The 56312-nt window shown below is 30.2% G+C and carries 63 protein-coding genes (1 of these 63 running past the window's edge); 40 read left to right on the top strand and 23 right to left on the bottom strand.

The genetic code is table 11. The features are described 5' to 3' along the window. The 11 genes from L8V79_RS04890 to recO form a co-directional block, all read left to right on the top strand. Positions 1-259, top strand: partial view of an ExbD/TolR family protein gene (locus tag L8V79_RS04890; RefSeq protein ID WP_012660945.1) — the 3' portion only. 128 nt of this gene lie to the left of the window's left edge; the window shows 259 of its 387 coding nt (coding positions 129-387); its start codon lies beyond the left edge, outside the window; the stop codon is at positions 257-259. Between the two features lie 3 nt (positions 260-262). Further along, a complete protein-coding gene (locus L8V79_RS04885) occupies positions 263-1042 on the top strand; it encodes a Tol-Pal system subunit TolA (RefSeq protein WP_039667927.1) in 780 nt (259 codons plus the stop codon). Further along, positions 1039-2238 carry a Tol-Pal system protein TolB gene (gene tolB, locus L8V79_RS04880; protein ID WP_173787091.1) on the top strand — a complete coding sequence of 400 codons (1200 nt, stop codon included), beginning with the start codon at positions 1039-1041 and terminating at the stop codon, positions 2236-2238. The genes L8V79_RS04885 and tolB overlap by 4 nt, the downstream gene beginning before the upstream one ends. Positions 2239-2306: 68 nt before the next feature. Continuing rightward, positions 2307-2792: a peptidoglycan-associated lipoprotein Pal gene (pal, locus tag L8V79_RS04875; RefSeq protein ID WP_263678394.1), complete on the top strand. Its 486-nt coding sequence runs from the start codon at positions 2307-2309 to the stop codon at positions 2790-2792. A gap of 11 nt (positions 2793-2803) precedes the next feature. Then, positions 2804-3793 (top strand): tetratricopeptide repeat protein, encoded by a 990-nt coding sequence (locus L8V79_RS04870; RefSeq protein ID WP_263702723.1) that lies wholly within the window; start codon positions 2804-2806, stop codon positions 3791-3793. 14 nt (positions 3794-3807) lie between these two features. Continuing rightward, the gene (locus L8V79_RS04865; protein ID WP_257936619.1) at positions 3808-4392 is read left to right on the top strand and encodes an FKBP-type peptidyl-prolyl cis-trans isomerase; all 585 of its coding nucleotides are present in this window, start codon (positions 3808-3810) and stop codon (positions 4390-4392) included. Continuing rightward, positions 4392-5312, top strand: a complete 921-nt coding sequence (gene fabD / locus L8V79_RS04860) for an ACP S-malonyltransferase (protein WP_263702722.1) — start codon at positions 4392-4394, stop codon at positions 5310-5312. The genes L8V79_RS04865 and fabD overlap by 1 nt, the downstream gene beginning before the upstream one ends. After that, complete coding sequence (locus L8V79_RS04855; protein ID WP_263702721.1) at positions 5309-5995, top strand: 5'-methylthioadenosine/adenosylhomocysteine nucleosidase; 687 nt, start codon at positions 5309-5311, stop codon at positions 5993-5995. The genes fabD and L8V79_RS04855 overlap by 4 nt, the downstream gene beginning before the upstream one ends. Next, positions 5992-6753 carry an ATP-binding protein gene (locus L8V79_RS04850; protein ID WP_263702720.1) on the top strand — a complete coding sequence of 254 codons (762 nt, stop codon included), beginning with the start codon at positions 5992-5994 and terminating at the stop codon, positions 6751-6753. Before L8V79_RS04855 ends, L8V79_RS04850 begins: the two co-directional genes overlap by 4 nt. Then, on the top strand, positions 6746-7258 hold the full coding sequence (locus tag L8V79_RS04845; protein WP_263702719.1) for a cysteine hydrolase family protein: 513 nt from the start codon (positions 6746-6748) through the stop codon (positions 7256-7258). Before L8V79_RS04850 ends, L8V79_RS04845 begins: the two co-directional genes overlap by 8 nt. 1 nt (position 7259) lies before the next feature. Then, positions 7260-7874 carry a recombination protein RecO gene (recO, locus tag L8V79_RS04840; protein ID WP_263678402.1) on the top strand — a complete coding sequence of 205 codons (615 nt, stop codon included), beginning with the start codon at positions 7260-7262 and terminating at the stop codon, positions 7872-7874. Here recO and L8V79_RS04835 read toward each other — a convergent pair. The 7 genes from L8V79_RS04835 to bamA form a co-directional block, all read right to left on the bottom strand. Next, positions 7858-8178 (bottom strand): hypothetical protein, encoded by a 321-nt coding sequence (locus tag L8V79_RS04835; protein ID WP_070256278.1) that lies wholly within the window; start codon positions 8176-8178, stop codon positions 7858-7860. The two genes, recO and L8V79_RS04835, sit on opposite strands and share 17 nt — an antisense overlap. Positions 8179-8239: 61 nt before the next feature. After that, positions 8240-9166, bottom strand: a complete 927-nt coding sequence (locus L8V79_RS04830) for a tRNA dihydrouridine synthase (RefSeq protein ID WP_263702717.1) — start codon at positions 9164-9166, stop codon at positions 8240-8242. Then, positions 9163-10146 (bottom strand): hypothetical protein, encoded by a 984-nt coding sequence (locus L8V79_RS04825; RefSeq protein ID WP_263702714.1) that lies wholly within the window; start codon positions 10144-10146, stop codon positions 9163-9165. The genes L8V79_RS04830 and L8V79_RS04825 overlap by 4 nt, the downstream gene beginning before the upstream one ends. After that, positions 10143-10499 (bottom strand): RNA polymerase-binding protein DksA, encoded by a 357-nt coding sequence (dksA, locus tag L8V79_RS04820; protein ID WP_012660959.1) that lies wholly within the window; start codon positions 10497-10499, stop codon positions 10143-10145. Before dksA ends, L8V79_RS04825 begins: the two co-directional genes overlap by 4 nt. An 8-nt stretch (positions 10500-10507) precedes the next feature. Next, on the bottom strand, positions 10508-10963 hold the full coding sequence (locus L8V79_RS04815) for a 23S rRNA (pseudouridine(1915)-N(3))-methyltransferase RlmH (RefSeq protein ID WP_263702713.1): 456 nt from the start codon (positions 10961-10963) through the stop codon (positions 10508-10510). Positions 10964-10965: 2 nt separating this feature from the next. Beyond that, positions 10966-11808, bottom strand: a complete 843-nt coding sequence (gene accD, locus L8V79_RS04810; RefSeq protein WP_012660961.1) for an acetyl-CoA carboxylase, carboxyltransferase subunit beta — start codon at positions 11806-11808, stop codon at positions 10966-10968. Positions 11809-11858: 50 nt separating this feature from the next. After that, complete coding sequence (gene bamA, locus L8V79_RS04805) at positions 11859-14075, bottom strand: outer membrane protein assembly factor BamA (protein WP_263702712.1); 2217 nt, start codon at positions 14073-14075, stop codon at positions 11859-11861. Between the two features lie 78 nt (positions 14076-14153). Here bamA and L8V79_RS04800 point away from each other — a divergent pair, with 78 nt between their 5' ends. The 12 genes from L8V79_RS04800 to ribD all read left to right on the top strand — a co-directional run bounded on the left by L8V79_RS04800 (position 14154) and on the right by ribD (position 26502). Beyond that, the gene (locus L8V79_RS04800) at positions 14154-14981 is read left to right on the top strand and encodes a prephenate dehydrogenase (protein ID WP_263702711.1); all 828 of its coding nucleotides are present in this window, start codon (positions 14154-14156) and stop codon (positions 14979-14981) included. 73 nt (positions 14982-15054) lie between these two features. After that, complete coding sequence (locus tag L8V79_RS04795; protein WP_263663565.1) at positions 15055-16434, top strand: M23 family metallopeptidase; 1380 nt, start codon at positions 15055-15057, stop codon at positions 16432-16434. A 2-nt stretch (positions 16435-16436) separates the two neighbouring features. Then, a complete protein-coding gene (lpxC, locus tag L8V79_RS04790; RefSeq protein WP_263702708.1) occupies positions 16437-17321 on the top strand; it encodes a UDP-3-O-acyl-N-acetylglucosamine deacetylase in 885 nt (294 codons plus the stop codon). 41 nt (positions 17322-17362) lie between these two features. Then, positions 17363-17767 carry a tRNA threonylcarbamoyladenosine biosynthesis protein TsaB gene (locus tag L8V79_RS04785; protein WP_181801022.1) on the top strand — a complete coding sequence of 135 codons (405 nt, stop codon included), beginning with the start codon at positions 17363-17365 and terminating at the stop codon, positions 17765-17767. A gap of 8 nt (positions 17768-17775) precedes the next feature. Beyond that, a complete protein-coding gene (gene thrB / locus L8V79_RS04780; protein WP_263702706.1) occupies positions 17776-18654 on the top strand; it encodes a homoserine kinase in 879 nt (292 codons plus the stop codon). Between the two features lie 24 nt (positions 18655-18678). Then, complete coding sequence (locus L8V79_RS04775) at positions 18679-18945, top strand: DUF448 domain-containing protein (RefSeq protein WP_263702704.1); 267 nt, start codon at positions 18679-18681, stop codon at positions 18943-18945. Continuing rightward, positions 18926-21559 (top strand): translation initiation factor IF-2, encoded by a 2634-nt coding sequence (infB, locus tag L8V79_RS04770; RefSeq protein WP_263702702.1) that lies wholly within the window; start codon positions 18926-18928, stop codon positions 21557-21559. Before L8V79_RS04775 ends, infB begins: the two co-directional genes overlap by 20 nt. After that, the gene (gene rbfA, locus L8V79_RS04765; protein ID WP_039617407.1) at positions 21556-21918 is read left to right on the top strand and encodes a 30S ribosome-binding factor RbfA; all 363 of its coding nucleotides are present in this window, start codon (positions 21556-21558) and stop codon (positions 21916-21918) included. The genes infB and rbfA overlap by 4 nt, the downstream gene beginning before the upstream one ends. After that, the gene (rimP, locus tag L8V79_RS04760; protein WP_263702699.1) at positions 21908-22330 is read left to right on the top strand and encodes a ribosome maturation factor RimP; all 423 of its coding nucleotides are present in this window, start codon (positions 21908-21910) and stop codon (positions 22328-22330) included. Before rbfA ends, rimP begins: the two co-directional genes overlap by 11 nt. Positions 22331-22446: 116 nt before the next feature. After that, entirely contained in the window at positions 22447-24126 is a 1680-nt protein-coding gene (locus tag L8V79_RS04755; protein WP_263702698.1) for an McrB family protein, read from the top strand. After that, positions 24119-25501, top strand: coding sequence for an McrC family protein (locus L8V79_RS04750; protein ID WP_263702697.1), 1383 nt, complete (start codon positions 24119-24121; stop codon positions 25499-25501). The genes L8V79_RS04755 and L8V79_RS04750 overlap by 8 nt, the downstream gene beginning before the upstream one ends. An 8-nt stretch (positions 25502-25509) precedes the next feature. Beyond that, a complete protein-coding gene (gene ribD, locus L8V79_RS04745; protein ID WP_263702696.1) occupies positions 25510-26502 on the top strand; it encodes a bifunctional diaminohydroxyphosphoribosylaminopyrimidine deaminase/5-amino-6-(5-phosphoribosylamino)uracil reductase RibD in 993 nt (330 codons plus the stop codon). Here the strand turns inward: ribD and sppA are convergent. Both sppA and L8V79_RS04735 read right to left on the bottom strand, forming a co-directional pair. Beyond that, positions 26499-27392 (bottom strand): signal peptide peptidase SppA, encoded by an 894-nt coding sequence (gene sppA, locus L8V79_RS04740; RefSeq protein ID WP_263702694.1) that lies wholly within the window; start codon positions 27390-27392, stop codon positions 26499-26501. The genes ribD and sppA overlap by 4 nt on opposite strands. Then, the gene (locus L8V79_RS04735; RefSeq protein WP_263702692.1) at positions 27380-28603 is read right to left on the bottom strand and encodes a metal-dependent hydrolase; all 1224 of its coding nucleotides are present in this window, start codon (positions 28601-28603) and stop codon (positions 27380-27382) included. Before L8V79_RS04735 ends, sppA begins: the two co-directional genes overlap by 13 nt. Before the next feature lie 88 nt (positions 28604-28691). Here L8V79_RS04735 and aroQ point away from each other — a divergent pair, with 88 nt between their 5' ends. From aroQ to mnmA, 11 genes are read left to right on the top strand one after another with little or no spacing between them, the layout of a single operon-like run. Further along, positions 28692-29174 (top strand): type II 3-dehydroquinate dehydratase, encoded by a 483-nt coding sequence (gene aroQ / locus L8V79_RS04730; protein ID WP_039625266.1) that lies wholly within the window; start codon positions 28692-28694, stop codon positions 29172-29174. Further along, the gene (locus L8V79_RS04725) at positions 29171-30196 is read left to right on the top strand and encodes a M24 family metallopeptidase (protein WP_263702690.1); all 1026 of its coding nucleotides are present in this window, start codon (positions 29171-29173) and stop codon (positions 30194-30196) included. Before aroQ ends, L8V79_RS04725 begins: the two co-directional genes overlap by 4 nt. 1 nt (position 30197) lies before the next feature. After that, a complete protein-coding gene (folK, locus tag L8V79_RS04720) occupies positions 30198-30671 on the top strand; it encodes a 2-amino-4-hydroxy-6-hydroxymethyldihydropteridine diphosphokinase (RefSeq protein ID WP_039617423.1) in 474 nt (157 codons plus the stop codon). Between the two features lie 8 nt (positions 30672-30679). Then, positions 30680-32062, top strand: coding sequence for a flagellar biosynthesis protein FlhF (gene flhF, locus L8V79_RS04715; protein ID WP_039667960.1), 1383 nt, complete (start codon positions 30680-30682; stop codon positions 32060-32062). After that, the gene (flhG, locus tag L8V79_RS04710) at positions 32055-32918 is read left to right on the top strand and encodes a P-loop NTPase (protein WP_214118644.1); all 864 of its coding nucleotides are present in this window, start codon (positions 32055-32057) and stop codon (positions 32916-32918) included. The genes flhF and flhG overlap by 8 nt, the downstream gene beginning before the upstream one ends. Before the next feature lie 14 nt (positions 32919-32932). Beyond that, positions 32933-33289, top strand: a complete 357-nt coding sequence (locus L8V79_RS04705) for a hypothetical protein (protein WP_039617428.1) — start codon at positions 32933-32935, stop codon at positions 33287-33289. Further along, positions 33276-33962 carry an RNA polymerase sigma factor FliA gene (locus L8V79_RS04700; protein WP_114640014.1) on the top strand — a complete coding sequence of 229 codons (687 nt, stop codon included), beginning with the start codon at positions 33276-33278 and terminating at the stop codon, positions 33960-33962. Before L8V79_RS04705 ends, L8V79_RS04700 begins: the two co-directional genes overlap by 14 nt. Then, complete coding sequence (gene fliM / locus L8V79_RS04695) at positions 33962-35053, top strand: flagellar motor switch protein FliM (protein WP_039667962.1); 1092 nt, start codon at positions 33962-33964, stop codon at positions 35051-35053. Before L8V79_RS04700 ends, fliM begins: the two co-directional genes overlap by 1 nt. Further along, positions 35043-35882, top strand: a complete 840-nt coding sequence (gene fliY / locus L8V79_RS04690; RefSeq protein ID WP_263702689.1) for a flagellar motor switch protein FliY — start codon at positions 35043-35045, stop codon at positions 35880-35882. Before fliM ends, fliY begins: the two co-directional genes overlap by 11 nt. Further along, complete coding sequence (locus L8V79_RS04685) at positions 35879-36514, top strand: TIGR00730 family Rossman fold protein (RefSeq protein WP_263702688.1); 636 nt, start codon at positions 35879-35881, stop codon at positions 36512-36514. The genes fliY and L8V79_RS04685 overlap by 4 nt, the downstream gene beginning before the upstream one ends. Beyond that, positions 36477-37493 (top strand): tRNA 2-thiouridine(34) synthase MnmA, encoded by a 1017-nt coding sequence (mnmA, locus tag L8V79_RS04680; RefSeq protein WP_263702687.1) that lies wholly within the window; start codon positions 36477-36479, stop codon positions 37491-37493. The genes L8V79_RS04685 and mnmA overlap by 38 nt, the downstream gene beginning before the upstream one ends. A 170-nt stretch (positions 37494-37663) precedes the next feature. Here the strand turns inward: mnmA and L8V79_RS04675 are convergent, their stop codons facing one another. The 5 genes from L8V79_RS04675 to L8V79_RS04655 form a co-directional block, all read right to left on the bottom strand. Next, the gene (locus tag L8V79_RS04675) at positions 37664-38086 is read right to left on the bottom strand and encodes a hypothetical protein (protein WP_263702686.1); all 423 of its coding nucleotides are present in this window, start codon (positions 38084-38086) and stop codon (positions 37664-37666) included. A gap of 65 nt (positions 38087-38151) precedes the next feature. After that, positions 38152-38643, bottom strand: coding sequence for a phosphatidylglycerophosphatase A (locus L8V79_RS04670; protein ID WP_133319620.1), 492 nt, complete (start codon positions 38641-38643; stop codon positions 38152-38154). 2 nt (positions 38644-38645) lie between these two features. Continuing rightward, a complete protein-coding gene (locus L8V79_RS04665) occupies positions 38646-39806 on the bottom strand; it encodes a sulfate adenylyltransferase (protein ID WP_263702684.1) in 1161 nt (386 codons plus the stop codon). Further along, positions 39784-40659: a response regulator transcription factor gene (locus L8V79_RS04660; RefSeq protein ID WP_039667971.1), complete on the bottom strand. Its 876-nt coding sequence runs from the start codon at positions 40657-40659 to the stop codon at positions 39784-39786. The genes L8V79_RS04665 and L8V79_RS04660 overlap by 23 nt, the downstream gene beginning before the upstream one ends. Further along, positions 40656-41771, bottom strand: coding sequence for a bifunctional 2-C-methyl-D-erythritol 4-phosphate cytidylyltransferase/2-C-methyl-D-erythritol 2,4-cyclodiphosphate synthase (locus L8V79_RS04655; RefSeq protein ID WP_263702683.1), 1116 nt, complete (start codon positions 41769-41771; stop codon positions 40656-40658). Before L8V79_RS04655 ends, L8V79_RS04660 begins: the two co-directional genes overlap by 4 nt. Before the next feature lie 107 nt (positions 41772-41878). Here L8V79_RS04655 and L8V79_RS04650 point away from each other — a divergent pair, with 107 nt between their 5' ends. Continuing rightward, the gene (locus L8V79_RS04650) at positions 41879-42982 is read left to right on the top strand and encodes an Mrp/NBP35 family ATP-binding protein (RefSeq protein WP_263663592.1); all 1104 of its coding nucleotides are present in this window, start codon (positions 41879-41881) and stop codon (positions 42980-42982) included. Positions 42983-42991: 9 nt separating this feature from the next. Further along, entirely contained in the window at positions 42992-44155 is a 1164-nt protein-coding gene (locus L8V79_RS04645) for a 2,3,4,5-tetrahydropyridine-2,6-carboxylate N-succinyltransferase (protein ID WP_263702682.1), read from the top strand. Here the strand turns inward: L8V79_RS04645 and L8V79_RS04640 are convergent. From L8V79_RS04640 to galU, 4 genes are all read right to left on the bottom strand, one after another. Continuing rightward, positions 44136-45047: an alpha/beta fold hydrolase gene (locus tag L8V79_RS04640; RefSeq protein ID WP_263702681.1), complete on the bottom strand. Its 912-nt coding sequence runs from the start codon at positions 45045-45047 to the stop codon at positions 44136-44138. The two genes, L8V79_RS04645 and L8V79_RS04640, sit on opposite strands and share 20 nt — an antisense overlap. A 9-nt stretch (positions 45048-45056) precedes the next feature. After that, positions 45057-45506 (bottom strand): Dps family protein, encoded by a 450-nt coding sequence (locus tag L8V79_RS04635; protein ID WP_263702680.1) that lies wholly within the window; start codon positions 45504-45506, stop codon positions 45057-45059. A gap of 128 nt (positions 45507-45634) precedes the next feature. Continuing rightward, the gene (locus L8V79_RS04630; RefSeq protein ID WP_263702768.1) at positions 45635-46858 is read right to left on the bottom strand and encodes a glucose-6-phosphate isomerase; all 1224 of its coding nucleotides are present in this window, start codon (positions 46856-46858) and stop codon (positions 45635-45637) included. Next, the gene (galU, locus tag L8V79_RS04625; RefSeq protein ID WP_263692516.1) at positions 46848-47678 is read right to left on the bottom strand and encodes a UTP--glucose-1-phosphate uridylyltransferase GalU; all 831 of its coding nucleotides are present in this window, start codon (positions 47676-47678) and stop codon (positions 46848-46850) included. The genes L8V79_RS04630 and galU overlap by 11 nt, the downstream gene beginning before the upstream one ends. A gap of 74 nt (positions 47679-47752) precedes the next feature. On the opposite strand from galU, the gene L8V79_RS04620 reads away from it, so the two are divergent. Beyond that, positions 47753-48334 carry an IMPACT family protein gene (locus tag L8V79_RS04620; RefSeq protein WP_263678436.1) on the top strand — a complete coding sequence of 194 codons (582 nt, stop codon included), beginning with the start codon at positions 47753-47755 and terminating at the stop codon, positions 48332-48334. A gap of 19 nt (positions 48335-48353) precedes the next feature. Here L8V79_RS04620 and L8V79_RS04615 read toward each other — a convergent pair whose 3' ends face one another. The 3 genes from L8V79_RS04615 to L8V79_RS04605 are packed head-to-tail and all read right to left on the bottom strand — an operon-like array spanning position 48354 to position 50640. Continuing rightward, positions 48354-48686, bottom strand: coding sequence for a hypothetical protein (locus L8V79_RS04615; protein WP_039617460.1), 333 nt, complete (start codon positions 48684-48686; stop codon positions 48354-48356). 50 nt (positions 48687-48736) lie between these two features. After that, a complete protein-coding gene (locus L8V79_RS04610; RefSeq protein WP_039617462.1) occupies positions 48737-49069 on the bottom strand; it encodes a hypothetical protein in 333 nt (110 codons plus the stop codon). Next, on the bottom strand, positions 49066-50640 hold the full coding sequence (locus L8V79_RS04605; RefSeq protein WP_047207957.1) for an ABC-F family ATP-binding cassette domain-containing protein: 1575 nt from the start codon (positions 50638-50640) through the stop codon (positions 49066-49068). Before L8V79_RS04605 ends, L8V79_RS04610 begins: the two co-directional genes overlap by 4 nt. A 53-nt stretch (positions 50641-50693) precedes the next feature. Here L8V79_RS04605 and L8V79_RS04600 point away from each other — a divergent pair, with 53 nt between their 5' ends. Continuing rightward, complete coding sequence (locus L8V79_RS04600) at positions 50694-51698, top strand: diguanylate cyclase (protein WP_263702678.1); 1005 nt, start codon at positions 50694-50696, stop codon at positions 51696-51698. Position 51699: 1 nt separating this feature from the next. Beyond that, positions 51700-53067 carry a phosphomannomutase/phosphoglucomutase gene (locus tag L8V79_RS04595; RefSeq protein WP_263702677.1) on the top strand — a complete coding sequence of 456 codons (1368 nt, stop codon included), beginning with the start codon at positions 51700-51702 and terminating at the stop codon, positions 53065-53067. Here the strand turns inward: L8V79_RS04595 and tilS are convergent. After that, positions 53048-54010, bottom strand: a complete 963-nt coding sequence (gene tilS / locus L8V79_RS04590) for a tRNA lysidine(34) synthetase TilS (RefSeq protein ID WP_263702676.1) — start codon at positions 54008-54010, stop codon at positions 53048-53050. The two genes, L8V79_RS04595 and tilS, sit on opposite strands and share 20 nt — an antisense overlap. Beyond that, complete coding sequence (rimO, locus tag L8V79_RS04585; RefSeq protein ID WP_263702674.1) at positions 54000-55316, bottom strand: 30S ribosomal protein S12 methylthiotransferase RimO; 1317 nt, start codon at positions 55314-55316, stop codon at positions 54000-54002. The genes tilS and rimO overlap by 11 nt, the downstream gene beginning before the upstream one ends. A 62-nt stretch (positions 55317-55378) precedes the next feature. Between rimO and L8V79_RS04580 the strand changes: the two genes are divergently transcribed. Beyond that, positions 55379-56312: AMP-binding protein (locus tag L8V79_RS04580; RefSeq protein WP_263702673.1), on the top strand; the 934-nt coding region annotated here is incomplete at its 3' end.

Below are 56312 nucleotides of genomic sequence, written 5' to 3'. Positions count from 1 at the left end.
TTCGCAAAAAACTTCAAGTGCGCCAAATATTAAAAGTTTGATTATAACAATTAATGCAAAAAAAGAAATTTTTATAGGAAAAGATAAATTTGATTTTATAAGTTTTGCGGATAATATGAATGCTTTAAAAGTTCAGTATAATACTCAAGAGACAGTTTTTATCAGAGCAGATAAGAATCTAAAATATGATGATGTAATGAGTGTTTTAAGAACAATGAAACATTTAGGTTTCCAAAAAGTTGCTTTGCAAACTGAGTAAAAAATGGAAGAAAATTCTACACATAATCTTAAAGCTTTTATTTATGCAACTTTAGTTTATTTTTTTGTTGTTTTTTTGGTATTTTTTAAGTTGGTTGAGTATAAACCAAAAGCCATTGAATATACTGATGATCCTAATAGTTTTATCAATATAGAACTTGGAGATAGCATAAATCAAAATCAAGTAAATATGATACAAGAATTACAAAAAGAAAATCTACAAAGTTTATTTGAAGAAAATCTTCTACAAAAATACACTACCAATAAAAGCGTTAACACCCAAAATATAGAACAACAAGCAAGTGTTTTTAATGAGTTGTTTGGTAAAATAGAAGACTATCAAGAAGAAAAAACGACTAAAGTGCAATCTTCTATGCCTTCAAAAAAACCTACTTTTGCCCAAAGAGAAAAAATCAATGATTTTTCTAAGCAACTCAATGAAAATTTAAAAATAAATCAAGAATTAGGTCAATCTGTCATGGAGCAAAAAGTAGGGGTTTATGATCAATTCTTAGGCGCTGTTAGAAAATATCTTGAAGATAGATGGAGAATTTATAATCCTAGTGGTAATTTAAGTATAGAAGTAGAATTTGTAATTGATAATAATGGTTATTTTTACCTGTTAAACACTACTAGTGCACATAGTGATAATTTTGATAAAAAAGCAAAAGAATTTTTACAAAATTTAGAAGGAAAATACATAACTTTACCTCCAAATGGTAAAATAAGAAAAATTAAAATGCAACTTAGTGATATAATTGAGTTTAAAACGGAGAAACAATGAAAAAAATACTAGTATTTTTATTTTTTTGTTCAGTATTATTTGGACAAGATGCAACAATATCTGTTGTTAATAAAGGTATGCAATTGCCAAAAATTTATATTAAAGATCAGTCTAAATTGAATGATTTAGATCTTAAAAAAAGTTTTTATAACATGCTTGTTAATGATATAAAAGTAAGTTCAAATTTTGAGATAACTCAAGATGAAAAACAAGGTGATTATATTTTTTCTTATATATTAAATAAAAACGGTAAACTTTTAGATATTGATGTTGAAATTTTAGCTGCAAATGAAACTAAAACAAGATTTTACGAACAAATTCTTTCCATCGAAGAGTATCCATTTTTAGCACATAGAAGTGTTGCCCAAATGAATAAAAAGTTAGGTTTTGCTCCGGTTGATTGGATGGATCATAAAATTTTAATAGCTAGAACACAAGGTAGTAAGCAAAGTGATATTTTATTAGCAGATTATACTTTAACTTACCAAAAAGTATTGATTTCAAAAGGTTTAAATTTGTTTCCTAAATGGGCAAATAAAGAACAAAATGCATTTTATTTTACTGCCTATGAAGATGAGATTCCAACTCTTTATAAATATAATATGAAAAATAAAAATATAACAAAAATTATTGCTAGCAAAGGTATGATGGTTGCTTCTGATGTGAGTGATGATGGTAAAAAAATTTTACTTACCATGGCTCCAAAAGACCAACCTGATGTATACTTGTATGATGTAGATTCAAAAAATCTGACACAAATTACAAACTATATGGGTATTGATGTAAATGGCAATTTTGTTGATGGTGATAAAAAAATTGTATTTGTGTCTGATCGCTTAGGCTATCCAAATATTTTTATGCAAAATTTAGATTCAAATTTAACAGAACAAGTTGTTTTTCATGGTAAAAATAATTCTTCGGTTTCTACTTATAAACACTACATGGTTTATTCTAGCAGAGAAGTAAATCAAAGCGGAGTTTTTAATCTTTACTTGATGTCAACTCAAAGTGATTACATAAGACAACTCACCGCAAATGGTAAAAATCTTTTTCCAAGATTTTCAAGTGATGGAGAAAGTGTTGTGTTTATTAAGTACTTAGGCTCTCAAAGTGCTTTAGGTGTTATTCGAATTAATGCAAATAAAGCTTTTCATTATGGCTTAAAAGTGGGTAAAATTCAATCAATTGATTGGTAAAATACTAAAATCATATTTTTTTTGTTATAATTAAATTATGATTTTTAAATAAACAAAAGGGGAAATCAATGAAAAAAATCATTTTTGCTTCAATTACTGCATTTGCTGTTATTGTAAGTGGTTGTGCTACTAAAAACACTAGCGTTAGTAGTTCAAGTAGTGTAGATGGCTCAAAAGGTAGCGGTGGATCTGATAGATTTGAAAATCTTGAATCTTTAAATTCTGTAGCAAATGTATATTTTGATTTTGATAAATTTAATGTTAGATCAGATATGCAAAAGGTTATTGCAAATAATGCTGAAATCTTTAATAAAGAAGCTGCTAATGCTGCAATAGTAGTTGAAGGAAACTGCGATGAGTGGGGAACTGATGAGTATAATCAAGCTTTAGGTTTAAAAAGAGCTAAAGCAGTAAAAGAATCTTTAGTAGCTCAAGGTGTTAGCGCGGATAGAATTAGCGTTAAAAGCTATGGAGAAACTAATCCTGTATGTACTGAAAGAACAAAAACTTGCGATGCTCAAAATCGCCGTGCAGAATTTAAATTATCAAAATAAGTTTTAAATAAATGAAATTAAAATTATTATCAGTAGCTCTTTTAGGAGCTACTTTTTTACACGCTGAAATTTCAGCTTTTGATGCAGGAAAAGTAGATACAAAAACACCTTATGGTTTAACTCAAAATGAAAAATTACAATATGAAAATCAAGAACGCCTAAGGGCATTGAATGAATATTATACAAATTTAACAAGTAAAATAAATACAGCAGTAGAGAATATAGAAGGATTGCAAAGTGTAACAGAGGGTTTGAATGCTCAATATTCAAAAGCTAACACAAAATTGCTTTCATTAGAAGAAACTTATCAAAATTTTGACGCAAACATAACTCAAGAAATTCAAAATTTAAGAGCTTATGTGGAGGAAAATAGGCAAATTCAAGAAAAAAATCATCAAGAAATTCAAAAAGTTTTAAGTGAAATTACAACTTTGATTAATAAAATCAATGATGATTATATTTCAAAAGAAGATATGAATAAAACCATAACCTTCTTTCAATCTGAAATAGCTAGAGTGCAAAATCAAACAAAAATTACTCCGGTTGTTCCTGTTGTAAGTGATGATAATAAAACCGAAGAAATCATTCAAGATGTAAATGAAACTCAAGATGAAGTGATTGAAGTAAAAGATGATAGTTGGAAAAAATTACAATCTAGTGAAATTTTGAAAAAAGCGATAGAAGAAACTAATAAAAATCAATTTGAAGATGCAAAAGAAAAATTTGAACATCTAATAAGTATTCACTACAAACCTGCTAGATCTACTTTTTGGCTTGGAGAGATAAGATATAAACAGCAAGATTACGCAGGTGCTTTGGGATTTTATAAGAAAAGCTCTGCTATAAGCACTAAAGGCGATTATGTGCCAAAATTGCTTTATCATACAGCTATTAGCTTAGATAAGGTTGGAGATCCAAAAAGTGCTAATAAATTTTATAAAGCTTTAAAAACAGCTTACCCTGATAGTCCTGAAGCAAAAGTTTCACCAGATAGAAAATAACAAAGGAGAGAAAAATGGCTATAGAAAAAAATAGTGTAGTTTCAATGTTTTATGAGTTAAAAGATGCAAATACTAATGAAGTTTTAGAATCAAATATTTATGCTGAACCTATTTCTTTTATTTTGGGTAAAGGTCAAATTTTAGAAGGATTAGAAGAAGAAATTCAAAAGCTTAATGCCCCATGTAATGCTGATATTGTGATAAAAAAAGAAAATGCTTTGGGCGAATATGATGCGAATGCATTACAAACTTTACCAAAAGAGCAGTTTGCGGGGATTGATTTACAAGTTGGTATGGAGCTTTTTGGCGAAGGTGAAGATGGCAATACAGTAAGAGTAATTGTTAGAGAGATTACTGAAAATGAAGTTACTATTGATTACAATCATGCTTATGCGGGAAAAGACTTGTTGTTTTCATTAAATATTGTAGATGTTAGAGCTGCAAGTGAAGATGAAATTTTAACAGGAATTATTGCGGGTAGTAGAAGTTGTGGATGTGGTGGTGGAGGACATCACCATGATCATCATCACGGACATGGCGGTGGTGGATGTTGTGGAGGCCATGGGCATGGTGGCGGTGGCTGCTGCGGTGGTCATTAATGAATAGTGCATTTATTTTCCCAGGTCAAGGCTCTCAGAGTGTTGGCATGGGTTTGAGTTTTTATGATAATTCTAAAAAAGCAAAAGAATTATTAGATAATGCTAGTGATTTTTGTAAAATTGATTTTAAAAATTTGCTTTTTAAGGAAAATGAAAATTTAAATAAAAGCGAATTTACACAAATGGCCATAGTATTAAACTCACTAATGGCTTATGAAGCTTTGAAAGAGCAAGTTGATATAGAAGCTAAGTACAGCCTAGGTCATTCGCTAGGAGAATTCAGTGCTTTAGCAACTCAAGGTGCATTTGACTTTTTAGATGTAATAGCGCTTGTTAATAAACGCGGTCAATTCATGCAAGAAGATTGTTCTAAAATCGAAGCTGGCATGATGGTGGTTTTAGGGCTTGAAGATAAAGTGGTAGAAGAACTTTGTCAAAAGGCATTAAGCGAGAAAAAAAGCATTTTTGCTGCTAATTATAATTGTGATGGGCAAATTGTAGTAGCAGGTTTAAAGCCTGATTTGGCCTCGTATGAGAGTGAGTTTAAAAATGCAGGAGCTAGAAGAGCTATGCTTTTAAATATGAGCGTTGCAAGCCATTGTCCATTATTAAAAAATGCATCTTTGAAACTTACAAAAGAATTAGAACCTATTTTAAAAGAGAGTTTTAAAAGCGTAGTGTCAAATGTTAATGCAAAAGTGTACAATGATAAAAATCAAGCTCTAACGCTTTTAAGCGAGCAACTCATCAAGCCTGTTCTTTATAAACAAAGCATTAAGGCAATAGATAAAGAAGTAGATTTTTATATAGAATTTGGTGCGAGCGTGTTAAAGGGCTTAAATAAAAAAATCACTCAAAAAGAAACTTATGCCTTAAGTAAAATAGAAGATATTGATGAAATTTTAAAGGTAATTAAATGAAAATAGCTATTTTAGGAGCTATGCCTGAAGAGGTCACTCCTTTACTAGAAACATTAAAAGAATATCAAACAATAGAATATGCAAATAATACTTATTATCTTGCAAAATATAAAAATCATGAATTAATAATCGCTTATTCTAAGATAGGGAAAGTTAATTCCACTCTTAGTGCGGCTATTATGATAGAAAAATTTAAAGCCGAGCTTTTACTCTTTACAGGTGTAGCTGGTGCTTTTAATCCTAGTTTAGAAATAGGGGATTTAATCTATGCTACAAAGTTAGCTCAATATGATTTAGATATCACAGCTTTTGGTCATCCACTTGGTTATGTTCCAGGCAATGAAATTTTTATAAAAACAGATGATAAACTAAATAGTCTTGCTATAGAGGTTGCTAAAGAACTTGGTGTTAAATTACAATCAGGTATTATCGCTACAGGCGATGAGTTTATTTGTGATGAGAATAAAAAAGCAAAAATTAGAGAGATTTTCAATGCAGATGCTTGTGAAATGGAAGGAGCCAGTGTAGCTTTGGTGTGTGATGCTTTAAAAATTCCATGTTTGATTTTAAGATCAATGAGTGATAAAGCAGGTGAAAAGGCTGAATTTGACTTTGATGAGTTTGTAGAAAAATCTGCTAAAATTTCGGCTAATTTTGTCTTAAAAATTTGTGAGAAATTATGATAAATCTTAGTAAAAGACTAATCAGAGAAGTAGCTAAAGCAAACGCCAAGTTTTCCTTAATAGGAGATAATGACAAAGTTTTATTAGGACTTAGTGGCGGGAAAGACTCTCTAGCTTTGGCACATCTTTTAAAGCGTATGCAAGCACACGCACCTTTTAAATTTGAACTTAAAGCAGTAACTTTAAGCTATGGCATGGGTGAAGATTATACCAAACTTCACAATCACTGCAAAGAACATGGTATTGACCATGAAGTGATTGATTCTAATATTTATGAAATTTCAGGCGATACGATTAGAAAAAATTCAAGCTTTTGTAGCTATTTTTCAAGAATGAGACGCGGAGCTTTATATACTTATGCTTTGGAAAATGGTTTTAATAAACTAGCTATAGCTCATCATTTAGATGATGCAGTGGAAAGTTTTTTTATGAATTTTATTTATAATGGCTCTCTTAGGAGTCTAGCTCCCAAGTATAAAAGCAAAAGAGGTGTAGAGGTTATTCGTCCTTTGATTTTTGTAAGAGAAAGACAATTAAGAGAAAATGCTATTAATAATGAATTAGAAGTAATTGGTAATGAATTTTGTCCTGGCATGAAATTAAGTGAAAAAAATGTAAAATTTCCTCATGCAAGAGAAGAAGCTAAGCAGCTTTTAGCAAATTTAGAAAAAGAAAATCCAAAATTATTTACAAGTTTAAAAACTGCATTTGAAAATATCCACACGGATAGCTTTTTTATGGTCAAGGATAATGGCTAATCTTTTAGTTGTTGTTGATTATCAAAATGATTTTATCGATGGTAGCTTGGGTTTTGAAGAAGCTACCAAGATAAAAGATAATATTCTTGCTCTTTTAAAAAATCATCAAGGTGATATTGTTTTTACTTTTGATACGCATGATGAAAATTATTTAAAAACTCAAGAAGGAAAAAATTTGCCTACTTATCATTGCATTAGAGATACTTTAGGTTGGCAAATGCCAGGTGATTTTGATGTGTATTTAAAAAATGCAAAAAAAATATTTTATAAGAATGCTTTTGGTAGCTTAGAATTAGCCAATTTTTTAAAACAAAATTATTATGAAAGTATAGAATTTTGTGGTCTTGTTTCACATATTTGTGTATTTAGTAATATTATTTTAGCTCAAAGCGCTAGCATCACCTCAAAAATTATATTACATAAAAACGCAACAGCGAGTTTTAGTAAGTCTTTGGAAAATAGTGCATATGAAATTTTGCAAGCTTATGGCATAGAACTTTTATAAAATGCAAGGGTATATTTTACACACTCAGAGTGTAAAAGATGAGGATTTAATCGTTTATCTTTTAAGTACTAAAAAAGTTATTAAAAGTTATAGATTTTATGGCATGCGTCATTCTAATATACTAAGTGGGTATAAGATTGATTTTGAGCTTGAAGAAAGTTCGAGATTTTTACCACGTTTAAAAGATGTTTTACATATTGGTTTTTCTTGGATTTTAGATAGAGAGAGAATGTTTTTTTGGCAGGAATTTATTAGACTTTTTTATTGGCATTTAAAAGATGTTGAGGAAATTGATAGTTTTTATTTTGAGCTTTTAGAAGATTGTGCTAAGCGTTTTGAAAAGCAAGATTGCAAACGTGTTATAGTGGATGCTTATTTAAAAATTTTAGATTTTGAAGGGCGTTTGCATAAAAGTTTTGTATGTTTTTATTGTGATGAGTATATTCAAAAAAATGTTGTACTAGTAAGAGCTTTTTTGCCCGCTCATAAAAAATGTGCTTTTGGTTATGAGTTTAATGCTAAAGATCTTGTAAAATTATATAGGAGTTTTAATTCATCGCATTTTAGCGATGAATATATTGATAATTTATATAAAATTATCAAAGAGGGTTTTTAAGGGTAATATCATACATCATAATGACTTCTTGTCTTAATCTTGCAATGATATTTGCACTATCTTTGTGTATATTTTTTGTGATAGTATCTTGGCTATTTTTAATATTTTCAAGCAAATTTTCAAGTTCTTTTTGAGAATTTTGTAGACAAGTTTTTATACATTTTGGTTGGGTTTGTTGTAAAACTTGCTCGAAATTTAAACTTTGATTGTTAAGCTTTGAAGCATGTGCTGCTAAATTATTCGCACTTGTTCTAATGCCACCTAATGCTTTGTAAATCCCTTTTGAATTGATATGAGCTGCCATGAACCTTCCTTGTTTTATGGTATCTCTTCATTCATATTGCTTGATAATTTACAAGCAAAAATCATTCCTTATTGAAAAATTCTTGAATATATTTTCGCATAATTTCTGCATCATTAATGCGATTAACACAATCTCTAAAATTAGAAGCATCATCATAGCCCTTAGAATACTCATGTAAGTGTTTTCTAAAGATGCTTATACCTTGTTCTTTATAATGCTTTAACATTTCTTCAAAATGTGCAAAAATGATTTTATTTTTCATAGCCTTTTCGATTTTTTTGCCAGTTTTTATCTCATAAAATATCCAAGGTTTTCCTACACTTGCACGCCCTATCATCAAAGCATCACAATTTGTTATTTTAAACACCTCTTTGGCGTTATCTTCACTAATATCACCATTTGCAACTAAAGGAATTTTGATATTTTTTTTGGCTAAAGCTATGGCTTCATAATCAGCATTTCCACTATACATTTGTTTTCTAGTGCGACCATGCATACTGATAAAATCTACTCCAGCATTTTCACACGCTTTAGCGATGGCGATGGGATCTTTTTTATCAAATCCTAATCTTACTTTGACACTAGTTAATTTTTTGTTACTTGTTTTTTTGATAAGTTCTAAAATTCTTTGTAATTTATCAAGATCTTGTAAAAGAGCACTACCTGCACATTGTTTTATAACCTTATTTACAGGGCAACCACAATTAAAATCAATCCCATCTATAAAATCAAAACGATTTAAAATTTCTACCGCTTTGCAAATTACACTTTCATCTGAGCCTGCAATTTGAACTATGTAAGGATTTTCAAGTTCAGCTTTTTCTAGCATTTTAAGAGTTTTTGAGCTCTCATAAACTAAGGCATTAGAACTTATCATTTCACTAATGGTTACATCAGCCCCAAATTGTTTAACTAAATTTCTCAAAGGCAAGTCTGAAAAACCTGCCATAGGGGCTAAAAATAAAGGCTTTTTATTAAAATCTATCATTGTATTAATTTTTCAAGTTCTATTTTTTTATTATGTTCTCTTAAAAAGAGCAAGAGTCTAAAGTCTTTATGTTCATTTTGATCATTTCCTAATTCATTAAGCAATTCATCATACATACCAAATTCTGCCAAAGTATAAAGATAAGCTCTTAAAGCTTGAGAATAATTATCTTTTAACTTTTTAAATAAAGCAATTAATACTTGAGGTTCTATTTTTTTACAAAGTATTTTAGCACAGCGTAAATATGACTTATCATCTAAAGTATTCATACTAAGTAAAACTTCGATTTCAGCGTGATTTAATTCTAAGTTTTCTTTTTCAAATCTATCCAAAAGCAATAAAATATCATCTTGGTTTTTTTGAACTTTTAGTGTTTTAATCTGACTATAAGGCGCATTTTCTAATACCATTTTATAAGCAAAAATTTCTAGCTCACTAGCTAAGGTATCTTTGTTTTTGATAAAAGAAAAAGCATAATTGCTATCATTTTGAAAGCGATTTTTTTCATTTAAAATGAAAATTTCATTATTTGAATCTAATTTATATTTTTTTAATTCCACAAATTCTTTTTTATCTAAGTGTTCAAAAATATCAATAATTTCATCTATTTTAGGATTTTGAATTTTTTCTTTAAAACAAAGAGCTTGCGTATCTTTTGCAATGTTTTGAAATTCTTGAGTTTTGAATTTAATCCTGCTTATTTTTTTTAAAAAAATATCAATAATAAAATTTTCATAATTTTTACTATCTTTAATTAGATTTTTATATTGTAAATGTTTTAAAAAGCCATAAAAACTCATATGTGCTAAAGCTAGTATCATCAAAAGTAAAGCAGGCAAAACAACCCATAAGCTAATAGGCAAATTTAATTCAAAAGTGGAAATTGTAAAAGTATAATTTCCTAAATTTAGATTATAAACTAAGGCTGCGATGATTAGAAGATAAACTAAACTTGCAAAGAAAAATAATCTAATTTTCATAGCTCTTTCCTTTTTTCTAAATTTTCACGACAATTTATGCAATATTTTGCGTGAGGTTTAACCTTAAGTCTTTCAGGATGAATATCATCTTCACAATATTCACAAATACCATAAGTATTGTTATCTATTTTGCTTAATGAATGTTTAATTTCTTCTAGTTCAGCTTTTAAATTTTCATTGATTTTAAAGTCGATATGAGAGCTATTGTCAATTTGCTGTAAATCAACTTCATCTCTAGGTTCACTATCTTGTAGATTATGGATATTGTCTATATTGCCTTGAAGTTCTTGTAAAATTTCTTTTTGTCTTTGAAGTAATATATTTTTAAATTCTTCAAGATTTAATTCTTGCATAAACGCTCCTATTTGTGATATGGGTGATTTGTATTAATGCAAAATGCACGATAAATTTGCTCTAAAAGCATAGTTTTAGCAAATTTATGTACCAAGGTCATTTTGCTAAGAGCTATGCTTGTATGCATTTGTGTAATAAATTCTTGCTCAAATCCATAAGCACCGCCTATAAAAAATGTAATTTCATTTTTATCTTGCAATAATTTTGCAAATTCTACACTTGTAAATTCTTTACCCTTTTCGTCTAATGCTATGCAAAAACCTTTTTTGTAAGGACTTAGTGCATTTGTATAAGATTTTTTTGCTTCTGTGGCGTTAGTGTTTTGTGCTTGATTAATTTTGTTATTAAAAACACATATATCATTAAAACTACAAAATTTCTTAATAAGCTTAGTATAATACTCATCTATCTTACTAAATTCATCATTGTTATTTTTTTGAATGCTTAAAAGATTAATTTGCATTTTTAGTTTTTAGAAAAAAATCTTAAAAAGTCTGCTATAAATTTTTTATGTTCACTTCTTTCTACAATCGCATCAATCAACCCATGTTCAAGTAAAAATTCAGCCTTTTGAAAGCCTTCTGGTAAATCAGCTCCTATGGTTTGTTTGATAACCCTAGCTCCTGCAAAGCCTACTAAAGCACCAGGTTCAGCCATGATGATATCTCCAAGCCAAGCAAAAGATGCGCTTACACCACCCATAGTTGGATCAGTTAAGACTGAAATATAAGGAAGTTTTTCTTCTGCTAATAGTTTTAACGCTGCACTTGTTTTGCTCATTTGCATTAAAGAATAAGTGCTTTCTTGCATTCTAGCTCCACCACTTGCACTCACTATAACAACAGGAGTTTTTTTCTCAATAGCTCTTTCAATAGCTCTAAGAATTTTTTCACCTTCTACTGAGCCTAAGCTTCCGCCCATGAAAGAAAAATCAAAAACAACTAATTGAGTTTTTATCCCATCTATGGTGCATTCCCCGCTTATTATGGCGCTTTTTCTACCTGTTTTTTCTTCATTTTCTGCTAATCTTTTTTTATACGATTTGCTATCTACAAATTTAAGTGGATCGATTGCATGTAAGTCTTTATCCATTTCCACAAAAGAGCCTTCATCGCTAAGTAATTCAATGCGTTTTAGGGGGTTTAATCTCATATGAAAATTACATTTAGGACAAACATTATAACAAGTTTCTATTTCTTTATAATACATTAACGCATGACAAGAATTACATTTTACCCAGTGATTTGGAGCTTCACTTGGAGCGGCTTGCTTGCGTCTTATACTAGAAAAAATATCTAAAAAATTCATTATCTCTACCTAAAATAAAATTTCAAAATTATAGCAAGATTTTATTGCTTTTAAAATCTTGCACCCAACATAAACTCAAATTTGCTCAAATCGTCTTTTGAGCTAGTATTAAATGGTTTAGCAAAAACTAAATTTAAAGCACCTAGTGGGGTTAACCACTCAAAGCCAACGCCTGTACTCCATCTTTGAATTTGACTTAAAGAACTCTCTCCTATAGCACCATAATCAAAAAATACACTACCTCTAAGTTTGATTCTATCAAAGATTGGAAAGCTAAGTTCTACAGAATTTGCAAAAGCCACTGTACCACCTGTTTCATCACCCCATTCATTTTTAGGACTCACGCTTCTTCTATCAAAACCTCTAATAGTTCCTATACCACCAAGATATAATTTTTCATTGATAGGTAAATAACCTTGATCCCATACTTTATAAAAACTCGCTTTATAACGATAAATCAAATCCCAACCTATAAACTCTTCCAAGCCTTGATAATAATTAAATTTAGTAGTAGAGCTTATAAATTCTTGATCCCCGCCTAAGCCTGCATATTCAAGCGAAGTTGAGGCGATAAAACCTGATCTTGGCAAATAATAATCATCTGTATTGTTAAACACTATCGAAGGAGTGATGGAACTTTTATAAGTTTTTCCAAGTTTATATCCTTGAGCGATTAAGCGATCACTTAAATGATAAATATCACTTTGTTCAAGATTATAAGTTAAATCTATGCTTGTATATCTTCCTAAAGTTTTACCAACGCTTATGTCAAAACCATAGTTTCTCTCATCATAGCTATCCCATTCTAAACGATCTGAATATAATGATCCTCCAAGAGAATAATCACTATCATTTACTCTAGGATTTCTTAAAGATACTCTACCAGAAAGTGTATCATCGCCTTTGTCTATACTCACACTTCCTTTCATACCAGAGCCTAAGATATTTGCATCAGATAATGAAGCGCTAAGTAAAATTCCATCACTAGTTCCATAGCCAATACCACCTGAAATGGCTCCAGTTGAAGCTTCCTTGACTTCTACTATCAAATCAATATGCGTATCATCTACTCTTTGTTCTTTAATATCTACATTTTCAAAATATGCAGTTCTTCTTAAGGCATTTCTTGAGTCTATTAAATCAGTTCTATTGTAAAGATTACCTTCGGTTAGGTAAAGCTCTCTACGAATAACTCTATCAACTGTTTTGGTATTGCCTGAAATTTCAACATTTCTAACATATACTTTTTCATTAGGTATGACTTTAAAAATAATCATAGCTTCATGATTTTCTTTATCTTTTTGTATATCAGGTATAACTTGTACAAAAGCATAGCCTAAATCTGCTGTTTTAGTTTCTATAGTCTTTATATCTTCTCTTAGTTTTTCTATATTAACTATTTTTCCAACACTTAATTTTAAATCATTTGTCAAAGCTTCATTTTCTTCATCACTAAAAATTGGATTAAAAATTTTAATCCCTTTGACTTTATAAACTTCACCCTCGTTGATAAAATAAGTCAAATCAGCTTGATAAGTATCTGTGTAAGTATTTAAAAAAGCAGGAGATACGCTTACATCAAGATAACCTTCTTTTAAATATACATCTGAAATTCTTGAGCTATCATTTGCTAAATCAAAGATTTTAAGCTTACCATCGTTAAAACCCCACATCCAGCCTAGGGCTTCTCTTTGTTTATTTGCTACCGCAGGTTCAATATCTGAATAGCTTAAATTTTTTGCACCACTTAAATGCACTTTTTCTATGATGATATTTTCCCCACGATTTACAACAAAAGTAAGTTTTAATGAACTTGAATTGCTTAATTTTTCATCTTTGATTTCTACAACAGTATCATAAAAACCTTTGGCCTGATAAAAAAGTTTGATCTTTTCAGCAGCTTCTTTAGCTGAATTTTCATCATATAAAATTCCAGGTTTTAAGCCAACAAGGCTTTCTATTTGTTTTCTATCATTACTTGCTATACCTTGAATATCTATTTTTCCAATGGAAGGTTTTTCTACTACTTTAAAAATCAGCACCCCATTTTTTTCTTCTACTACTATGTCTTTAAAATAATTTCTATCAAAAAGATTTTTAATCGCTGTATCTATACTAGCAGGATCAATTTTTTGTCCTATTTTTAATTTAGAAATCGCAATAGCGCTTTCTTTAGAAAGTTGCGATAAGCCTTCAAATTTTATATCTTTAATCGTAGCTGCACATAAAGAACTTGAGAGTGCAAAGAAAACAAACCATTTTTTCATCAAATCTACCTAAATTTTTATATACAAAATCGTTATAATACCAAAATATTTTTAACTAATGCTTTTTAAGGAAAATTTATGAAAGTAGGTATAATCGGACTTGGCTTAATAGGTGGATCTTTGGGTCTTAGCTTAAGAGAGAATAAATTAATAGATTTAGTTTGTGGATATGATATAAACAAAGAATTTGAGCAAATCGCACTAGAGCGAAAATTAATAGATAAAATTGTTTCTTTTGAAGAATTAAAAAAATGTGATGTGATTTTTTTAGCTATTCCTGTAAGAGCTATTGTAAAAATCTTAAAAGAATTTCAAGGCATTTCTAAAGATTGTACTATCATCGAGCTTGGAAGCACAAAAGAAGAAATTATTAAAAATTTACCTTCTTATTTGAAAAGTCAATTTATCGCAGCTCATCCTATGGCAGGAACTGAAAATAGTGGTCCAAATGCAGCTATAAAAGATTTATATAAAAATGCAGTTTGTGTTTTGTGTGATGTGCAAAATGCTGATCATATCCATCAAAAAAGGGCTATAGAAATTTTTTCAGATTTAGGAATGAAGCTTGTATTTATGGATAGTATTGCGCATGATCATCATGCTTCTATCATTTCACACTTACCGCATGTGATTAGTTTTTCTTTAGCAAATTTTGTGATGAAAGAAGAAAATAAAAAAAATATAGCTCACCTAGGAGGCCCTTCTTTTAAAGATATGTGCAGGATTGCTAAGTCAAACCCTCAAATGTGGAGCGGTATTTTTGAACAAAACAAACAAAATTTATTAAATTCTATTGATTTATTTCAAAAAGAATTACAAGAATGTAAAAAAATGATAGAAAAATGTGATATAAATGAGCTTGAGACTTGGATTAAAAGTGCAAATAAATTAAGAGAAATTCTATAAAATTTTTTATAATTTACTCTTAATTTGCTAAAGAATAATATATTTTTAAAAAATATAGATTGAAAGTGAAAATATGGTTTTTGCGCGTAAAAGATCAAATAAAAAATGGATTTTTGTAGTTTTTTTAATACTTTTAGCCTTTGTGGTGTTTGTTTTAAATACAAAGTTGTTTGAAAAAAATCCTCCGTTGATTCAAACAAAATCAGATGTAATTTATAGTAATTTAACAGATCCTATATCTATAGAAATAAGCGATGAAAGTGCTTTAAAAGATGTTAAAGTCACACTATTTAAGGCAAATGAGTTAAATGGTGAAATACTTGTTAATGAGCATGTTAAAGGCAATAAAAAAAGCATTCATTTTGATTTAAAATTACCAAAACCAGCTTATAAAGAAAAAGTCGATTCATATAAACTTGTAATAGAAGCAAGTGATAGTAGTTTTTGGAATTTCTTTTTAGGAAATCAAGCGCTTAAAGAAGTGAAAGTTATCATTGATACCAAAAAACCACTTGTAGAAATTTTAGACAATTCTTACCAAATCGAACAAGGTGGAGTAGGTAGTGTGGTATTTAAAGCAAGTGATGAGAATTTACAAGAAGTTTATATCACAACCGATAAAGATAAAATTTTTAAAGCAACTCCTTATGTGAAAGAAGGATATTATGCTGCTTTGATTCCTTGGGAGGCGACTGATGAGCACTTTAGAGCTTATGTGGTGGCAGTAGATAAAGCAGGTAATGTAAACAAACAAAGAATTAGATATTATTTTACTAATAAAAAATACCGTGTATCAAATATAAAAGTAAGTGATAGATTTTTAGATGGTAAGATTGAATTTTTAGCACAAAAATATGCTCCAAAAGATAGAGAATTAAGTAGGCTTGAAAAATTTAAATTTGTGAATGAAGATTTAAGAGCTTCTAATGAAGTTATCATTCATGATATTACAAGCAAAGTTCCTGATACTATGATTAATAATTTTAAAGTTAATCTTTTCAAGCCTTTAAAAAATGGCCAAAAAGTAGCTGATTATGCTGATCATAGATTTTATTCTTATAATAATCAAGCTTTTAGTAGCTCTTATCATATGGGGCTTGATTTAGCAAGTATAAAAGAAGCACCTATTATTAGTAATAACGATGGTGAAGTGGTATTTGTACAAGAAAATGGAATTTATGGATTAAATATTATTATTTATCATGGCTTTGGGATTTATACTCTTTATGGACACTGCACTAATGTGGATGTAAATGTGGGTGATAGAGTTAGAGCAGGTGATGTTATAGGTACTACAGGCACTACAGGTTTAGCACTTGGAGATCATGTGCATTTTGGTGTTTTAGTACAAGGAGTTGAAGTGCGTCCTGAGCAATGGCAAGATGCAAAATGGATAAAAGAAAATATCTATAATGTATTAGAGTCAAGCAAAAAAAGAATTTTGAGTGAATAAAAATGAATCAAACAACAATAGCAAAAGAAGTTAAAGGTGTTGGCATAGGTTTACACAAGGGTGAGCCTATTAGTATAAAATTAGAGCCATTAGAAGCTGGCAGTGGTATAGTGTTTTATAGAAGTGATTTGGGAATTTCTTATGAAGCAAAGCCTGAAAATGTCATCGATACGCAAATGGCTACTGTAATAGGCGATCATAGGGGTTATGTTTCTACTATAGAGCATTTAATGAGTGCAATTAATGCTTATGGTATTGACAATGTGCGTATAGTTTTAGATGCTAATGAAGCTCCTGTAATGGATGGTAGTAGTATAGGCTTTTGTATGATGCTTGAAGAAGCAGGCATAAAAGAGCTTGACGTGGCTAAAAAAATTTTAGTGATTAAAAAAATTGTAGAAGTAAAAGAAGGTAATAAATTTGTGCGTTTAAGTCCTACGGATATGCCTATTATAAACTATACAATCGAATTTGATAATCCTATTATAGGTAAGCAAAATTATTGTTTTGAATTTAGCAAACAAAACTACATAGAGCAAATAGCAAGAGCAAGAACCTTTGGCTTTTTAAAGGATGTTCAAGCTTTAAGAGCTATGAATTTAGGTCTTGGTGGAAGCTTAGAAAATGCTGTTGTAATTGATGATAATCGTATTTTAAACCCTGAAGGTTTGCGTTTTAAAGATGAATTTGTGCGTCATAAAATTTTAGATGCCATAGGTGATTTAACCTTGCTTGGATGTAGAGTTTTTGGAGACTATACTTCTTATGCAGGTTCGCACAAACTTAATCATCTTTTAACAAAAGAACTTTTAAAAGATCCTAGTGCTTATGAAGTGGTAAGTTTAGAAAAAAGTGCATATAAAGTTTATGAAAAGGTTTTTGCATAAAAAAGGTTACTTTACTTTTAAATGCCATAGCAAAACCTTTAATGCTTGGTATTTATGAAAATGATGTATTGATAAAAACCATTGAGAACGATTTAAAAGTTAGTGAAGTTTTGCCAAAAATACTGCAAGATTTACTTTCACAATATGAGTTTGAAAAGCTTATTTATGTACATGGACCAGGCTCTTACATGGGTATAAAGATTTCTTATGTTTCTTTTAAAACCCTAGCCATAGTTAAAAATATACCTTTAAAAGCTATTAGCGCTTTTGAGCTAAATAATAACGCTCCTATAGCCGCTAATAAGCATTTGTGTTTTGTAAAAAAAGATGATGAGATTGTTTTAGAAAAGACACAAGCGGGAAGTTTTTTTATGCCCCAAAGTTTAAAAGGTTTAAATTTCAGTAAAGAAAATACACCTTTTTATGTTTTAGATGCGATTAATTAAGGTAAAAAATGAAGATTTTAGTTCCTGCTACAAGTGCAAATTTAGGTCCTGGTTTTGATTGTTTGGGTTTGAGTTTAAAATATTTTAATCAAACCATAGTTGAAAAATCTAAATTTTTTAGCATTAGCATACACGGAGAAGGTGAAAATAATATCTATCTTAAAAAAAATAATAGTTTTGTCAATATTTTTTATGAAATTTATCAAAGACTTAGTGGTAAAAAAGATAATTTCCGCTTTGTTTTTCAAAATAATATCCCTTTAGCTAGAGGCATGGGAAGTTCTTCTGCTGTAATAGTTGGAGCTATTGCTTGTGCCTATGAATTAAGTGGGTTTAAAGCGGATAAAAATACCATTTTAAATGAAGCTTTAAAATATGAAAACCATCCAGATAACATAGCTCCAGCAACACTTGGGGGTTTTGTGTGTGCATTAACTCATAATGAAAAAGTTTTAGCTATAAAAAAAGAAGTAGATAAAGATTTACAAGCTATTATAACCATACCAAATGTAGCGATGAATACTCAAAAATCAAGAGCAGTTTTAGCTAAAAAAATCAACCTAGAAGATAGCATTTTTAATCTTTGTCATGCTTCATTTTTAACTGCTTGTTTTTTAGAGAAAAAATATGATTTATTAAAATATGCAAGTTTGGATAAACTTCATCAAAACCAAAGAATGAAGCTTTTGCCCGAGCTTTTTGAAGTGCAAAAACTAGCTTTAGATAATAATGCTCTCATGAGCACGCTTTCAGGTTCAGGCTCGAGTTTTTTTACTCTAGCTTATAAAGATGATGCTAAACAAATCAAAGAAAAAATCAAAAATAAATTTGCTAAATTTAGAGTTGAGCTTTTAGAATTTGATGATGAGGGCTTTAAAATTTGCTAAAAATTCCAAAAAAAAGATATAATTTTGAAAAATCATATACCCATTAGAATGTGCATTGTTTGCAAAGGTCGTTATGAAAAGCAAAGTTTGCATCAATTTCAAATAAAAAATTCTCAAATTATCACTAAAGTGGAATTTGGTAGGAGTTTATATATTTGTAATTCATGTTTTGAAAAAGATGAAAAAACATTGCAAAGGGCTTTTATGAGAGCTTGCAAAGGCAATTTTCATGGTAATATAAATCAGCAGGATTTAAAGGAGATATTTTTTAATGGCAGATGTAAAGATTAGCGAGATCGCTCAAGAGTTAGGATATACAAGTAAAGAAATTATAGAAAAAGCTAATGAAATGGGCTTAGAAGATATCAAATCCCCTAATAAAAAAGTATCTTCTGAAATCGCAGAAGCGATTTATCAATACGTTCAATCCGGTGAAATACTAGATGTGGTAAAAAAAGTAGCCAAACCTAAAAAAGAAAGTGCAGCAAAAAAAACTACTAAAAAAGAAGAAAGTAAAAAAGAAGAGAAAAAAACTACTACCAAAAAAGAAAGTAAAAGCTCTGCTAAAGTAGTAAGTGAAAAAAAAGATGAAATAAAAAAAGAAGAAAAACAACCTGAAAATCCTATAAAAAATGAAGTATTAGAAGAAAAAAAAGAAGAAATTAAACTCGATGAAAAGCTAGGTTCTAATTTAAATTTAGCCAAAAGAAGAGGCTTGGTCATCGTTAAAAAGAAAAAAGAAGAAAGCAAAGAAACTCAAATAAACAAAGAAGAAAAACTTAGTACACAAACTACTCAAGGTTTAAGCCTTAGTATGATTTTTTCAAATTCAGATGAGAATTTAAAAAGAAAGAAAAAAGAAAAGAAAAATCATCCTGTAGCAAGCAAAAAAGAAAGCACTACTAAAATGGATCTTTTAGGAGATAAAGACTTTGCTGATATCTCTTTAGAAGATGATGATATGGTAGTTTTACCTGATTTTAGTGTAAAAGAAAACAAACCAGCACAACCAGCAAACAAAAAACAACCAAATATCTTAAAGCAATCTTTAAATAATTCTATCAATCCATTTGGCGAGGGTGGTATACAAAGAAGAAGTCGTAAAAAACCACCTAAAAAGGTAGAAAAAAAAGAAAGTGAAGCGATCACAAGTGTAAGTATACCTAAAGAAATTCGTGTGTATGAATTTGCTGAAAAACTTGGTAAAAACACCGGAGAAGTTATCTCTAAACTTTTTATGCTTGGTATGATGACGACTAAAAATGACTTTTTAGATGAGGATGCTATAGAAATTCTTGCAGCTGAATTTGGCGTGGAGATTAATATCATTGATGAAGCTGATGAGTTTGATTATGTAAAAGATTATGATGAAAATCAAACAGAAGAGAATTTAAGCCAAAGAGCCCCGGTTATCACTATCATGGGGCATGTGGATCATGGTAAAACTTCTTTACTTGATTATATAAGAAAATCACGCATTGTAAGTGGCGAAGCAGGCGGGATCACTCAGCATGTGGGCGCTTATATGGTGGAAAAAAATGGTAGAAAAATCACTTTTATCGATACTCCAGGCCATGAGGCATTTACTGCTATGCGTGCAAGGGGAGCTAGTATAACGGATATTGTTATTATCGTAGTAGCTGCAGATGATGGGGTAAAACCACAAACTAAAGAAGCGATCAATCATGCAAAAGCAGCTAATGTGCCTATCATCATTGCTATTAATAAAATGGATAAAGAAAACGCAAATCCTGACATGGTAAAAACCCAGCTAGCAGAAATGGATATCATGCCAGTAGAATGGGGTGGAAGCCATGAGTTTGTGCCAGTTTCAGCTAAAAAGGGTGATGGTATAGAGGATTTACTTGAAATTGTATTATTACAAGCTGATATTTTAGAGCTTAAGGCAAATCCAAAAGCTCATGCTAAAGCAAGTATTATAGAATCTTCGGTTCAAAAAGGTAGAGGTCCTGTGGCTACTATCATCGTGCAAAATGGTACTTTAAGAGTGGGAAATACTGTCGTAGCAGGGGAAGCTTATGGTAAAGTGCGTGCTATGAGTGATGATCAAGGCAAAGCTTTAAAAGAAATAGGCCCAGGTGAGTGCGGAGTGATCATAGGTCTTAGTGAAGTAGCTGATGCAGGAGAAACGCTAATAGCTGTAGATAGCGATAAACAAGCAAGAGAATACGCTAATAAACGCCATGAATACAACCGCCAAAAAGAACTAAGCAAATCCACTAAAGTAAGCATAGATGAGCTTGGTGCAAAAATCAAAGAAGGCAATTTAAAAGCCCTTCCTGTGATCTTAAAAGCAGATGTGCAAGGTTCACTTGAAGCGATTAAAGCTAGTTTAGAAAAACTCAAAAACGATGAGATCAAGGTTAATATCATCCATAGTGGGGTAGGTGGGATTACTCAAAGTGATATAGAGCTTGCAAGTGCTAGTGAAAACTCTATCGTTTTAGGCTTTAATATACGCCCAACTGGTGAGATCAAAGAACGCGCTAAAGATAAAGGCGTAGAGATAAAAACTTATAATGTTATTTACAATTTGCTTGATGATGTAAAAGCCTTACTAGGCGGTATGATGAGTCCTATCATCTCTGAAGAACAACTTGGTCAAGCTGAAATTCGCCAAGTGATCAATGTACCAAAACTAGGCCAAATCGCAGGTTGTATGGTAACAGAAGGCACGATCAATCGTGGTGCGAAAATCAGACTCATTAGAGATGGGGTTGTGGTATTTGAAGGCAATGTAAGCTCGCTCAAACGCTTTAAAGATGATGTAAGAGAAGTTGCAAAAGGCTATGAATGCGGTGTAGGCATAGAAGGTTGTAATGATATGAGAGTGGGGGATTATATAGAAAGTTACAAAGAAGTTGAGGAACAAGTAAGCCTATGAACCCAGCTGAAATCAAAAAGCTACGCACAGAAAGCATTTTAAAAGAGCTTATACCAGAAGCTTTAGCAAATTTAGACAACGAAGCTTTAAAAAATTTGTGCGTAGTGGATGTAGAGTGCAAAAAAGGCAGATATGATGCTTTTGTGTATTTAGATAAAATGTTTTTTAATACCCAAGAGCAAGAAATCATACTCAATCAACTTAAAAAAGCCGCCCGTGCTTTGCAAAATTACTGCATGAGTGAGCAAGGGTGGTATAGATGTCCGAATTTTCACTTTAAATTTGATGATAGATTAGAGTATCAAAACCACATGGATGCTTTATTTGAAAAAATCAAAAAGGAACAAAATGAATCTTGAAGCACTTTGTAAAGAAGCAGGGCTTAGCTTTTATGATGATGAGCTAGTAAGTGAAAATGGTAGAAAGATTTATAGAATTTATGTGCAAAAAGAAGGTGGGGTAAATCTTGATGATTGTGCTAGGCTTAGTGAGATTTTATCGCCTATTTTTGATGTAGAGCCACCTGTGAGTGGGGAGTATTTTTTAGAAGTATCAAGCTGTGGGCTTGAGAGAAAACTTAGTAAAATCGGGCATTTTGCAAAAAGCATTAACGAACTTGTAAAAATCACAACTAATGAAAAAGAAAAAATCGAAGCAAAAATCATCGCCGTAGATGATGAAAATATCACTTTAGAAAATTTAGAAACTCAAGAAAAAACTACTATAAATTTTAGCGACATAAGAAAAGCTAAAACTTTCATACAATGGTAAAAAATTAGAATTCTAAATTTTTACCAAATTAATATATTATAATCTATTGTATAAACTACATTTTTTCAATTGTCTATAAATAGACATGATGTTTAGTTTTTAATTAAGGAGTGATAATGACCACGGAAGAACTAGGCTTAAAATTAAAGGATATGTATGAAAATGCACCCAAAGGAAATAAAGTTACTTATATTCATTATTTTGGCATTATATTTGCAGAAGAAATTAGAAAAAATAGTCTCAATGAAATTGTTAAATATGCAAATATATCTAAAAGCTATGTAGCTGAAATAGCAAAGGCTATTTCTTTAGCTGATGTGTTAAATCAAAATAATATAATTCAATATAATCACAATAGTTATAAAAATAAAGAAAATCAAAATCCACCTTTAAATCAAATTCTTTATGGGCCTCCAGGGACAGGAAAAACTTATCAAACGATAGATAAGGCTTTAGAGATTATATCAAAAGAAGAAAAAATACAAATTCCAAGCAAAGATGATAGAGCAAATAGAAAAAAGTTATTTGATGAATATGTAAAAAAAGGGCGAATAGTTTTTACTACTTTTCATCAAAGCTATGGATATGAAGAATTTATAGAAGGTATAAAGCCTGATATCGATAACGCAGCGGAAAATTCTCAAGAAGTAAATTATAAAATAGAAAAGGGAGTTTTTAAAGAACTTTGTGAAAAAGCTTTAGATAATTATGAGAATAGTATCTTAAATGCAGATGAGTTAAATAAAAAAATAGAATTAAAGGAAAAAGTTGAAAATTTTTTAAATTGGCTTTTGGAAACAAATGAGCCTATTAGTAAAACAAAGGGTGGAAATTTCTTTGTTGTTGATATCAATGATAAAACGGTTATGATTTATAGTGAAGGAGTAGAGAGATTTGATGGAAATTTTAATTTAAGTATATCTATATTTATGGAATTATTAAAACATCATGATGAATTTAATAATGCTGCTGAAATGTTTAAAAAAGTATTTGATAGAGATTATGCCGATAGAACTCATACTTATTATTTTAATTTAGTGAAAAAATTTAAAGCATATGAAAAACAATCAACTGTAAAGAATGAAAATAAGAAAAACAATGATAATTCTTTAAAACCTTACATAATCATCATAGATGAGATTAATCGTGGTAATGTAAGTAAAATTTTTGGTGAGCTTATAACCTTGATAGAGCCTAGCAAAAGGATAGGTGAAGAAGAGGAAATAAAAGTAAAATTACCTTATAGTGGTAAAGATTTTGGAGTGCCTAAAAATGTTTATATCATAGGCACTATGAATACGGCTGATAGAAGTATAACTTCACTTGATACAGCATTAAGAAGACGTTTTGAATTTATCGAGATGATGCCTGATGTTGAAGAGTTAGAAAAATCAAAATATAAAGATGTAAATTTAAAAAAATTATTAGAAGCTATAAATACTCGCATAGAATACTTGCTAGATAGAGAAAAGACTATAGGACATGCATTTTTTATAGGTATTGATAGTTTAGATGACTTAAAAAAAGTTTTTCAAAATAAAATCATCCCACTATTACAAGAGTACTTTTACAATGATTATGCTTTGATAAATGCAGTTTTAAATGATAATGGTATGATTTTTGAAGATAAAAAAGATGATAAATATCTTCAAAAAAAGAATTTATATAATGTTGATAATGAGAGAAATATTTATAGTATCGCTCCATTTGATGATGAAATTTGGAACGATATAAAAACATATCAAGCAATATATGATGATAAAATAACAAATAAAACAAAAAACGAAAATGAATAACACCTTTTCTATCATCGAATACCAAGATTTTTCTAAAGAAGATTTAAAAGAAATTTTCAAAGAAAAAGCTGAAATATTTTATAAAGAGCTAGAAGACTTCGCAAAAAACAATGAAAGTCTTCTAGGCTTTAAAAGTAAAAACGCCTTAAAAGCTAAAAATTATGTCGGCATTATACAGACTAAAAGCGGTGTTTTAGAAATTTTGCCAAAATGCACAAATTTGGATAGCTATAAAGAAAAAAAAGATAAATCTTTGAAAGTTTCAAAGAGCAAGTTAAATTATGCCTATACAATAAGCAATGGTAATAAATTATATACTAATTTTAGCTATTTTCAAGAATATAAAATTGTGAAAAACATTAAAGTAAAAAAATGGTATAGTATAAAAGAGATAAATTTCAACCCCAAAAATCTTTTAATTAACATGCTAACAACCTTAAAAAATTTCCCTTTTAAAAAATCTCAAATTTCATCTTTACAAATTGCTAAAATGCCTTTGTTTGAAGTATTTATCGCGATGTTTTTAGATGAATTTGATAGTGTGTATAAAAAAGGTTTGATGAGATCTTATGTATGTAGCGAAGAAAACAGAACTTTTTTAAAAGGAAAATTACTTTTTAATGAGCATATAAAATCAAATTTAATACACAAAGAAAGATTTTTCACAAGTAGCGATGAGTTTGTTTTAGACATAGCTCCAAATCGCTTGATAAAATCAACGCTAAATTTTTTAAAATCCAAAACAAGCTTGAATAAATTTAAAATCATCAAAGCTATGCAAATGCTTGATGAGGTAGAATTTTCTAAAAATTATGAAAAAGATTTTAGTTTTAAAATTTCAAGACATTTTGATTATTATGAAAATATACTTTCTTGGTGTAAGGTATTTTTACAAAATCAAAGCTTTGCTCCATATAAAGGCAAAAACGAAGCTTTTGCTTTGCTTTTTCCTATGGAAAAACTTTTTGAAAACTATGTAGCTTATATGTTTAAACTTGCTAATCCTAGTGAAAATATAAAAACCCAAAGTAGTGGAAAGTATCTAATCTCAAAAAATGATGAAAAATGTTTTATGTTAAAGCCTGATTTATATATAGAAAATAAAATGATCTTAGATACCAAATGGAAAATTCCAGATGATAACGAAGATGAGAAAAAGCATGGCATATCGCAAAGCGATTTATACCAAATGTTTGCTTATGCAAATAAATACGAGATAAAAGAAATTTATCTTATTTATCCTCTATGTGAGAGAACTTTTGACTTAAGAGAGAAATTAAAAACTAAAGATATTGAGTTTTTAGCACAAGGTTTTTTAAAAGCTTGCGATGAACATGTAAAGCTTAAGGTATTTTTCGCACCTTTACCTTTTTAGGAAGTAACATGAATCACGAATTTTATATGAATTTAGCCATAGATGAAGCTTGGAAATATCAGCTTTTAACCTACCCAAATCCAGCCGTAGGCTGTGTGATCTTAGATAAAAATGGCAAAATTTTAAGCATAGAAGCACACAAAGAAGTAGGTAAGGCTCATGCAGAGCTTGAAGCAGTGAGTAAAGCCTTAAAAGTGCTTAATCCAAATTTAGATTTACCCCAAAATGCAAATGATTTGCATGAGTTTATTTGTCAAAATCATCAAGGGTTATTAAAAGGCGCTAGTGCTTATGTGAGTTTAGAACCTTGTAATCATCAGGGCAAAACTCCACCTTGTGCGAAACTTTTTAGCGCACTTGGTTTTAGTGAAGTTTTTATCGCTACTAAGGATGAGCATAAGCTTGCAAGTGGTGGAGCAGAGTTTTTAAAAGATCAAGGCATAAAAGTTCACATGGGAATTTGCGAGCAAAGAGCCAAAGAGCTTTTAAAACCTTTTTTAAAATGGCAAAAGTCAAGCTTTAAATTTTTTAAACTAGCCCTTTCTTTAAACGGCTCTGCTTATGGTAAAATCGTAAGTTCTAAAGCAAGTAGAACCTATGCTCATGCATTACGCTCAAAGCTTGATTTACTTGTAGTAGGTGGAGAAACTATAAGGCATGATAGGCCTATTTTAGATGCAAGGTTAGTTCAGGCTAAAGCACCAAATTTATGCATACTAAGCCGTCAAAATTTAGAAAGTTTTGATCCAAACATTCCTTTATTTAGCGTAGCTGAAAGAGAAATTTTTACAAGCATTCCTAGCAAAGCAAAGTTTATCATGTATGAGGGCGGGGAGAATTTTTTAAAAGCCTTTAAAGATGAGTTAGATATGCTTTTGATTTTTTCAAGCTCAAATTTAAATACCTTTGAAAATGTTAAGTTAGATTTAAAACTAAAGCCTTTATATAAAGGCTTTTTAGAAAATGATACTTATGGATTTTATGAGATTATTAAATCTTAATAAATTTTTTGTGAGCTTACTTGTGTGAAAAATCGTGCTAAAGTGTTAGCAAAAAAGCTAGCGCTTTGCTCTTCTAATCGTTTTAAAAATTTATCTATGGCATCTTCTTTTTGCCAGATAGGGTTTTGTACTTTGGCTAGTTTTTCTAGCTCTTTTTTGGCTTGCTCATAATTGCCTATTTTATCAATGAGTTTTAATTTTAAAGCCTCATTTGCTAAAAATACTTTCGCATCAGCCCATGAGTTTGTTTGATTTAAGTCTAATTTACGATTTTTAGCTACAAATTGCGTGAAAAGCTCATAGCTTTGATTGGCTAAATTTTGCAAAAAGTCTTTTTCATCTTCACTCCATTTACGCATGAAAGTTCCCGCTTCTTTGTAATTTCCTGCTTTGATAGTTTGCTCATTTATACCAAGTTTTTGTGCAAGCTCGCTTACTTCAAAGCCTTGCATGATTACCCCGATAGATCCTACAAAGCTAGCAGGATTAGCGATGATCATATCAGCTCCTACTGCACTTAAGTAGCTTCCACTTGCTATAGTTCCACCTGCATAGACTACCACAGGTTTTTTAGCTTTAAGATCTTGTATGGCTAAAGCTATTTCCATACTTGGCGCAAAAGCCCCACCAGGGCTATCTATAAAAAGCAAAACCCCTTTTATAGCTTTATCATCTTTGACTTTGTAAATTTGTTCTAAAAGATTGCTCGCATCGCTAATTTCACCTTTAAGATTAATTTGAGCTAAGTTTGCATTAGAAAGCTTGGCATTATCCCCGCTTGGAGTAAGGATCAAAAACACGATAAACAAAAACACAAAGGTTTTAAAATAAGTGTTGATATAAGAGATGATTTTTCCAATTCCTTTAAAAAATGATTTTATAATTTGCATTCTTTTCCTTCTATAAAAAGTTTTAACACTTCTTTGCTTTGTAAGATAAATTGCAAAGGAAGTTGTTTTAAATTTACACTATTTGGTAAAGCAAAAAGGCTAAAATCAGCGATTTTGCCTTTTTGAATTTGGCCTAGGTTTAAATTTAAAGCTTTTGCGGCTTTGTTTGTTGCCATTAAAAGCAATATTTTAGCAAAATTTTCTAACTCAAAATCATCATGTATAAGTAAATTTGCTCTCATTTCATCAAGCATACTTAAAGAAGTATTTGAACTCAAACCATCAGTTCCTAGATGGATATTAACACCATTTTTTAAAGCAGATTTTAATTTAAAAGTATTTTTACTCAAAAGTCTGTTTGAAAAAACACAATGCGTGATCGAGTGTAAATTTTTATCTAATAAATCCCATTCTTTAAAATACACACAATGAGTAAATAAAGTCCTTTGATCTTTAAAAAGTTCTAAAAAACTTTGTGGAGTGTAAAATGGCATAGGATTTTTACTAAATTTAGCCAAGCTCTTTTTAAAACCACCTTTTTTAAACCTTAGCCAGTTGTTTTCATGATTACTTTCAAGAAAATGTGTGCTTAGTAAATGATTATTTTCTCTAGCAAGTTTTATAGCAAATTTGGCAAGTTCTGGGTGGGTTGAGTAGGGTGCATGCACTGAAATAGCAGGGATAAATTTAGAAGTTTTAAAACTCATGCTTTTTTCATAACGAGTTAAAAATTCCTCTTTTTTTGCTTGGATAAAATTTTCATTTGAGCCTAAAATTTCATTAAAAAATACCACTCTAGCTTGTGAATTGACACAAGGGTTTAAATCATTCCCAAAACTTGAAATTTCTCCTATGGTAGCAGTGCCACTTTTTAGCATTTTATGGATATTTTGTGAGATTAATTTTTCTTTGGCTTTTTCGTTTAATTGCTCGCGGTTATTAAAAACGCTATCAAGCCATTTTAAAAAGTCCCCAAAGACTAAATTTCCATTATTTGCACTAAATTCTAAATGCGTGTGTGGATTGATAAAAGCAGGTAAAAGTAAGGTATCTTTTGGAGTTGGTATAAGCTTAGCTTGCGGGTAGGATTTTTGTAAATTTTCTAAGCTATCAATTTCTAAAATATTATCATCAAAAAGAACTGCTTTGTCTTCTAAAATATTAAAATCATCATTGCAAGTTAAGATGATTTTAGGTGCTATTATAAACATTTTACCTCCTTTAAAAAGGGAAATTGTAGCTAAAATTTAGCTTTAAAATGCTATAATATAGTAAATTTTACTAAATAAAGGTTAGATTATGAAAGTTATGGTGATACAAGGACCAAACATCAATATGCTTGGTGTGAGAGAAACTCATATTTATGGCAATATGAAAATGGAAGATATCCATGAGCAAATGAAACAAGCTGCAAAACAAGCTAATGTAGAGATTGAGTTTTTTCAAAGTAATTTTGAAGGTGAGTTAGTTGATAAAATTCAAGAATGCTTAGGCAGTGTAGATGGGGTGATTATTAATGCAGCTGCTTATGCACACACTTCTATAGCAATCCGCGATGCGATCGCAGCGATTAATATGCCTGTGATTGAAGTGCATATTAGTAATACTTATAGAAGAGAAGAATTCAGACAAAAAAGCATGATAGCACCAGTTTGTGCAGGTAGCGTGGTAGGTTTTGGTCCTTTTGGTTATCATATGGCTTTAATGGGACTTTTCCAAATTTTTGATCAAATCAATGCATATAAAGCAGCTCAAGCAAAAGCACAACAAGCAAATCAATGAATTTTATCTTAAAAAACGAAAATGCACTTTTTTATGAGTGTGGCTATTCTTGCGATAATGCTTTGTTTTTAAAACTTGAAGATCAAGCTTTTTTTATCACTGATGCAAGATATAGCTTTGAAGCTAGTGAAATGATAAAAAATACTAAGGTGGTTTTAGCACAAGATCTTTTTGCTAGTGCTAGAGAGCTTTTAGAAAAAGCAGAAATTGATAGGGTGAGTTTTGACCCAAAAGACTTTAGTTATTTTGAATTTAAAGAACTTAGTAAAAGTGCAAATATCGTTTTTGAAGAAAAATTAGACTTGAGTAAAAACAAACGCATTATAAAAAATGCCAAGGAATTGCAACTTTTGCAAAAGGCTGTAAATTTTGGTAAAGAATGTTTTGAAGAATTTGCTAAATTTATCAGCCAAGAAGGTTATGGAAAAAGCGAAAAAGAATTACATTTTAAAGCATGTGAAATTTTTCAAAAAAAAGGCGCTTTAGGACTTTCTTTTTCACCTATTGTAGCTATTAACGAAAATGCGGCTAAGGCACACGCTTTACCTAGTGATAAATGTTTAGAATATGGAGATTTGTTATTAGTTGATGCGGGTGTAGTTTATCAAAGGTATTGTTCTGATCGTACAAGAACGGCTTGTTTTGATGAGAGTGGCATAGTTTTTGATAAAAATAAGCCAAATTTTAAAGATAAAGAAATTATGCAAATTTATGAAGTGGTCAAGCAAGCTCAGCTTCAAGCCATAGAAAAAGCACGCGTTGGTATGAGATCAAGTGAGCTTGATTTTATCGCAAGAGAAGTGATTAAAAACGCAGGTTTTGAAAAAGAATTTATTCATAGTTTAGGACATGGAGTGGGGCTTGATATACATGAGCTGCCAAACATTAGCCCAAGAAGTGATTATGAGCTAAAAGAGGGTATGGTATTTACCATTGAACCTGGAATTTATATCAAAGATAAACTTGGTATTAGGATAGAAGACATGGTCTATCTTGATAAAGAAAAGGCAGTGGTGTTATAATTTGCTAATTAAAGGAGCTAGAAGGTTAGAAAAAATTCGTTTTTTTCCTTTTTATTCAAAGGCAGATAAAAAAGGAAAATACATAGCCATTATAGGACTTGGAAGCAATATAGAAGATGAAAAAAAACGCTTTCGGAGTTTATTTAGGCTTTTAATGCAAGATAAACGCTTGCAAGTATTGCAAACATCGCCATTTTTGATTAATAAAGCTTTTGGCTTTGAAGAACAAAAAGACTTTACTAATGCAGTGATGGTTGTAAGTACAAGTTTGCATGCAAGAGCACTTTTAAAAGTTTTGTTTTTTTATGAGTTTAAATTCAAAAGAAAAAGAACTTTTAAAAATGCTCCTAGAACGCTTGATTTGGATTTGTTGTATTTTTCAAAAAAAGCGCGTAAAGATGAGTATTGCACAGTGCCTCATGTGGGGGTAAATGATAGAATTAGTGTAACTTTGCCTTTGGGCTTGTTAAGATAAGGAAAAATATGGGACAATTGATTCATACTTTTACAGTTGAAAGCACAGATGAGATTATACCTAAGGTTAAGCAAGATTATGGCGATAAGGCTTTGATAGTAACTAATAAGCAAATTCGTCCAAAAACTATCAATCAAAAACCTTTATACGAGGTTATAGTAGCGATTGAAGAAGCTGATTATGAAGAGCATTTAAAACAAAATAATTTACCTATGCCACCAAAGAAAAAACCAAACACAGCAAGTTTTCCTGAGGCTAAAATTCAAGCACCAAAACTTGAAGATGAAAAAAAAGAAGAAGATGTAGTGCTTGATTTTTCTTCAAAAGCTAAGCAAAAACCTATTAATCCTTATTTAAATACAAGCAAAAAAGATGATAATTTTTTAAATTTAAAAAATAAACTTTCTCAGGTTAGTTCAGAAATTAGCAAGGTTTCAAACTATCAAGATTTTTCTATGCCAAATCCAAATTATGATAAAAAAATTGAAGCCTTTGAAAAACAAATGAATAAGCTTAATGATAAAATGAATTTGCTTGTGGATATGATGTGGGATGATAAGGCAGATTTACGTAAAGAACTAGCTATACCACCTGAGTTTGCAAGTATTTATAAGCAAGCTAAGGCAAGTGGTATGCAAGAAGCGCATTTAGAAGCTATTATGAAGGCGACTATTGAAAATATGCCAAGCACTATGAAAGCAAATCAAGAAGCAGTGCAAAGGTATTTTTACTCACTTTTGCGTAATATGCTTCCATGTCGTTTAGAAAGTGAAATTAAAAAACAAAAAATCATGATGTTAGTAGGCCCAACGGGAGTGGGTAAAACTACTACTTTAGCTAAACTTGCTTTTCGCTATGCTTATGGAGATAGACGCTATAAAACCGGTATTATAACTCTTGACACTTATAGAATAGGTGCGGTAGAGCAACTTTTTCAATATGCTAAGATGATGAAACTTCCTATTATTGATAGTATAGAGCCAAATGACTTAGATGATGCGATTAGAAGTTTAAATACTTGTGAGGTTATTTTAGTAGATACAACCGGAAATTCACAGTATGATAAAGCAAAACTTGAAAAAACAAAAGAATTTTTATCGCATTCTAATGCGCAAATTGATGTAAATTTGGTACTTTCAGCAAATACAAAATATGAAGATTTATTAGAAACTTATAATAATTTTTCATTTTTAAATATAGACACTTTAATCATTACCAAATTTGATGAAACAAAAGTATTTGGAAATGTATTTTCTTTACTTTATGAAACTAGCACTCCGATGAGCTTTTTTTCCATAGGTCAAGAAGTGCCTGATGATATAGAAGTGGCTAATAGTGACTTTTTAGTGCGTTGTGTGTTAGAAGGTTTTAGAAGGGATGAAAATGAGTAATCAAGCAGAAAAATTAAAAGATCTAGTAAAAAATGAAAACTCAAATGTAAAACATACTCATTTTATCGCAGTTACTAGCGGTAAAGGTGGGGTTGGAAAAAGTACTTTTAGTGCAAATTTGGGCAACATCCTAGCTAAAAATGGTTATAAAGTAGGGCTTTTTGATGCAGATATAGGGCTTGCAAATTTAGATGTGATTTTAAATGTGCGTGTGGAAAAAAACCTTTTGCATGTTTTAAAGGGTGAGTGCTCGCTAGAAGATATTTTAATAGAAGTAAAACCAAATTTATGGCTTATCCCAGGTGAAAGTGGCGATGAAATTTTAAAATATAATGATAAAAATATTTATGAGAGATTTTTAAATCAAACAAGTATTTTAGATGATTTAGACTTTTTAATCATTGATACAGGAGCAGGTATAGGTGGTAATATAGGAAATTTCTTAGAAATGTCTGATGAGGTTATTGTCATCACTGTGCCTGACCCTGCTGCGATTACTGATGCTTATGCTACTATAAAAACCACTTCAAAAACTAAAGAAAATTTATTAATGGTGTTTAATGTTGTAAAAAATGAAAATGAAGCTTTGAGAATTTTTGATAATATTAAAAAAGTAGCAGATATTAACATTAAGCATAGTTTAAATTTAGAATTTTTAGGATTTTTAGGTCAAAGTAAAGATATTAGTTCTAGTATTAAAAAAAGAACTTTATTTAGTGATGATGACACTAATGCAAGTGATGAGCTAAAAACCATAGCTTCTAAGCTTTTATATAGGTTGGAACAAAAAGTGCTTAATAATGTGGGAGATAAAAGCATTATGAGTTTTTTCAAAAAGCTTTTGGATCGTTTTTAGATTGAGGGAAAAAGATGAGACCAGAGAATTTTGTTGCTTTTTTTACTGTTTGTGGTTTTTTTATAGGATTAATGTTTACCATAGTTAATATAGAAGATGCAGTAGAGATAGTTGTATATACTTGTTTGATTACTTTTGTATTTTATGTTTTAATCCATATAGTAATTATGATTTTTGTAGATGTTAATAAAATTAGCGGTAGAAGCTTTAATAAAGAAAAATATGAAAATGAAAACAATAGTTTTATAGCAGAATTAGCCGCAAGAGAAAAGAAAATGGATTACTTGCTTGAAAAACTTCAAGAAGAGCGCGAAGACCTTAAAAAGCTTGAAAGCTCTTCAAAAAGAAAAGTAAAACATGCAGCCGCATAATGCCTATGCTTCTACGCTAAAAAAAGAACAAGATGATTTAGTCATCTCTTATATGCCAGCATTAAGAGCTATGGCTTTTAGGCTTAAAGAGCGTTTGCCTGCAAGTATTGATGTAAATGATTTAATTAGTATCGGCGTAGAGGAAATGATCAAACTCTCACGCCGTTATGATAAAGAACAAAATGATAATTTCTGGGGCTTTGCAAGAAAAAGAGTCAATGGAGCTATGCTGGATTATCTAAGAAGCCTTGATGTAATGAGTAGAAGTAATAGAAAAATCATCAAAGATATTGATGTTATTATAGATGAGTTTTATCAAGAAAATGAAAAAGAACCCGATGATGAGTATTTAGCACAAAGACTAAATTTAGAAGTAGAAAAGGTAAAAGAAGCAAGAGCAGCTCATGCTATATCGCTTGTAATGCCTTTGGATGAACAGCTAAATTGCTTTAATGATAGCAATATCATAGAACAAATAGAAAAAGAAGAATTAATAGAAAAAATCAATGCAGTTTTAGAAGAATTTAAAGAAAGAGAAAAGCTTGTAATACAGCTTTATTATTATGAAGAATTAAATTTAAAAGAAATCGCAGAGATTTTAGAGATTAGCGAGTCAAGAATTTCACAAATTCATAAGCGTTTGCTTAAGAAGATTCGAGAAAGGCTAGTTTAATGGCTGAGATACTTTCCCAAGAAGAAATTGATGCTCTTTTAGAAGTTGTTGATGATGATAGCGATGAAAGTGCAGCTTCTTCGAAATTAGAAGAGCTAGAAGATAAAAGAGATATAGTAGTATATGATTTTAAGCGTCCAAACAGGGTTTCTAAAGAACAACTTCGTTCTATTAAAGGGATTCATGATAAATTAGCAAGAAATCTTGCTTCGCAAATTTCATCTATGATGAGAAGTATAGTTGAGATTAAACTTCACTCAGTAGATCAAATGACTTATGGTGAGTTTTTAATGTCTTTGCCTTCGCCAACAAGCTTTAACGTTTTTTCGATTAAACCTTTAGATGGAAACTGTGTTTTAGAGATTAATCCAAGCATTGCTTTTCCTATGATAGATAGGCTTTTAGGTGGTCAAGGGGAGAGTTTTGATACCTTAAGAGAGCTTACAGAAATCGAGCTTAATTTGCTTGATTCTATTTTGCGTATTATAATGCAAAGGCTTAAAGAAAGTTGGATGAATGTTACAGAAATTTATCCAAGTGTTGAAGCAAAAGAATCAAGTCCAAATGTTGTGCAAATAGTTTCTCAAAATGAAATTGTTATCATGGTGGTAATGGAGATTATCATCGGAAATTCAAGTGGTATGGTAAATATTTGCTATCCTGTTGTGCATTTGGAAAGTATTTTGAGCCGTTTGGCAAATCGTGATATTATGATGGGTGAAACTTCGGCTAAAAAATCAAGAAATAAAGAACTTAAAACCTTGATCGGTCGTGCTGAGGTAATTTATGAAGCTATGCTTGGTAAAACTTTTATCAATGTGAATGAATTTTTAGATTTAAAACAAGGAGATATTTTAAAGCTTGATAGAAGTGCAGATGATAAAGCTATAGTAGCTATTGATAAAAAAGAAGTATTTTTAGCTCAAGTGGGACTTCATAGATTTAGAAAGTCAATTAAAATCTTAGAACTTATCAAAACTGATAAAGATGAGATTAAAGAAATGCTTGAAAAATATGAAGATGAAAGAAGAGCAAAAGCAAATTCGTATGATGATAATGAAGAACTAGAAGAGGAAGACGATGATCAATGATTTTTTAGGCATATTCGTCAATGAATGTGTAAGTACAATAGAAGGTTTAACAGGAAAAAGTGCTGAATTTAGTGAGTATTATGAGTATGATGTAAATTCTCAAGATTCTATGACTCCACCATTAGTTAGCGCTACTTTTAGCATTAATAATGAAATGAAAATCAAAATCCTAGCCAGTGCAGTTTTAATGAGTGCAATTGGTGAGTGGATGATGGGAGAAGAAGAAATCTCCAAAAACAGTGAGCTAAATGAAGATGAAATGGATGCAGCCAAAGAAGCTATACAAAATATCATCTCAGCATTTTCTACAACTTTAGGCGCGCAAAAAGAAATTCCAAAAATGGAGTTTAGTCTAGAAAATTGTGAATTTGTTGCAGATAGTTTAGAGCTTGGTGGTTTTCATAAGCTATATTTATACAATGTAAAAATAGCTGATTTAGAAGAAAAAATTTCTTTGGTTTTTGATGAAAAAATTTATAAGATTTTAACCAAAACTGACTTAGAAGAAATTGTAGCAACAAATGAAGATCATACACAAGATCATAAAGCCTTGGCTAATGTAGAAGAGCTAAGAAATATCGGTTTGATCATGGATGTGCGTTTGCCTATAAGAGTGCGTATAGGTAGTAAAAAAATGCTTTTAAAAGATGTTTTAACCATGGATATAGGCTCGGTTATCGAGCTTGATCAATTAGCAAACGATCCTTTAGAAATTTTAATAGGTGATAAAAAAATCGCTTATGGGGAAGTAGTTATCGTAGATGGAAACTTTGGAGTGCAAATTACTGAGATAGGCTCTAAAAAAGAAAGATTAGAACAGCTAAGATGAAAGAATATGTCATTGAAGATATTGCCTATCTTAAAGAATTAGAAAAAATTCAAAAAGGCATAACTTTTTTTGGTTCTGCACGCTTAAAAGAAGATAATGAGTATTGTATTTTGGCTTCAAAATTAGCCCAAAAGTTAGCAGATCTTGGTTATAGTATCATCAGTGGTGGTGGCGGTGGTATTATGCAAGCTGCAAATTATGGGGCTATGCAAAGTCAAACTTCACACTTAAAATCTTTTGGATTTAATATACATTTACCATTTGAGCAAAAAGCAAATGACTTTTTAGAGTATAATATCACTTTTAAGAGCTTAGCCATTCGCAAAATGGCTCTTATTCAAAAGAGTCTAGCTTTTGTGATTTTCCCAGGCGGCTTTGGAACATTAGATGAATTTTTTGAAATTCTTACTCTTAAACAACTTAGTTTTAAAAAAGATGTTCCTATTATTTTAGTTGGGCAAAAATTTTGGCAACCTCTTGATGAATTTATCAAAACTTCTTTACTAGGACTTGGAACTATATCTAAAAATGATGAGTTAAAGTATAGTATAAGTGATGATTTGGATGAAATTATAAGAATGATAAAGGAAAAAGATGAAAATTCTTGTTGCAATGAGTGGGGGTGTAGATAGTACTGTAACTGCTTATAAGTTAAAACAAGCAGGACATGAGATTATAGGTTGTTATATGAAGCTTCATGGAAAAGCTAATTATCATGAAGAAAATATACAAAAAGTTGAAAAAGTTGCTAAATTTTTAGACATCAAATATCATATTTTAGACTTACAAGAAGATTTTAAAAATCAAGTTTATATGCCTTTTGTTAATACCTATAAGGAAGGTAAAACGCCAAATCCTTGTGCTTTATGCAATCGCTTTATCAAGCTTGGCAAGCTTTTGGAATTTGCTAAGAGTTTGGGTTGTGAGAAATTAGCCACAGGTCATTATGCAAGGATAGAAAATGGTTTGATTAAAACTGCGGTTGATGAGAGTAAGGATCAAAGCTATTTTCTAGCAAATGCAGATAAAGAGGCTTTGGAGTATTTGATTTTCCCTCTTGGAGAGATGAAAAAAGAAGATGTGAAAAAATTTGCTTCTACAATCGATGTTTTAAAATCTTTTGCAACACAAAAGGAAAGTTCTGAGATTTGTTTTGTGGAAGATACTTATGTGCAAGTTTTAGATCAGTTTATGGATACTAAAATTCCAGGTATTGTAAGAGATAGTAGTGGCAAAGAAGTAGGAAAACACGAAGGTTATATGCACTATACCATAGGTAAAAGAAGAGGTTTTGAGGTGCGTGGGGCTCATGAACCACATTTTGTATTAAAAATTGATCCTAAAAAAAATGAAATCATAGTAGGTAAAAAAGAAGAGCTTAAGATAAGTGAGTTTAATCTTGAGAATATTAATTTATTTATCGATGCTAAAGAGTTAGATTGTGAAGTAAAAATACGCTATAGATCAAGATCAACCCCATGTAAAGTTTTGATTAATGAAGATAAAAGTGCAAAAATCATCTTACAAGAGCCTGTTTATGGGCTTGCTAGCGGACAAATGGCAGTATTTTACGATAAAGATTTAGTGCTTGCAAGTGGATTTATAAATTAACGCTAAAGGGTTGCACCCTTTTTGGCGTTCACCCTTTATACTAACTTCTTTTTAAAAATTAAAATTATTTTATTGTAATAAAAAATAAGAAAATTGTAGTTGAGGTTTTTCTAAGATAGATTAAGTAAATCTTATCTTAGAAAAATTATATTGCATTTGATAGGTTGATTTTATTCAGTCATATCAACAATTGCTCCACGATCTTCACATCTTTCTTTATTCCATTTTCTTGTATCACACATGCCATAAACTATTTCATGTTTATTCAAATCGCCATTTTTATAGTTGATATAAACAACATCGCCATATTGTATTTGTCCATTTGCAACTTCTTTAGCTAATTCATCTTGAGTCGGTTTTATCTCTTCAAAATCTTCAGCTACTTCAGGGTGTTTTTCTTTTAAAGCATTTAAATCAACATCTTTAAGGCTTTTTATTACAACATTAGAGCCGTAATCTTTTTTTAAAGTTTTAATGAATAAATCATAACCACCTTTATAACCTCTACTTGGATCATATTTATAATCTACTCCATTAGCACATGCTATAAAAGAAATTAATGCTAAAGCACCAAACATTGTTTTTTTAATCATTTTTATCCTTTTCGTTTTAGTTTGTGAAGTTTATCATAAATGAAGTTAAATCAAAAAATTACGAATTAAAATATCTCCATAATACTTATATCAAACCATAAAAGATCAAATTTAAGTAAAATTCCATAAATCACAGCACTAAATAATCCTGCGAAAATTCCTGCTAAAACATCATCTAGCATTACGCCTAAACCGCCTTTAGTTTTTTTGTCAATTTTACCTATGATAGAAGGTTTTGTGATATCAAAAAATCTAAATAAAACAAAAGAAAGCAAAAAAGTAAAAACACTTTGCCCACAAATTGCCAAAGCTAAAAACACTCCTACAACTTCATCTATTACAATATGCTTATCATCGTGTATACCTGTTTGTTTTTCGTATTGATCGATGATTTTTATAGAGATTAAAAAAAGCAAAATTGCAAGTAAGATCAAAGTTCCTATACCCAAATACCTTAAAATAAAAAAAGCAGGGATTAGCGCTGCTATTGTGCCAAAAGTTCCTGGAGCTTTATTAACACTACCTGAATAAAAAAAAGTTAAAAATAATTTTTGCATGATTACACCATATATGACATTTGATGGAGTTTTATAAGTTGCTCATAAAATTCTTTATCGCCTCTATATTCTAAAATACCATGCGTAGGGAAAAGATTGCTATAGATATTTTGTTTATTATGGAAACGATTTGGAAAAAGCTCTGATAAAATCAAAGCAGAAATTTCTCTTCTTATAAAAACTGCTGGTGGAATGATACCAAGTCTGAGTAAATTTTTTAAAGAATCGCCATGATATTTCATATGATGATGAGCTCCATGTGGACATGATTTGGTGCTTACTATCATTTTACACTCATCACAAAATACAAATTCAGGAAGTATAGTTACTTCTATATTGTAATCTTTTGCAAAATCATCAAGTACAGTAAAGGCTCTGTTTTGATTAAAATACATTCCAAGCCCTGCGTGATTTTGTCCTACAAAAAGTTTATTACAATCAAAACTTTTAGCCAAAGCACACTCAAGCACCGGATTTAAATGCGAGGCAAAAATTTTGATATTATGTAAAGGTATAAGCAAAACCCTAGAAGATGGTAAATAATTTTGCGCAAAAACATCAAAGCAACGCTTTTTAAGTTTTAAACTTAAACCATTACTTTCATAAGATTCTATAAGGAAAATAATTACTAGATCAGATTGCTCTATAGCCCATCTTAAAATTCTCTCATGCGCTCTATGAAAAGGATCAAAGCTTGAAACAATAGCAGTGATATTAGAAGGGTTTAATCTTTTTTTGATTTTTTCAAAATCTTCTTTTATAGCCTTGATACGATTGTGATAAATTTCAAATTCACCGCTAATGCAAATTTCTCCAAAATCATCAATCAAGCATGTATTAGGTGTAAAAATATCATTAATGTTTTTATCGTTTTTAAATTTACTTTCTAAGATGATGTGGCCTACTATTTGATCATTACATACAAAATCTATTTTGTCTTTAACTTTGGCATTTTCTATGATTTTTTTGTTTTCATTGTGTGGAGCAAAAGTTAAGGCATAGGGAAATTTATATCCGTTTATTGCTTCATTTTTTAAAAATTCATCTCTTTCTTGTTTGTTCATCAATTTTGTAAAAGAACCAAAAATTCCTTCTTTAATGAAACATAAAACTTCGTATTCTTCTTCTGAGATTATAATGCTATTTTTTCTTTGTAATGCCATATTTTTTCCTTTTTTCCCATAAAGATTTTCTTGAAATTCCTAATTTTTTGGATAAATCCGTATCAGGAAAGATATTTTGATAACTAATGATAATATGCTTAACATAATCATCAATGGTTAAAATTCCATTACTTTCAAAACTTTTTTCATCTTCACCTAGCTCTAAAATTTGAAAATTGCTATGCTCAATATTCGTACTTGTATGTATAATAACAGCCTTTTTTAAAGCAAGGTTTAGCACCTTTTCTTTTTCTAAGGGCTTTAGGGTCTGAAAATTAACCAAATAATACAAAGAATTGTCTTTGAAAATTTTATCTAAATTTTGTTGGTGTGAAAGATCTATATAAACATTTGCGATGTTGTGCTCATTAGTATAATTAAATACAAAATGATCAGCAAAAATTTGATTATTAGTTTTTAAAATCAAAGGTAATTTGAATTTTTTATAATCAAAAGTTGGTAGTTTTGCTGTTTCAAATTTATGTTTTAAATATGCTTGATAGGTGCTATTTAGCATAGTGATTTTTTTAAATTCTTGAAAATGCTTAATCTTGCGCATTAATTCTTCTATCATGAAAGGTTTTTGTATGTAATCACTAGCACCAGATTTTAAAGGAGCTAAAACAGTATCTGAACTTATGTAAGATATGAGTAAAATAATGATTTTATGCTTAAAAATTTCTATAATATGTTCAAAATTAGCCATACTAGTAGAAAGCAAAATGATTTCATAATCATGATGAGTCAGCTCATTAACATTTGCGATAATATCACAATCATAACCTATAGAATTAAGCTTTGATCCTATGCTTTGGGCTAAATAAAATTCATTTTCTACTATTAAAACTTTCATAATTTCATCCAATCAAAATATTTTAAATTTACACTTGCTAAAACAGCAATCCCTTCTTTCCTTCCTACAAAACCTAGATGTTCTGTAGTGGTAGCTTTGATATTGATTTTATTTGGTGTGGTTTTTAATGTTTTAGCTATATTAAAAGCAATAGCTTCTTTAAAATCTTTCATTTTAGGTGTTTGGGCTATGATGGTAATATCAGCATTTACAAGCTCAAAACCATAATTTTGCACCAAAGTATAAGCGCTTTGTAATAAAAGCATAGAATCAGCATTTTTATACTGCATATCATTATCTGGGAAAAGTTCACCAATATCTCCAAGCCCTGCTGCACCCAAAAGCGCATCAATTAGTGCATGAGCTAATACATCTCCATCAGAATGAGCTTTTAAACCCATACTTTCATGTACTTTTACTCCACCCAAAAGCAAGGCTCTTTGCTCTCCAAATTCATGCACATCAAAACCACTTCCATTAAAAATATCCCAAGATGGTTTTGGTAAATTTAAGCTTTTCAAATCTTCTTTAAAGGTAATTTTTTTCGCCAACTCATCACCTTGTACATACCAAATTTTACCACCAATAGCTTGTATAGCTGTACTATCATCGGTGAAGTTTGAGCTTTGTTCTAAAGCTTTTTTTAGCATACTTGTGCGCGAAAGTTGAGGGGTTTGTATGAGTTTGATTTTATCTCTATCGATAGCTTCTTGAGCATAAATTGTAGTATCACTTACTTTTAAAACAGGTGTAATACAATCAGCTTTGTCATGATTTTCTATGATATTGTTAAAAAGGTTTTTAGAAATTAAAACCCTTGCAACATCACTAACTAAAACATATTCACTCTCAACCATACTTAAAGCATTGAGTAAAGATTGTGCTCTAGTTGTACCACCTTGGACAAATTTATATTCAGGGGCAAATTTTTTCATATAAGAAATATTACTAGAAGTAACAACTATTTGTTTAAAAGGATAAAAAGAACTTAAATTTTTAGTAGCATAAAGCCATAAGGGTTGTTCGCCTAGTCGTAAAAACTGCTTTTTTACCGGAGCATTAAATCTTGATGATTCTCCCGCAGATAGCATAATCAAGGAAATATCTAACATTTGTTACACCTTAATTTCTTATTAATGTTACGATATTATACACAATAAAAGCCAAAATTTATATTTATGTTAGTAGAATTAATCATTTTAAATAACAAGGAGAAAAATTGAAGGAAAAAATCGAAGAAAGACTAAAACAAGTTATATATCCAGGCTTTAAAAAAGATATAGTTAGTTTTGGTTTTGTAAAAAAAATTGAAGCAAATGAAAATCAAGCTCATATAGTAGTTGAAATCGTTTCAGCTAATGCTCAAATCGCACAAGAGCTTAGACTAAACATCGCAAATGCTTTAAAAGATTTAAATTTAGAGCTTAATTTAGAAATCATTCAACCAAAAATTCCTGAAGAAAAAAGCAATTCAAGAAGTGGTAAAAATATCGCTCCACAAATTAAAAATTTCCTTATGATTTCAAGCGGTAAAGGTGGGGTAGGTAAAAGTACTACAACTTTAAATTTAGCGATTTCTTTAGCTAAAATGGGTAAAAGAGTAGGGCTTTTAGATGCGGATATTTATGGGCCAAATATACCAAGAATGCTAGGTGAGAGTAAAAGCAAACCTGAAATTGTAGGTCAAAAAATTCGTCCTATTTTATCTCATGGGGTTTATATGATGAGTATGGGTGTACTAATAGAAGAAGGTAAAGGTTTGATGTGGCGTGGTTCTATGATTATGAAAGCGATTGAACAACTTTTAGCTGATGTGCTTTGGCCTGAACTTGATGTATTATTACTTGATATGCCTCCAGGAACTGGTGATGCACAAATTACCCTAGCTCAAAGTGTGCCAGTGAGTGCAGGTGTGTGTGTAAGTACTCCTCAAGTAGTGTCTTTAGATGATAGCAAAAGAGCGCTTGATATGTTTGAAAAATTACACATTCCTGTTGCGGGTATTATAGAAAATATGAGTGGCTTTTTATGTCCTGATAATGGCAAAGAATATGATATCTTTGGTAAAGGTACCACAGAAGAAATGGCAAAAGCTTATAAATGTGAAGTTTTGGCTCAAATTCCTATCGAAATGAGTGTAAGAGAAGGTGGAGATAGTGGTAAGCCTGTAAGTTTTTATATGCCTGAGAGTGTAAGTTCAAAAAGATATTTACAAGCTGCTGAAAAAATTTGGGAATTTATAGAAAAGGTTAATCAAGAAGGTAAAGTAGATAATTCAGCTATTCAACCTGTAATGAATGGCAAAAGTGCGTGCTCGCAATAAGGAGAAAATATGCCAATAGAAAGTAAAGAAGAATTTTTAAATTTAATCAAGCAAATCGAACAAAGGATTAATTATAAAAAACCTAAAGCTTTTGCTATAGCAAGGCTTGATCTAAGTCAAGTTGATCCTAGTAAAAAACTTCAAGCCAATTTTGGTGTGATTAATTTTGAGCAAAATTATGCTGCTGCAGCTGTTATGTTTGAAGCTTTTTTTAGAAGAGGTGTTGATGTTGACTTTAACGAAAGTGAGTTTGTGGCTACTTTGATTAAAGAAGATTTGGATTTTGCACTTGAATGTTTTGCGCCATTTTTGCAAGAGCAAGGCCATAAAAATATAGAAGCAATCAAAGCAGCAAAAGAAAATTTTAGAGAAAATGCCTTTTCTTTTGTTTGTATTTTTGAAGATGAGGCACCAAAAAGTTTAGAAAGTGTGTATTTAAAACTTTATTTGCTTTCCAATAAAAAAGTACCTTTAAGAAGTTTAAATTTAACAGGCGCTTTTGGGATTTTACCAAATGTTGCATGGAGCGATAATAAGCCTATTGATTTGGACTTTTTAAGAGAAAATGAGATTGATTTAAAAATGAGTGGAAGATATCCAAGGGTTGATTATGTAGATAAATTTCCAAGATTTTTAGCTCATGTTATTCCTGAGGATAATACTAGAATTTTAGAAAGTTCTAAAGTGAGAATGGGGGCGGTTTTAGCTGCAGGTACTACTATAATGCCAGGGGCTGCTTATGTGAATTTTAATGCAGGTACAACTGGAGCTTGTATGGTAGAAGGACGTATTAGTTCTTCAGCTGTTGTGGGTGAAGGTAGCGATGTAGGAGGCGGTGCTTCTATACTTGGTGTTTTAAGTGGTACAAGTGGTAATGCTATTAGCATCGGTAAAGCTTGTCTTTTGGGTGCAAATTCGGTTACTGGAATTCCTTTAGGGGATAATTGTATCGTTGATGCGGGTATTGCTGTTTTAGAAGGGACTAAATTTGCTTTAAAAAATAAAGAAGAACTTCAAAAAATCAACCCTAATTTTAAATTTGATAAAGATATATACAAAGGTTTAGAATTAGCAGGATTAAATGGCTTACATTTTAGACAAGATTCTCAAAGTGGAGTGATGATAGCAGCTTTTAATAAAAAGGCTGTAAAACTTAATGAAGACTTACATTAATTCTTAGCCCTTGTGGGTTAAGAATTTTAAATAATTCATGCAGTTTATAAATACACACGCTAGGATGATGTTTAATGCTTCCTGTGTGTAGTAAAATCTCCTTGCTATCTTTCTTATAAAGCTTTTGCACAAAATTAAAATTCCACCATATGTAAGTTTTGAAATTTAAATTATGGGTGGTATTTATATGAAAATTTATATAAGAATGATTTTGAAAGTTTTGGTTTAAACCAGGTGCTTGAAAGGCATAGACTTCTTTTACCTCGTTAGGAAAGGTTCTTGCAAAAGCTTGAGCTATATATCCTCCTAAAGAATGCCCTATGACGATGAGCTTTTTATCAATGGTGTATTTTTGTTTAAGTTGATTGTAAAAATACTGCATGGATTGAATTTGACCTTTTGGAGTTTTGTTAAGTAAAATCAAAAAATCACTATAAAGATCTTTAAAATCAAAACACAAAGGATTTAAATCACTCCCTGCAAAGGCTAAAATATAGTTTTTTCTTTTTTTATCATAAATAAAACTAGCTCTAAAACCCATTTTAGATTGAGGGTGTGTTTCGTTGATGTGTTCAAGTATTTCATAATTTTTTACAAATTTTAAAGCTAAAAATGCATTGTTTAAACCACCTACGGGGATTTTTTCTTTTTTATAAAAAGGATTAGTTAAAGCTTTTATAATGGCTTTGTGTTTTTGCAAGCCTTCTTTTTTTAAGCTTTGATTTAAATATGCATTAGCACAATAAGCTACCAAACTATAATCATATAATTTTTGCAATAAATCGATATTTTTTTCAAAATGAGTATGAAGTTTTAATAAGAGTAGTTTTTCTTGGGAAGTTAAATTTGTTTTTTGACTTAAAGCAATAAAGCTTTGTAAGTCAAAAAACATTATAAATTCTTACATAGAGCAAGTATTTTGGATAGTTGAATTAAGCATCCAAAGAACTTTTTCATATTTTGCAATATTTTCTTGAGCAAATGCTGCTGTTGTAGTGTCACTTGCTTTTTCAGCTTCTTCATTTAGCTTTTTAAATTCAGCCAAAAGATACTTATAATCTTCTCTAATAAGTTCTAAAACTTCTACTGGAGTAAAGCAATCTTTTTGAGCCTTAGGTGCTTTTGTATTTTCTAGTAATGTTTTTGAGCAAACGATAGCTTTTTCTCCTAGTTGCAAAGCTCTCTCAGCGCAATCATCAAAAAGTTCTGCCATTTCTTCATAAGCTTTTTCTGTATATTCATGAATTGAGAAAAACTGTAAACCTTTTACATTCCAGTGATAATTATGAAATTTAATCCATAAACTATGAGCATCCGCTTGTAATTGTAATAATTGTTTTGTTACTGACATGTTATCTCCTTTTTTATTTTTAAAATTATAACATAAAATTCTTAAATAATAATAATTATTATCTAATAAATTTTAATGTTAGTAATTATTATATTTTCATTATACTCTTTTTTTACAATAATGCAAATTTATTTACTTAACATATTTTTAAGTATTAATTTTCCTACCTCTACGCCAGGTTGATCATAAGTATTAATTCCAAGCATAATGCCACATGCAGAAGTAAATAACTCATAATAATACATCAAATATCCACAATGATAAGCATCTAATTTTTCAAGTTCTATGACATCAACACTTAAATTTTCAGCAATTAATGCATGCATGGTTGCATCGCATTGCGCGTTTAAAAGATCATGCAAATTAACTTCATTAGTAAAATCACAATTTTGTAAATGATTAAAGCTTATATTTGGGATACTAGGAGATTTTTGACTATCTTTGATTTTTAAAAAAGTAACAGTTTTATCTTTAGGTCCATCCATGATAAGTTGTAAAAAGCTATGCTGATCTCTAGCACCAATTAAAGCAATAGGAGTTAAACCTATGCGTTTAAATCCTTGTTTTTTACCTAGACTTTCAGCAATTAGTTGAATATACCATTCATTAAAACCTTTAAAAGCATCCCCATAAGAAAAAAGCACATTAATATGCGCACTTTTATGTGTGCAGTAATGATAAGCCTTTTGTAAAATTTGATCACATTTTTTCTCAAAAAAATCCACATAACAAGCTTTTGCACCTTCTAATAAGGCTTTAGTATCATACCCACAAAAGCTCAAAGGAACAATACCAATAGCAGATAAAACACTAAATCTACCACCGACATTTTTAGGTATAAAAAAACATTTTATATTTAATTCTTCTCCTAGTTTGTGAAGTTTTGACTCAAAATCAGTAATAAACACAAAATTTTTGTGTAAATTTTCATTTTTAAAATCAAAATGAGCAATGATGAGTTTAAATAAAGAAATCACTTCTATAGTTGTGCCTGATTTGCTTGCTATGATGAAAAGTGTTTTTTGGGGATTTATTTTTTGCATAGTTTGGGTAAAAGTATGTGAGGAGGTATTGTCAATAATAAAAAGTTTTTTTTCTTCTATTTGATCAAATAAAAGCTCTTTTAAAGCTTTAACCCCACAACTTGATCCACCCATGCCTACTAAAACGATATTTTCTATATGAGTTTTAGTAGCGATAAATTCTTTACTTTCTTTGATTAAATCAAAGCTCGTATCTACTAAGTGATAATACCCTATATCGCCACTTTCTAGCTCATCATTCATTCTATTTGCATAAGCGGTGATTTTTTTAAAATCTTGGGTTTTAAAAAATAAAGTATTATTTAGCATTTTTACTTTTCTCATAAAAATAATTTGTCGCTTCCACAAAGCCTTCTACGCTTCCACAATCAAACCTTTTTCCTTTAAATTTATAAGCTAAAACCATATTATTAGTTGCTTGTGAAAGTAAGGCATCAGTTAGTTGAATTTCTCCATTTTTACCTGCTTTGGTATTTTCTAAAATGCCAAAAATATCAGGTGTTAGAATGTATCTTCCTATGATAGCTAAGTTACTTGGAGCATCTTTTGGATCAGGTTTTTCTATCATAGAATTTACCATGATCAAATCCTCTTCCACAGCATTTCCAGCTATAACCCCATAGTTTGAGACTTGATCAGCTTCAACCTCCATCACAGCTATAACAGAGCAGCGGTATTTTTCATAAATTTTTACCATTTGAGCTAGGACATTTACCCCATCTTCATTTACGCATAAATCATCTGCTAAAATTACCCCAAAAGCTTCATCTTGCACTAAAGGCTTTGCTTTTAAAACCGCATCTCCTAAGCCTTTCATTTCATTTTGTCTTGTAAAAGTAAAGGTGCAACGATCTATGAGTGTTCTTATTTCACTTAAAAGATATTCTTTTTTAGTGCCTGCGATTTGGTGTTCAAGTTCATAAGAAATATCAAAATAATCTTCCAAAGCTCTTTTTCCACGCCCTGTAACAAAGCCCATAGTTTCCATACCAGCTTCTAAAGCCTCATCTACACCATAGTGAATTAAAGGTTTAGTTAGTATAGGTAACATTTCTTTAGGTAGGGTTTTTGTAGCAGGTAAAAATCTAGTACCATAACCTGCTGCAGGAAAAATACAAGTTTGAAGCATAGTTTATCCTTAAATTTTTATAAGTTGTTTTAATTATAATTTTATTTAAATATTATAGCTAAATTAAGGAAAATATGAAAACCATTGATCAAATTTATCAAGCAAAAATAGAAATCAAAAAATCAACTTTTTTGTCTTTTTTATGTCCTTTTGAAGATTTTCAAACTTTAATGCAAAAGCTAAGAAATGAGCATTTAAAAGCCGTGCATTTTGTATATGCTTATAGGTATTTAAATGAATTTGATCAAATTATAGAAGATAAAAGCGATGATGGTGAGCCAAAAGGAACTTCTGCAATGCCTTGTTTGAATGTCTTAAGAGGAGCTTTGCTTGTTAATTGCGCGGTGATTGTTGTGCGTTATTTTGGAGGGATTAAACTTGGTACAGGTGGTCTTGTAAGAGCTTATAGTGAAGCTACAAATGAAGCTATTTTAAATGCAACGCTTTTAGAATTTGAAGCTAAAAATATTTTAAATTTAAACATTCCTTTTCATCTTTATGCAAGATTTGAGCATTTTTTAAATAAAAATAACATTTCATACGAAAAAAAATTTCAAGAAAATGTTGAACTGGTTTTAAGCGTTAATGCAAAAGAAGAGGAGGAATTTAAAAAATTTGCAAAAGAGTTTGAATTTAGCGGACTTGTTTGGAAGTAAGCGTTTGCTTACTTCATTTTTATAAAGAACTTAAAAGATCTTTTACCATATCTTTTTGTGGCTCTTGTTTTTCTTCTATATTAGCTTGCATAGGAGTTTCGTTTTGTCCTCTAAAACGATAATTATAAATATTTGACATATTTGAGCTAAAAATTCCTGTGCTAAATTGATCTTGACTCATAGCTTTTGAAAAAAGCTCATCAAGTTTTATGCTTTGCTCGTTTAAATTTTCACTATTGTTTTGACTAAGTAAAGACATAAAGTCTTCATTAGCTCCTTGAGTGCTTTTATAAGCACTACTTTGACCATACCCATACTCTTTAACCGATAAATTATCATGGTTAACTTGCATGCTTTCTCCTTTCAAAATATTACAAGGAAAAAACAAGCAAAAATCATTCCTTAATCGCCATGAGTTGGGTAGTATTCAGCTTCTATTTCATTGTTTTTAATAAACTCTTCTCTAGCTTTATTACAGCGTTCATCCCTTAGTTTTCTATAAGCATTTCTACTTTCTAATTCTTGAGAAGTTAAAGGGCGATCTTCTAAAAATGAAATGTGAAAATAAGTATCATCTTCTTTGCTGAATTTTTCATAAAATTCAACATAGTCAAAATAATCTTTTTCGCTTTGAAAATCAATACTTTCTTCTACATAAATAGTTGGGCCAAAGCCTCTGTGATTTTGAGTAAAATGTCCAAAACCAGCTGCATATTTTATCTTAAACGAATTCATTCTAAACCTCCTAAAAATTCGTCATAACTTCCTTTAAAGTCTGTTAGTTTTCCATCTTCTAAAAACCATATACGATTAGCAAAAGCACTAATTAGTTCTCTATCGTGGCTTATGCATATCACACAACCTTTGAAATTATACAAGGCTTCACCTAATGCAATGATACTTTCAAGATCTAAATGATTATCCGGTTCATCTAAAAGTAAGAAATTTCCACGTTCTAACATTAATTTTGAAAGCATTAAGCGGTGTTTTTCGCCCCCGCTTAAGCTAGAAGCCATTTTTTCTTGATCGCTTCCGCTAAAGAGCATTCTACCAAGACATTTGCGAATTTCATCCAAATCTTTGAATTTTTCACTCATTAGCCATTCATAAAGTTTCAAATCTTCATTAATTAAATTCGTTGTATCTTGTGAAAAATATCCCATTTCTATGGTAGCACCAAGGTGGATGTGGCCACTATCAGGTTCTAATTTTGATGCGATGATTTTAGCTAAAGTGCTTTTCCCAACACCATTTGCTCCAATTAGGGCTATTTTATCACCTTTTTCTAATTTTAATTCTAAATTTTCAAATAAAGTTTTATCATAAGCTTTGCTAATACCTTTTAATTCTAAAACCTCATTTCCTATTTCTCTATTTGTTCTAAAAACTATGCTAGGATCACGCCTGCTTGAAGTTTTAATCTCTTCAAGTTCAAGTTTTTCTAAAGCTTTAGCCCTGCTTGTAGCTTGTTTGGCTTTTGAAGCATTAGCGCTAAAACGACGTATGAAATTTTCTAATTCTTCTCTTTCTTTTAAAGTTTTATCTCGTTTGAGTTCAGCTTGTTTAGCAAGCAAGGTTGAAGCCATATACCAATCATCATAATTTCCAGCAAAATCGCGTATTTGTTTAAAATCCACATCTAAAATTCTTGTACAAACTTTATTTAGAAAATGTCTATCATGGCTAATTACTACTAAAGTTCCCTCATGTCTTAAAAGTTCATTTTCAAGCCAAGAAATAGCTTCTAAGTCAAGGTTGTTTGTAGGTTCATCTAAAAATAACACATCAGCACCTAAAAATAACACTTGTGCTAATAAAACTTTAAATTTATCCGCACTTTGTAAAGTACTCATGAGAGCATTAAAATCTTTTATATTTAAAGAGCTAAGAATTTTTTCACATCTAAGCTCACAATCATAGTTTGGATCTTCTTCTGCTGTTATGATTTCAAGCTCGCTTAATCTATCGTTGATTTCATCGGTAAATTCTTCACTCATATAAAGTTTTTCTTTTTCTTTTAGTGCATCATATAATCTTTTATTTGCACACATTACCGCATCTTTGATAGTGTAGTTTTCAAAAGCAAATTGATCTTGTCCTAATACAGCGATTTTTAAATTTGGATCTATACAAATTTCTCCACTGCTTGATTCTATTTCGCCTGAGAGAATTTTTAAAAAGGTTGATTTTCCTGCGCCATTTGCGCCTATAAGTCCATATCTTTCACCACGGTTTAATTTTAAATTTACATCTTCAAATAAAAGTTGGTTTGCAAAACGCATAGTGAGATTTTTTACTTCTACCATTAATATCCTTAAAATATTTTTGCTATAATTTTAACAAAAAAAGGTTTATTATTTTGGATTTTTCGTATTTATTGTTAAAAACATTGCCTAGTATGACTTTGGTTTTTAATATCTTAGCTTTATTTTTAGCTTATTTTTTTAAGCAAAATAAGATTTTTTTCTTACTTTTGTTGATTTTATGTGCTAGGGCTTTATCTTTAGTAGCAAGTGAGTATCAAGCGCATTTGTTTATCTCGGTATTTTTACCTTTTTCTTTTGTGCTTTTTGTGTTTTTGCAAGATAGCAAGCTTGTGTTTGAAAGAATTAATCTTATTAAATTTGCGTATTTAGCTTTTATGGGTTTTGTAGCGTTAATACTTAGCACAAGTACTAATTTTAATGCAAGCATTACAAGTGAGATTTTTGGTCTCTCAACGCAATTTTTTAAACCTATTAGTGAGTTAAGTTTTTGTGTGTTTTGGGCAGGAATGATATTTTTATTATTTTCGTATTTTAAAAATAATGATTTTCATTTCTTACTTGCTTATATGGGCTTGAATGTGCAGTTTTTATTTTACAATAGTGTTGATTTGGGTTATTATGAATTTGCTTCTTTAGTGTTGATAGGATTTTTAGCGTATAAAGCTTATAAAATAGCCTTTTTTGATACTTTAACCAATTTGCCAAATTTAAAAGCTTTAAGAAGATATGCTCAAGGGCTTGAAAATTTTCATTTAGCCTTGATTGAAGTAAAAAATATTAATGAAATTTATCATCAAAAAGGCTCAAAAATGGGCGAGTTTATAATGCATGAGTTTGCTAGGATTTTAAAAAAAGCTTTACACGCTAGGGTTTTTAAAGATGATAAGGATTATTTTATTATTGTATTTGAAAATGAAAATATAGCCTTTGTGCAAAGCAAGCTTCAAATGCTTGAAAATTTTATGCAAAAATATAGTTTTGAATTGAAAGAGAAAAATGCAAAATTAGAAATTAGACTTTGTTTATCAAGCAAAAATGAAAACATAGAAGAAAGTTTAAAACAAACAAAATTAGAACTTAGAAGACAAAAGGATTAAAATGTTAGATTTGATTTTTAGAGAGTATGACATAAGAGGGCTTTACCCAAGTGAGTTAAATGAAAAAAGTGTAAAAGCCATAGGCTATGCCTTGGGTTTAGAAATGAAATCAAGAGGTTGTGAGAAAGTAAGCGTAGGCTATGATGCAAGATATAGTGCAAATGAACTTTTTAACTATTTAATCAGCGGTTTAAATAAAGCTAATATGCAAGTTTTCAATATAGGTTTAGCACCAACTCCTATGGGATATTTTAGCTTGTTTTTTGATGAAATTTTTGATGCAAATATCATGATAACAGGTTCGCATAATCCAAAAGAATACAATGGCTTTAAAATCACGATTAACAAAGAAAGTTTTTTTGGTGCTGATTTGAAAAAACTTTCTTTAAAAGTGCAAGAGTATTTAGAACTTGAAATCAATGATGATTTAAGATGTGAAAATTATGATGTTAAAAGCTTATATATAGACTTTTTAGCTAAACATTTTTCACATCTTAAGGGCTATAAAGAAAAAATTATTATTGATTGTGCAAATGGAGCTACTGGAGTGATTATAAAGCCTTTGGTGGAAAAATTAAATCTTAATGCGCAAATTTTATTTGAAAATCCTGATGGAAATTTCCCAAATCATGCACCTGATCCAACAGAGCTTGAAAATTTACACGCATTACAAGTTGCGTTAAAAGAAGATGAAAATGCAAAAATGGGCTTTGCTTTTGATGGAGATGGAGATCGTTTAGTAGTCGCAAGTAAAGATTATGTATTTAAGGGTGATGAGCTTTGCTATTTATTTGCTAAAAATATAAAAAATCCTAGAGTTTTAGGTGAAGTAAAATGTTCTAAAAATCTTTTCGATGAGGTGGCTAAATTTGGTTTTATCATGATGGGTAAGACTGGACATTCTAACATTAAAAAAATGATGAAAGAACAAAATATCGACATTGCAGCAGAGCTTAGTGGGCATATTTTCTTTAAAGATAGATATTTTGGTTATGATGATGGAATTTATGCATTTTTAAGAACCTTAGAGCTTTTAGTAAATGGTTTTGATATAGAAAAATTAGTTAAAGAATTACCAAAACTTTATGCAAGTGAAGAGATTAAGCTTAAGGTTAGTGAGGAAAATAAATTTCAAATTATAGAAAAATTTAAAGAAAAAGTAAAAGCAAACGCTTTTGAAAATGTGCTTGATTGCAATGAAATTGACGGAGTTAGAATTACCTTTAAAGAAGGCTGGGCGCTTTTGCGTGCTTCTAATACAAGTCCATATCTTATCATGCGCACCGAAGCTACAAGTGCTGAATTTAAAGACTTTTTAGAAGCAAGAGTAAAAGAACTTTTTGAAGAAATCATAAAAGAGCTTGCATAAGCTCTTTTACATCAATATTTTTTGTGTATAAATATGCTCTTAAGAGTTTAGGGATTTTTGCTTTTCTATAAATTTCTTTAAATTCTTTTGGCATTTTCTCACAACTTACAAAAGGAAAAATCAAAACTTTTTCTTGCATATAAACAATGCCTATTTTATGTGAAATCACTCCATCGCCTTTTAATACTTCTTGTCTTTGTTTAGCGCTTAAAAGCACTCCAAGCTTTTTAAAACATTTTGCGATTAAACTTTCATCTTTATGAGTAATGTAAATATTTTTAAATTCATAAATATTTTCTTCTTTTAAGTCTTTTTCTAAGTATTTAAAGCTCTTTTTTACTCCATTTGGATAAAGCTTTAAAAACTCATTAGCGAAATTCTTGCGTATAAAATTTCTAAAATATTTTTCATCATCATTACTCTCATCATGAAAATAAGTGATATTGTTTTCTTTTAGATAGTTTGAAATTTCTTCTTTTGGAATTTCAAGCAAGGGTCTTATGATGGTAAAATATTTTCTTTTTTCAATATCTTTAAAACCAAGTAATTCTCTAAGCCCTGCACCTTTGGAAAATTGCATTAAAAACCATTCTAGTTTATCATTTAAATGATGAGCTAGTAAAAGATTATCATAAGAGTGATTTTTGCAAAGCTCTTCAAAAAACTCATAACGCAAAGCTCTTGCGCAAGCTTCGAAATTTTTTGTTATTTTGGGTGCGGTTTTGATATAAATTTTTTTATGAAAACGCTTGGCTAATTCTTTAGCACTTTGTTCTTCTTTATCGCTATTTTTGCGAGTTTTATAGTTTATAAAAGCAAGGTCAAAATCTACATTTTTTTCTAAAAGCATGAAAAATAAAGCACTAGAATCACTCCCGTGAGAAAACGCTAAAAGATTTTTCCCTTGCTTTAAATGATTTAAATATTTGCTATCAATCATCAAGCTTTCTTAAAGCTTTAGCAATGAGTTTTTTATCTAAGCTCTGTGTGATTTCACACTCATAAAGCTCACCCATTTCTAAATTTCCACAATCACTTTCATTGATGAGAATTTCTCCATCTATATTTCTATCCCAACGCAAATCTTTTGCGCCGATGAAAAATTCTCCTTCAGAGCTTTGACCTTCACAAAATGCTAAGGTTTTTTTGCCAACTTGTTGATTAAAGCTTTTTTCTATGCAATCATCGACGATTTTTTCTATCACTTTTAATCTTGCATTGATGATTTTACTAGGAATTTGCTCCATTTCAAAAGCTGCGGTATCTTCTTCTTTAGAATAAGCAAAAACACTAATTCTATCAAAACCAAATTCTTTTATAAAAGTGCATAATTCTTCAAAGTCCTCATCACTCTCTCCAGGGTGTCCTACTATAAAACCTGTGCGTAAAAATGAATTTGGAGCTTGTTTCATTAAATTTAAAAGCTCGATTAATTTAGCTTTGTTAGCTCCGCGTTTCATGATTTTAAGCATATTATCACTGATGTGTTGTAAAGGCATATCAAAATAATTTACAAAAACTTTTGATTGAATGATCTTTTCTATTACTTCTTTACTAATGCTTGTTGGATATAGATATAAAATTCTAGCAGCCTTTACACCTTGGATATCTTCTATAGCTTCAATAAGCTTTAAAAGTCCATCTTTTTGACCTTGATCAAACAAATATGAACTTGTATCTTGAGCGATAAAAGAAAAGTCTTTATAGCCTTTTTTAATAAGCTCTTTTACTTCATTTATAATACTTTCTAAGCTTCTTGATTTAAGTTTGCCTTTAAAACTTGGTATAGCGCAAAATGAACATTTTTGATTGCACCCTTCAGCTATTTTAATAAAAGCGTGATAATTTGATCCTGTGATCACACGATTGGTATTTTTATCTTGCAAGTAAGTAGAATTTGAAAAAAGATTAGTTTTTTTAAGTATCATTTCATCAATCTTTTCATAATCTCCCACACCGGTAAAAAGATCAACTTCAGGTAGTTCTTTCATTAATTCCTCGCGGTAGCGCTGCATTAAACATCCTGTTACAACCAGCAACGAATCCTTTTTTCTTTGCTCGTGTAAATCTAAAATCGCATTTATGCTTTCTTTTTTAGCACTATCTATAAAGCCACAGGTATTTACAATCAAAACATCAGCTATGCTTGGCTCATCGCAAATTTCATAATCACTTAATCTTCCAAGCATGATTTCACTATCAACTAAATTTTTATTACAACCTAAAGACATTAAAAAAAGTTTTGGCATATTTCTCACTTTAAATGTTTTATTTTTTATGTTATTATAACCAAAATTTTTCAAGGAAGCTCATGATAACCCACATCAATGATTTTTTACAAGAAAGTGTTGCTAAATTTGGAAGTAAAAATGCTTTTGTTGAATTTAACGGTAGAAGTATAAGTTATAAAAAATTTGATGATTTAAGTAAAAAAATAGCAAGTGAAATTCTTTCTAAACTTCCTACTAAAAGTACACAAGAACCTGTGTTAATCATACTTCCTAAAGGGATTGACTGTTTACTTTCTTTTTTTGGTGTAGCAAAAAGTGGAAATTTTTATACACTTTTAGACGAAAAAAGCCCTAAAGAGCGTGTAGAAAAAGTCATAAAAGTTTTAAAACCAAAGCTTTTAATCACTTCTAAAAAATTAAATTTAAATTTTAATCTTGATACTATCTTCACAGAAGATTTTGAAAATTTTGATATAAATGAAAATGCTTTAGAAAAAGCTTTAAATAATCACATAGATACTAATTTACTTTATGTCTTTTTTACAAGTGGAAGTACAGGAACTCCAAAAGGAGTAAGTATAAGCCATAAAAGTGTTATTGATTATACTTTTTGGGTATGTGAGACTTTTAAGCATGCCGATTACGATGTTTTTGCTAATCAGGCGCCATTTTATTTTGATGCTTCAGTTCCAGATATATTTAGTTCTATCAAAGCAGGAGCTACGCTTCATATACTACCAAATCATCTTTTTGCTTTTCCAAATAAAATTTTGGAGTATTTATCTACCCATAAAGTTAATGTAATGTATCTAGTTCCGGCAGTATTATCATTTTTTGCAAATGAAAAATCTTTAGGTAAATTTAAAAACTTACAACTAAATAAAATTTTTTTTGGTGGCGAAATCATGCCAAATAAACAACTCAACATTTGGCGTAAGCACCTTCCTAATGCTTCGTTTGTAAATGTATATGGACTAACTGAAATTACCGATGTATGCTCTTTTTACATAGTTA

It is taken from the genome of Campylobacter sp. IFREMER_LSEM_CL2194, assembly GCF_025771685.1.
Classification (GTDB): Bacteria; Campylobacterota; Campylobacteria; order Campylobacterales; family Campylobacteraceae; genus Campylobacter_D.
The sequence above is the reverse complement of the archived record's forward strand: the minus strand, read 5'-3'. Positions and strand labels throughout refer to the sequence as shown.

What these genes read in the sequence shown, in the direction of transcription:
- L8V79_RS04855 (WP_263702721.1), top strand. Translation starts at nt 5,309, where the DNA reads ATGAAAATAGCTATTTTAGGAGCTATGCCTGAAGAGGTCACTCCTTTA.
- L8V79_RS04605 (WP_047207957.1), bottom strand. Translation starts at nt 50,640, where the DNA reads ATGGTAGAAGTAAAAAATCTCACTATGCGTTTTGCAAACCAACTTTTA.
- fliM (WP_039667962.1), top strand. Translation starts at nt 33,962, where the DNA reads ATGGCTGAGATACTTTCCCAAGAAGAAATTGATGCTCTTTTAGAAGTT.
- L8V79_RS04700 (WP_114640014.1), top strand. Translation starts at nt 33,276, where the DNA reads ATGCAGCCGCATAATGCCTATGCTTCTACGCTAAAAAAAGAACAAGAT.
- L8V79_RS04705 (WP_039617428.1), top strand. Translation starts at nt 32,933, where the DNA reads ATGAGACCAGAGAATTTTGTTGCTTTTTTTACTGTTTGTGGTTTTTTT.
- tolB (WP_173787091.1), top strand. Translation starts at nt 1,039, where the DNA reads ATGAAAAAAATACTAGTATTTTTATTTTTTTGTTCAGTATTATTTGGA.
- aroQ (WP_039625266.1), top strand. Translation starts at nt 28,692, where the DNA reads ATGAAAGTTATGGTGATACAAGGACCAAACATCAATATGCTTGGTGTG.
- L8V79_RS04685 (WP_263702688.1), top strand. Translation starts at nt 35,879, where the DNA reads ATGAAAGAATATGTCATTGAAGATATTGCCTATCTTAAAGAATTAGAA.
- lpxC (WP_263702708.1), top strand. Translation starts at nt 16,437, where the DNA reads ATGAATCAAACAACAATAGCAAAAGAAGTTAAAGGTGTTGGCATAGGT.
- L8V79_RS04755 (WP_263702698.1), top strand. Translation starts at nt 22,447, where the DNA reads ATGACCACGGAAGAACTAGGCTTAAAATTAAAGGATATGTATGAAAAT.
- L8V79_RS04665 (WP_263702684.1), bottom strand. Translation starts at nt 39,806, where the DNA reads ATGGCATTACAAAGAAAAAATAGCATTATAATCTCAGAAGAAGAATAC.
- mnmA (WP_263702687.1), top strand. Translation starts at nt 36,477, where the DNA reads ATGAAAATTCTTGTTGCAATGAGTGGGGGTGTAGATAGTACTGTAACT.
- galU (WP_263692516.1), bottom strand. Translation starts at nt 47,678, where the DNA reads ATGCTTCAAACTTGTATTTTTCCTGCAGCAGGTTATGGTACTAGATTT.
- L8V79_RS04655 (WP_263702683.1), bottom strand. Translation starts at nt 41,771, where the DNA reads ATGTTAGATATTTCCTTGATTATGCTATCTGCGGGAGAATCATCAAGA.
- sppA (WP_263702694.1), bottom strand. Translation starts at nt 27,392, where the DNA reads ATGCAAATTATAAAATCATTTTTTAAAGGAATTGGAAAAATCATCTCT.
- L8V79_RS04630 (WP_263702768.1), bottom strand. Translation starts at nt 46,858, where the DNA reads ATGCTAAATAATACTTTATTTTTTAAAACCCAAGATTTTAAAAAAATC.
- rimO (WP_263702674.1), bottom strand. Translation starts at nt 55,316, where the DNA reads ATGCCAAAACTTTTTTTAATGTCTTTAGGTTGTAATAAAAATTTAGTT.
- bamA (WP_263702712.1), bottom strand. Translation starts at nt 14,075, where the DNA reads ATGAAAAAATGGTTTGTTTTCTTTGCACTCTCAAGTTCTTTATGTGCA.
- fliY (WP_263702689.1), top strand. Translation starts at nt 35,043, where the DNA reads ATGATCAATGATTTTTTAGGCATATTCGTCAATGAATGTGTAAGTACA.
- L8V79_RS04645 (WP_263702682.1), top strand. Translation starts at nt 42,992, where the DNA reads ATGCCAATAGAAAGTAAAGAAGAATTTTTAAATTTAATCAAGCAAATC.
- L8V79_RS04815 (WP_263702713.1), bottom strand. Translation starts at nt 10,963, where the DNA reads ATGCAAATTAATCTTTTAAGCATTCAAAAAAATAACAATGATGAATTT.
- L8V79_RS04660 (WP_039667971.1), bottom strand. Translation starts at nt 40,659, where the DNA reads ATGAAAGTTTTAATAGTAGAAAATGAATTTTATTTAGCCCAAAGCATA.
- L8V79_RS04620 (WP_263678436.1), top strand. Translation starts at nt 47,753, where the DNA reads ATGAAAACCATTGATCAAATTTATCAAGCAAAAATAGAAATCAAAAAA.
- dksA (WP_012660959.1), bottom strand. Translation starts at nt 10,499, where the DNA reads ATGCAAGAATTAAATCTTGAAGAATTTAAAAATATATTACTTCAAAGA.
- infB (WP_263702702.1), top strand. Translation starts at nt 18,926, where the DNA reads ATGGCAGATGTAAAGATTAGCGAGATCGCTCAAGAGTTAGGATATACA.
- flhG (WP_214118644.1), top strand. Translation starts at nt 32,055, where the DNA reads ATGAGTAATCAAGCAGAAAAATTAAAAGATCTAGTAAAAAATGAAAAC.
- L8V79_RS04675 (WP_263702686.1), bottom strand. Translation starts at nt 38,086, where the DNA reads ATGATTAAAAAAACAATGTTTGGTGCTTTAGCATTAATTTCTTTTATA.
- L8V79_RS04670 (WP_133319620.1), bottom strand. Translation starts at nt 38,643, where the DNA reads ATGCAAAAATTATTTTTAACTTTTTTTTATTCAGGTAGTGTTAATAAA.
- pal (WP_263678394.1), top strand. Translation starts at nt 2,307, where the DNA reads ATGAAAAAAATCATTTTTGCTTCAATTACTGCATTTGCTGTTATTGTA.
- flhF (WP_039667960.1), top strand. Translation starts at nt 30,680, where the DNA reads ATGGGACAATTGATTCATACTTTTACAGTTGAAAGCACAGATGAGATT.
- rimP (WP_263702699.1), top strand. Translation starts at nt 21,908, where the DNA reads ATGAATCTTGAAGCACTTTGTAAAGAAGCAGGGCTTAGCTTTTATGAT.
- L8V79_RS04845 (WP_263702719.1), top strand. Translation starts at nt 6,746, where the DNA reads ATGGCTAATCTTTTAGTTGTTGTTGATTATCAAAATGATTTTATCGAT.
- L8V79_RS04865 (WP_257936619.1), top strand. Translation starts at nt 3,808, where the DNA reads ATGGCTATAGAAAAAAATAGTGTAGTTTCAATGTTTTATGAGTTAAAA.
- L8V79_RS04830 (WP_263702717.1), bottom strand. Translation starts at nt 9,166, where the DNA reads ATGATAGATTTTAATAAAAAGCCTTTATTTTTAGCCCCTATGGCAGGT.
- L8V79_RS04610 (WP_039617462.1), bottom strand. Translation starts at nt 49,069, where the DNA reads ATGAATTCGTTTAAGATAAAATATGCAGCTGGTTTTGGACATTTTACT.
- L8V79_RS04870 (WP_263702723.1), top strand. Translation starts at nt 2,804, where the DNA reads ATGAAATTAAAATTATTATCAGTAGCTCTTTTAGGAGCTACTTTTTTA.
- L8V79_RS04615 (WP_039617460.1), bottom strand. Translation starts at nt 48,686, where the DNA reads ATGCAAGTTAACCATGATAATTTATCGGTTAAAGAGTATGGGTATGGT.
- ribD (WP_263702696.1), top strand. Translation starts at nt 25,510, where the DNA reads ATGAATCACGAATTTTATATGAATTTAGCCATAGATGAAGCTTGGAAA.
- L8V79_RS04595 (WP_263702677.1), top strand. Translation starts at nt 51,700, where the DNA reads ATGTTAGATTTGATTTTTAGAGAGTATGACATAAGAGGGCTTTACCCA.
- L8V79_RS04885 (WP_039667927.1), top strand. Translation starts at nt 263, where the DNA reads ATGGAAGAAAATTCTACACATAATCTTAAAGCTTTTATTTATGCAACT.
- L8V79_RS04785 (WP_181801022.1), top strand. Translation starts at nt 17,363, where the DNA reads ATGCTTGGTATTTATGAAAATGATGTATTGATAAAAACCATTGAGAAC.
- fabD (WP_263702722.1), top strand. Translation starts at nt 4,392, where the DNA reads ATGAATAGTGCATTTATTTTCCCAGGTCAAGGCTCTCAGAGTGTTGGC.
- thrB (WP_263702706.1), top strand. Translation starts at nt 17,776, where the DNA reads ATGAAGATTTTAGTTCCTGCTACAAGTGCAAATTTAGGTCCTGGTTTT.
- L8V79_RS04850 (WP_263702720.1), top strand. Translation starts at nt 5,992, where the DNA reads ATGATAAATCTTAGTAAAAGACTAATCAGAGAAGTAGCTAAAGCAAAC.
- L8V79_RS04800 (WP_263702711.1), top strand. Translation starts at nt 14,154, where the DNA reads ATGAAAGTAGGTATAATCGGACTTGGCTTAATAGGTGGATCTTTGGGT.
- L8V79_RS04750 (WP_263702697.1), top strand. Translation starts at nt 24,119, where the DNA reads ATGAATAACACCTTTTCTATCATCGAATACCAAGATTTTTCTAAAGAA.
- recO (WP_263678402.1), top strand. Translation starts at nt 7,260, where the DNA reads ATGCAAGGGTATATTTTACACACTCAGAGTGTAAAAGATGAGGATTTA.
- L8V79_RS04725 (WP_263702690.1), top strand. Translation starts at nt 29,171, where the DNA reads ATGAATTTTATCTTAAAAAACGAAAATGCACTTTTTTATGAGTGTGGC.
- L8V79_RS04835 (WP_070256278.1), bottom strand. Translation starts at nt 8,178, where the DNA reads ATGGCAGCTCATATCAATTCAAAAGGGATTTACAAAGCATTAGGTGGC.
- rbfA (WP_039617407.1), top strand. Translation starts at nt 21,556, where the DNA reads ATGAACCCAGCTGAAATCAAAAAGCTACGCACAGAAAGCATTTTAAAA.
- L8V79_RS04735 (WP_263702692.1), bottom strand. Translation starts at nt 28,603, where the DNA reads ATGTTTATAATAGCACCTAAAATCATCTTAACTTGCAATGATGATTTT.
- accD (WP_012660961.1), bottom strand. Translation starts at nt 11,808, where the DNA reads ATGAATTTTTTAGATATTTTTTCTAGTATAAGACGCAAGCAAGCCGCT.
- L8V79_RS04825 (WP_263702714.1), bottom strand. Translation starts at nt 10,146, where the DNA reads ATGAAAATTAGATTATTTTTCTTTGCAAGTTTAGTTTATCTTCTAATC.
- L8V79_RS04795 (WP_263663565.1), top strand. Translation starts at nt 15,055, where the DNA reads ATGGTTTTTGCGCGTAAAAGATCAAATAAAAAATGGATTTTTGTAGTT.
- L8V79_RS04635 (WP_263702680.1), bottom strand. Translation starts at nt 45,506, where the DNA reads ATGTCAGTAACAAAACAATTATTACAATTACAAGCGGATGCTCATAGT.
- L8V79_RS04640 (WP_263702681.1), bottom strand. Translation starts at nt 45,047, where the DNA reads ATGTTTTTTGACTTACAAAGCTTTATTGCTTTAAGTCAAAAAACAAAT.